Below are 54365 nucleotides of genomic sequence, written 5' to 3'. Positions count from 1 at the left end.
GCCGCCTCGGTGGTCGGCGAGGGTTACCGGGGCGCGAAGGAGCTGGCGTCCTACCGGCAGCGGCTGCGGGCGTCGTGGACGCGGGTGCGGGTGCTGGACTCGGAGATGTCGCTGCACGGGTCCGTCACGCCGAAGCTCGGCTCGCCGGTGGGCGTGCGGGCGCGGATCGAGCTGGCCGGGCTGGAGCCGTCCGAGGTGGACGTGCAGGTCGCGCTCGGCCGGGTCGGCGACTCGGACGAGCTGTACGACGTGGTCACGCACAGCATGCGGTACGCGGGCAACGGGAACTACGAGATCGAGGTGCCGTTGCCGCACGCGGGCGCCGTCGGCTACACGGTGCGCGTGCTGCCCCGGCACGACCTGCTCGCGTCACCCGCTGAACTCGGCCGGGTCGTGCTGGCCGGCTGAATCGCCCGATCAGATGACCGCCGGGGTGACCGGCGGTCATCTTCGGTCGTGTTCCTTTGGACACTTCCGGACCGCTTTTCTCGGTCGGGCGAATTCTGTCTTCTCGCGGGTAGGCGTGGGTATTCACGCTCGGGAACATTCGTGCGCGCGAGAGAGAGTGTGCCGGTGAGGAAATTCGCGACAACCGCCTCGTTGCTCGCCGTGCTGTTCGCCTTGGCGGTCGTGCCGGCCGCGACGGCGGAACGGGAAGCGGCCGAACCTCCTGCCGCGTGTGCCGGATTGGTCGAGCAGTTGGCGCAGACGCTGAAGAAGGTGATCGAGCCGCTGACCACGACGCCGCCCGTCCCGGGTAACGCCGCCGCGCCGCTCGGTGACGTGCTCGGCCTGCTGGCCGCGTTGCAAGGCGCGAAGTGCCTGCCCCTGCCGCCGGTGAGCGCACCGGTCGAGCAGGAGTTCCAGGGGCCGAAGCTGTGCCTGTCCAACACCATGGCCGCGTTCGCCGGGGTGTACAGCGTGTTGATCAAGGTTGTGCCCGGCGCCGTGCCGCCGGAACCGACGAAAGTGGTCGCCGAAGTGTCGACGCTGCTGAAGACCCTGAACGACATGGTGAAGAACTGCGGTCTGCCCGCGCCGCCCGGCGGTTTGCCGACCATGCCGAAGCCGCCTGCGTAGCCGAGTGTGGTGCGTCCGTCTTTTGGGCGTCGCTTCCGTCGTGGTGAAATCCGCTGGGTCGCTCAGGCAATGTTGAGGCGGGCAGTGGTTTCCGCGACGCGGGGCATCCAGCCGGCCAATTCCTGGGCCTCGACCAACGTCGCACGGGCCGCGGCGTTGTCCCCGGCCGCCATCTGGGCGCGGGCGATCGTGGCCAACGCGTCCGCGCGCGCCAAGCCGCTCTCGCTGGTCTTCTTGGCCTGGTTGGCGAGGACGAGTGCGGCGGCGTGGTCGTTCTCCAGCAGTGCGAGCTGCGCCAACGTGCCGGTGCAGCGGTAGCGCGGGTAGCCGCACTGCATCGCGCCGTCCGCGGCCCGTTTCGCCGCCGGCAGGCCGATGTCGGCGGGCAGTTGGCCGCCCTCGATCGCGATCGCGGTGGAACTGGCCATCTCCGCCAGCACGAACGCCATGTCGCGCGGGCCGAGGTCGGTGCGCCCGACCAGGCTGCTGACCATGTGCAGGGCCTCGCCGTACTTGGTGCGCAACGTCAGCACGGCGATCCGTGCGCCGATCGCGACCAGCAGCGTCGGGTGGCGTTCGACCAGCTCGTCCGCGATCGCCTCGGCCCGGTCGAGATCCCCGACCTCCAGCGCGTCGGACACCTTGTTGACCAGCGGCGTCGCCTCGAACTCGGCCGCCGTCCGGGCCGACACGCGGGGCAGCGCGAACACGAACCAGCCGGGCGAGGTGGTGCCCGCGCCGCGTCGCGGCCACAGGCCGTTGACCAGCACCGCCGTGCCCGCGATCGCGAACCCGCGCAGGAACGGCTGGTCCCCGTCCGCCCAGACCAGCGCACCCAGCCAGACTGCGCCCACCGCCGCCGTGGACAGCACCACCGACGTGAGCCCGGTCAGCCACAGCCGACGGCGAACCGGCGCTTTGATCGACGTCAGACCCACCGAGACGAGCAACGGGATGGTCCGCCACACCACCCGCAGGTGCGGCCGGTTCCACGTGCGCACCTCACCGCCGATGCCGATCACCACCAACGGCACCCGCACCCGGAACAACACCGCCCCCAGGAGCAACCCGACTTGCAGCAGCGCGAGAACCACCCACGTGCCGCACACGGCCCCACCGAACGACGCCACGCCAGGCCGCCAGACCACCAGAACGACCAGGACCAACCCGGTCAGCACTTTCCACACGACCCTGAAGACGCTATCCACCCACCCCCGGTTCCCACCCCACCAACCTGAGCGTTCAACTCACCCGTTCTGAACGTTGGACACGCCCGTTCTGAACGTTGGACACGCGCGTGTCCAACGTTGGGAATGCGCGTGTCCAACGTTCAGGACAGGTGAGTTGAACGTTCGGGACGTGGGGTTGGTTAGGTGATGGGGTGGGTGGGGCCGGGGCGGGTGGGGAGGCCGGTGGCGGCGTAGGCGCGGAAGCCGCCGATCAGGTCGGTGGCTTTGGGTAGGCCTACGCGTTGGAGGTCGCGGGCGGCGAGGCTGGAGGCGTAGCCCTCGTTGCACAGGACGACGACGGTGGTGTCGGCGGTGAAGCCGGGGATGCGGTGTTCGCCGTTGGGATCCAGGCGCCACTCCAGGACGATCCGCTCCACGGGGATCGAGCCGGGGATCTCGCCTTCGGCGGCACGGTTGTGGGCCGGGCGGATGTCCACGACCAGCACGTCGGACAGGCCGGCCAGGTCGTGCGGCTCCACGCGGTTCAGGGTGAGGCGTGCTTCGTCCAGCAACTGCTCGGCACTCATGGACCCTCCTGGTCGGCCATAACGCGCAGCTCCGCCAACGGCAGCCGCCGGGCGGGCAGCGGTGGGATCTCCTGCGGGATGTCCGCCAGGCTCGGGTACTCGCGCGTCGGCACCAACGGCGGCGAGTAGGCGTGCACGCTCGCCGCACCTACGGTGCCCCGGTTGAGCACTTGGTGCGCACGACCCGCGCCGAAACCCAGAGCGCTGCCGACGGGCCGCCGCGCGCTGCGGATCGGGCCGCCGGGGTAGCGGTAGTCCTCGGACAGCTCACCGGTCAGCACGGTGAACGAGCCCGCCGCGCCGCCGTGGTCGTGCGGCTCGGTGCCCTGCCCCGGCAGCCAGCTCAGCAGCCACAGCTCGACGCCCTCGGTCAGGCCGAGTCGCGTCCACCAGCGCCGGTCCGGGTCGTATTCGAGGACGTCCAGCAACGGGGTGGTCAGTTCGGAGGCGACGGTGGAGGTCAACTCGCGCAGTTCGCGCGGCGTCCACAGGTCGCGTTCGGGGTGGATGAGGTCGCGCAGGAACCGCACGTCCAGTTTCGAGTGCAGGTCGGTGCGCGCGATGGTCGCGGTCACGGTGGTCGCTCCTGATGGCTACGGGATCGGGCGGGGTAGCGATCAAGACGCGACGCGGCGTCGGTCGAACGAAGTGTGGTCTACCGGCCGCGTCGCGTCCGGCTACACCCGCACGACGCCACCAGCAGGAGGTCGATCGTGCGGTCACGCCAGGTCAGCAACGGACGGGCCACGCCGGGATCGTGTCACGAATCCGCGACCCGCGCAGGGCTGCTCTCACCAGCCAGGATTGCCTCGGTGGCCGATGTTCCCGCGCGGCGGCGAAAGGGATGTCCGCGGTGACGAAGGGATCAGTTCGGCACTCGTAGTAGCAGCAGGGAGCGGGCGGACAGCACGACGGTGGTGCCGGCGGCCAGCGACTCCGTCAGCCAGGGCGAGCCGTCCGCGGTGGTGGAGTCGATCGTCGGCTCGTACCGGCCGCCGTACTCCGGCCCCGGCAGGGTGACCTCGATCGGTTCCGCCCCCGCGTGCAGGAGCAGCAGCCAGGAGTCGTCGGACACCAGCTCGCCGTCCCGCGAACGGGACAGGCTGTTCGACCCGTCGATCCACATGCCGAGGAACCGGCGTCCCTCGTCGAACCAGTCGGTCTCGGCCATCTCCTCGCCGTCCGGCCGGAACCACACCAGGTCGGGCGCCCCGGACGACGTGGTGCGGCCGTCGAAGAACTGCGGCTGCCGCAACGCCGGCGACGCGGCACGCAGGGTGATCACCCGACGGGCGAACGCCAGCATCGCGTCGCCCTCGTCGGTGAGCTTCCAGTCCACCCACGACGTCTCGTCGTCCAGGCAGTACGCGTTGTTGTTGCCGCCCTGGGTGCGCCACTGCTCGTCACCCGCGGTCAGCATCGGGGTGCCGGTGGACAGCATCAGCGTGGCGAACAGGTTCCGCGCCTGCCGGGCACGCAGCTCCAGCACCAACGCGTCGTCGGTCTCGCCTTCCACGCCGCAGTTCCACGACCGGTTGTCGTTGGTGCCGTCGCGGTTGTCCTCGCCGTTGGCCTCGTTGTGCTTGTCGTTGTACGACACCAGGTCGCGCAGCGTGAACCCGTCGTGCGCGGTGATGAAGTTGATCGACTGCCACGGCCGGCGCAGGTCGTCGGAGTACAGGTCGGACGACCCGGACAGCCGGTACGCCAGGTCTCGCACGCCGGTCATGCCGCGCCAGAAGTCACGCACCGTGTCGCGGTACCGGCCGTTCCACTCCGCCCACTGCACGCCGAAGTCGCCCACCCGGTAGCCGTCGCCGGTCGCGTCCCACGGTTCCGCGATCAGCTTGCACCGCGACAGCACCGGGTCGGCGGTGATCGCGGTCAGCATCGCCGACGCCCGGTCGAAGCGGCCGCCGCCGGGCCGGCCCAGCGTCGAGGCCAGGTCGAACCGGAACCCGTCCACGCCCATCTCGGTCGCCCAGTACCGCAGCGAGTCCGTCACCAGCCGCACGAACTGCGGCGAACCGGCCTCCGTCGTGTTGCCGCAGCCGGTGATGTCGAGCGTGCCGCCGCCCTCGATGTGCAGGTAGTAGCCGGGCGCGTCGAACCCCCGGTAGCACAGCGTGGGACCCTCCGGCCCGCCCTCGCAGGTGTGGTTGAAGACCACGTCGATGATCACCTCGATGCCCACCGCGTGCATCGCGGACACCATCGTGCGGAACTCCTCCACCTCCCGGCCGGGCTCGCTGGCGTAACCGGGGTGCGGCGCGAAGTAGCTCAGCGGCGAGTAGCCCCAGTAGTTGTGCCTGCCGGCGTGGATCAACGACGGCTCGTCCTGGAACGCGTGCACCGGCAGCAGCTCCACCGACGTCACGCCCAGCCGCACCAGGTGCTCGACCACGGCCGGGTGCGCCAGCCCCAGGTACGTGCCGCGCTGGTGCTCGGGCACGGCCGGGTGCAGCCGGGTGAACCCGCGCACGTGCAGCTCGTAGACCACCGCCTCCTCGAACGGCACGTCGGGCTTCACGCCCGTGTCCGGCCCGCCCGGCGAGGTGACCACGGACAGCGGCACGCTGCCCAGCGAGTCGACCGCGGACGGGCCGCCGAGCATCGGGTCGCCCACGTAGCCCAGCGCCGCGTCGAGGTCGGTCAGCGAGCCCGTGATCCGCGTCGCATACGGGTCGACCAACAGCTTCGCCGGGTTGCACCGCAGGCCGCGCGCCGGGTCGTACGGGCCGTGCACCCGGTAGCCGTAGCGCTGGCCGGGCGTGACACCGGAGATCAGCCCGTGCCAGACGCCGAAGGTGCGTTCGGTCAGCTCCACCCGCTCTTCCGTGCCATCTTCGCTGATCAGGCACACTTCGACCGCGCTGGCGGGCGGTGCCGAGACCGCGAAGCGCACACCTCCGGCCTCGGGGTGGGCCCCCAGGGGGAACGGTCGGCCCGCGAGCAGGATCGAGTCGGCAGCCATACCCCTGGATCTTTCCAGGACGCACCGACAGTTTGGGTATGAAGTACGACGCGACCTCGCCGCCGGTGCGGAGCCGGGGAAATGAAACACTGCCGCGGGTTGGTGTCGATCGGGGCGAGGACAGCGTGGAAAACGAAGATCTGGTCATCCACATGCAGGGTGTTTCGGTTCGACGGGGCAAGACCACGCTGGTCGGGGACGTCGACTGGAGCGTGGAGCTCGACGAGCGCTGGGTGGTGCTCGGTCCCAACGGGGCGGGCAAGACCACGCTGCTCCGGCTGGCCGGCGCGGAGCTGCACCCGACCAAGGGCAAGGTGCACCTGCTCGGCGAGCGGATCGGCAAGACCGACATGGCCGAGCTGAAGACCCGCATCGGCCTGTCCTCGTCGGCGTTGAACGGGCGCGTCCCGGCCGACGAGAAGGTGGTCGACCTGGTGGTCAGCGCCGGGTACGCGGTGCTGGGCCGGTGGCGTGAGGAGTACGACAAGTTCGACACCGGCCGCGCCAAGGAGCTGCTGGCCTCGATGGGCATCGAGCACCTGTCCGACCGCACCTACGGGACGCTGTCCGAGGGCGAGCGCAAGCGCACGCTGATCGCCCGCGCGTTGATGACGGACCCCGAGATGCTGCTGCTCGACGAGCCCGCGGCGGGCCTGGACCTGGGTGGCCGCGAGGACCTGGTGGCGCGGCTCTCCGAGCTGGCGATGGACCCGGACGCGCCGGCGACGGTGCTGGTCACGCACCACGTGGAGGAGATCCCGCCGGGGTTCACGCACGTGCTGCTGCTGCGTGACGGCGGCATCGTGGCGCAGGGTCTGCTGGACGACGTGCTCACCGAGGAGAACCTGTCGAAGACGTTCGACCAGCCGCTGGAGCTCCAACGGTCGGGTGACCGGTACTTCGCCCGACGCAAGGCTACCCAGGAGTAACCTGCGAGGCGCACCGAGGTCGAGGAGGACGGCGTGGCTGAGTTCGTGAGGCTCGAAGTCGAGGACGGGATCGGCACCATCCGGCTGGACCGCCCGCCGATGAACGCGCTGAACCGGCAGCTCCAGGAGGAGATCCGGTCCGCCGCGCTGGAGGCGTCCGACCGGGCCGACGTGTGGTCGGTGATCGTGTACGGCGGGCCGAAGGTGTTCGCGGCGGGCGCGGACATCAAGGAGATGGCCGAGCTGTCGTACGCCGAGATGGCGGCCCGCGCGGGCGCGTTCACGTCGGCGTTGCGCGCGGTGGAGGAGATCCCCAAGCCGACCGTCGCGGCCGTCACCGGGTACGCGCTGGGCGGCGGCTTCGAGCTGGCGCTGTGCGCGGACCGGCGGATCGTGGGCGACAACGCCAAGGTCGGCCAGCCGGAGATCCTGCTCGGCGTCATCCCCGGCATGGGCGGCACGCAGCGCCTGCCGCGGTTGGTCGGCCCGAGCAAGGCCAAGGACCTGATCTACACCGGCCGGTTCGTGGGCGCCGAGGAGGCGTTGCGGATCGGCATGGTGGACGAGGTCGTCGCACCCGACGACGTGTACGAGGCGGCCAAGCGGTGGGCCGGCCAGTTCGTGAACGGCCCGGTGCGCGCGTACGCCGCCGCGAAGGCCGCGATCGACGGCGGGCTGGACACCGACTTGGGCAGCGGGTTGAAGCTGGAGAGCCAGCTGTTCGCGGCGATGTTCGCCACCGAGGACCAGAAGACCGGTATGGCCTCGTTCATCGAGAACGGGCCGGGAAAGGCGAAGTTCAGTGGCCGTTGATTCCGCCCATCCTGTAGATCCGCAGTCCGCCCGTCCGGCCGATCCCAAGCCTCACCCGCACGCCACCGCCGAGGAGGTGCAGGCGGCGTACTCCGACCCGAAACTCGCCAACGTGCTCTACCACGACTGGGAAGCGGGCACGTACGACGAGAAGTGGTCGATCTCGTACGACGAGCGCTGCATCACCTACGCCACGGACCGGTTCCGGGCGGTCGCGGGTGACGTCGGGCCGTACGAGCACGCGTTGGAGTTGGGCTGCGGCACCGGGTTCTTCCTGCTCAACCTGATGCAGGGCGGCGTGATCAAGCGCGGGTCGGTGACCGACCTGTCGCCGGGCATGGTCGAGGTGGCGTTGCGCAACGCCGAGCAGCTGGACCTGCCGGTCGACGGCCGGGTGGCCGACGCGGAGCGCATCCCGTACGACGACGACACGTTCGACCTGGTGGTCGGGCACGCGGTGCTGCACCACATCCCGGACATTCCCGCCGCGATGCGCGAGGTGCTGCGGGTGCTCAAGCCGGGCGGGAAGTTCGTGTTCGCCGGCGACCCGACGAACGTGGGCAACTTCTACGCGCGCAAGCTCGGCCAGCTGACGTGGTGGCTGACCACGAACGTCACCAAGCTCGCCCCGCTCAACGACTGGCGTCGGCCGCAGGAGGAGCTGGACTCCTCGTCGCGCGCGGCGGCGCTGGAAGCGGTGGTGGACCTGCACACGTTCGACCCGTCGGACCTGGAGCGGACGGCGCGTTCGGCCGGCGCGGTCGGCGTGCGGGCGGTGACGGAGGAGCTGTCGGCGGCGTTGTTCGGCTGGCCGGTGCGCACCTTCGAGGCCGCCGTGCCGCGCGAGAAGCTGGGCTTCGGCTGGGCGATGTTCGCCTACCGCACCTGGCAGCGGCTGTCCTGGGTGGACGAGAACGTGCTGACCAAGGTCCTGCCGCGCGAGGTGTTCTACAACGTCTCCGTGACGGGCCGCAAACCGGTCTAGTGGGCGGCGTCCAATGGGTTATGCGTTCAGCCTCGACGACGTGGCGTACCTGCGCTCTGACGCCGGGTCCGCCGCGTTGTCGACGCTGGCCGACCTGCCGCTGACGCCCGCGTCGAGGCTTGACGATGTCAGGCTTACCAAGCAAGTGTCACCGACGCACTTCGCGGCGGTGCTGGAGACGTTGTTGTTGCGGCGCAAGGCGGCTGCGAAAGTAAGATTTACGGACGGTCTCTTCACCTCCGACGCCTTGCAGCAGGCCACGCCGCACGCGGTGGCCGTGCACCGGGCCCGGCGGTTCAGCAGGCCGGCGCACGACGTGACGTGCTCGATCGGCGCGGACCTGGCCGCGTTGCCGGAGGGGTCGATCGGGTCGGACCTCGACCCGGTGCGGCTGGCCATGGCCCGGCACAACCTCGGTGACGCGGTGCCGCTGGTGCGGGCCGACGCGTTGCGGCCGGTGTCGCGCGGCACGGCGGTGATCGCGGACCCGGCGCGGCGGGACGCGACCGGGCGGCGGACGTGGCACCCGGCGGACTTCGCGCCGCCGTTGGACCTGCTCGCCGAGGCCTATGCCGATCGCGACCTGGCGGTGAAGTGCGCGCCCGGTGTGGACTTCGCGGTCGCGCCGTGGGCGGACGAGGTCGAGCTGGTGTCGTTGGACGGGCAGGTGCGCGAGGCGTGCCTGTGGACGCGCGGCCTGGCCACTCCCGGGGTGTCGCGGCGCGCGACCGTGCTGCGGTCCGACGGTCCGGAGTGGACGATCACCTCCGCCGAGCCGGACGACTGCCCGGTGCGCGAGCCGGGGGAGTGGCTGGTGGACCCGGACGGCGCGGTCGTGCGGGCCGGGCTGGTGCGGCACTACGCGGCCCGGCACGGGCTGGCGCAGCTGGACGAGCGGATCGCCTACCTGACCGGTCCGACGCCGCCGCCCGGCGTGCGGGCGTTCCGGGTGGTGGAGCACGGCCACTACAGCGAGAAGACGTTGCGGTCCGTGCTGCGGGCGCACGACATCGGTCGGCTGGAGATCCTGGTGCGCGGCCTGGACGTGGACCCGAACGCGCTGCGGCCCAGGCTGAAGCTGTCCGGGACGGGCGAGGCGACCGTGGCGCTGACCAGGATCGGCCGACGCCCGGTCTACCTCCTCGCCCACGCCGAACGCACCTGAGCGCGGATCACCGGCCCACGGGCAGGTGTCGGGCACGGCGTTGCACCAGCACCACGCTCACCACGATCGGCACGGTGAGCAGCACCGCGCCGAGCATCCCGACGCGCAGCCCGACCGTCTCGGCGACCAGGCCCATCAACGGCGGGTAGAGCACCGAACCGGAGACGCCCGCCGCCGACAGGGCGCCGCTCATCCGGTTCACCCGGTCCGGGAACAGGCCGCCGCCGAGCGCCATGATCATCGGGTAGACCGGGCCGTAGCAGACGCCGACCAGGCCGAACAGCACGATCCGCTCGACCTGCCCGGTCACGGCGAGCGCCGTCAGGAGCAACACGCCGGAGGCGATCACGCAGAGGTAGGTGAAGGTGTAGTAGCTCATCCGCTCGACGAACCAGTCCGCGCCGAGCCTGCCGATCGCCAACCCCGCCCAGAACACCGACAGCACGAGCGTCGCCTCGGCCACCGTGCCGGTGTCGAGCAGCCGCACCACCCAGTTCGACACCGAGAGTTCCGCCGCCACGTACAGGTTGATGCCGACGGCCAGACCCGCGAACGGGATCAGGCTGCCCGCGATGCGCAGCCCACGCGCGTCCCGGTGCGTGGAGGCCCCGCGGTCACCGCCCTTGCCCGAGGGCATCGACCCGGTGAGCATCACGGCGGCGACCGCCGCACCGGCCACCGCCGTGCCGATGAGGACCGGGCGCCAACCGACGTCCACGAGGGAGAGACCGCCCACGACGAGCGGGCCGACGAACGCGCCCAGTGCCAGGTACAGGTGCAGCCGGTTCATCGCCCGCCCGCGCTCGTCGCGGTGCAGGTCCAGGAAGAGGCCGTTGATACCGCCTTCCAGGATGCCGGTGGCCCAGTAGCTCGGCGCGGCGGCGACCACGAGCAGCGTCCAGTCCTGGCAGGCCACCATCAGCGCGAGGCTCACCGGGTAGGCGATCAGGGCGGAACCGAGCACGATCGGCCGGCCGAACCGGTCCACCAGGTAGCCGCTGGTGACCGCGCCGAGCGTGTAGAGGAGGGCTCCGACCAGCAGCAGGAGCCCGAAGTCCGCGTCGCCGCGCCCGAAATCGGTCAACAGCGACCGCACCAGCGAAGGCAGCAGGACCAGGTTCCAGCCCATCAGGAAGAAAACCGCGTACACCGCCACCTTGAGCCTGCTCCGGCGTGGCGTCGCGCTCTCCACCGTCGTGTCCTCCACCGACTCCCCCTTCATCCGTTCCCCCGAACCCGGCCGACCAGACCGGCCAGGTCCGCGTGCAAGGCCGCGTCCGCCGCCGCCGGCACGGAAGTGCTGGTGTGGTCGACCTCGCCACCCGTCAACGTGGTGGCCCGCCGCCGGCCTCACGGACGGCCAACGAGCCCGCCGCGTAGTCCCACGGCCCGCCGTCGATCTCCACGAAGGCCGACAGACCACCGGACGCCACCGACGCCAGGCCGCCCGCCACCAGCCGCCGCCCGTCCGACCACGCGCCGCCACCGCGTTCCGCGACGACCGTGGTGCCCGCGAGCGGGTCGTGGGACCCGCCGACGATCACCTCACCGAGCACCACGAGTGCCATCGTCACACCCCACGGGCGCATCCGCGCACGTAATTCCCGTGCCGTCCAGCGGGCCGCCGGCGAGACGCTGCCCTCCTGCAGGTCCAGCAGCCGGCCCCGCCTCGCGCAGCACCTCGTCGACGAACTCGGTCACCCCCATGTGCGGCTCTCGGCGGACCGGACCAGGTCGTCGCGGTCGCGGCGGTCGAAGAACTCCGCCAGGATCACGTTGTCCTCGTAGCCCAGTTCGTGCGCGGCGATCTCCGCCCTGGTGAACCACTTCAGCCGCTGCCCCTCGGTGAGCACCACCTGGTCGAGGTCCAGGTCCACCTCGGTCCAGAACGTGTGCTCGACGCCGTACGAGCGCTGCGCCGAGACCAGCGGGCGCACCGCCTCGGGGGCGAGCACCACGCCCATCTCCTCCTCGATCTCCCGCCTGATGCACTCGTGCGGTTGTTCGCCCGCTTCGAGGTAGCCGCCCGGCAGGCACCACGTGTTCGGGAACCTGATGGCGGGTTTGTCGTCCCGGAGGTACAGCAGCACCTGCTCCGCGGAGTTGACCATCACGATGTTCGTACCCTCGTCCATGCGTGTCCCCACTAGGCGGTTTCGGTGTAGGCGGGTGCGACCTTGCGCACCGCGCGGACGACGTCCGGTCGTGTTCGGGGCTCACAGCCGGTCGAGGATGAACTGCCGCAGCCCGTCCAGGTCGGTGTCCAGCGCGATGTCGAGCGTCTTGGGGTTGCTGACCTCCAGTCGTTGGTCGACCAGCAACGCGCCCCGGTTGGGGCCGTAGGAGCAGTCCACGTCCACCGGGAAGCCGGTGGCCCGCAGGATGCCGGGCCGGACCGCCTCGGCCACCGCGACCGCGTCGTGCATCGCCATGCCGTCCCACCCGAGGAACCGGCGGTAGGTGGCCAGGTAGTCGGGGGTGAGCCCGACCAGCGTGGCGTTGACCTCGGATTTGCCCGCCAGGGCCTGCAGCCACTCGGCGCTGACCGCACACCGGCGGGTCAGGTCCATCGTGACCAGGGTGGTCGGCACGTCCTCCTCGACCAGCACGCGCCGGGCGGCTTCCGGGTCGCTCCACAGGTTGAACTCGGCGGTGGCCGTGACGTTGCCGCCGTTCACACCGCCGCCCATGACCACGAGCCGACCGATCTTGGGCTTGAGGTAGGGGTGTGCGGCGAGCAGCAACGCGATGTTGGTGAGCGGGCCGATGGGGACGATGGTGACGGGCCGGTCGGCCTGTTCCAGGAGTTCCCGCATCAGGGTCACGGCGTCACGCAGATCCGGGCCGCGAGTCGCTTCGGGCAACGTGTGGGCGAAACCGGAGAGGCCGTCCGAGCCGTGCGCGCTCGACAGGTGCGGGTGGGGGTGGATCAACGGCCGGGACGCGCCAACGCCGACCGGCACGTCCTCGCGACCCAGCAGCGCCAGCAACCGCAGGGCGTTGCGCGTGGTGTCCTCCAGCGAGACGTTGCCGAAGACCGTGGTCACCCCGATCAACTCCACCTCGGGGCTGGCCACGGCGAGCGCAAGGGCGAAGGCGTCGTCCACGCCGGGGTCGGTGTCGATGATGAGAGGGGTCGTCACCTGCACCACTGTGACATGGCCGCCGTCTGCGGAGCAGCGGCCATGTCACAGTTAGAGTGCCCGCGTGACGAGCATGTGGGGTTCCCCGGTGTGGACCAGGTGGCGCAGGTCGCGTCGGGACCCGGCACAGGCGCGGTTTCTCACGGTGGCCTCGCTGCGCTGGGTGTTGCGGCACCGGGCGTACACGCCGTGGTACCTGGTGCGGTATTGGCGGTTGCTGCGGTTCCGGATGGCGAATCCGCACGTGGTGTTGCGCGGGATGGTGTTCCTGGGCAAGAACGTCGACCTGCACTGCCGTCCCGGCTACGGGCGGCTGGAGATCGGTCGGTGGGTGCACATCGGCGACGGCAACGCCATCCGCTGTCACGAGGGGTCGTTGCGGATCGGCGACAAGGCCGTGTTCGGCAAGGACAACACGGTGAACTGCTACCTGGACGTGGAGATCGGCGCGGCCACGCTGATCGCCGACTGGGTCTACATCTGCGATTTCGACCACGTGACGGCCGATATCACCCAGCCGATCAAGGACCAGGGCATCGTGAAGTCGCCGGTGCGCATCGGACCGGACTGCTGGCTGGGCACGAAGGTCACCGTCACCCGAGGCACGCGGATCGGGCGCGGGTGCGTGATCGGCGCGCACGCCGTGGTGCGGGGTGACGTGCCGGACTTCAAGATCGCCGTGGGCATCCCGGCACGGGTCGTCAAGGACCGCCGCGAGGACTACGAGGCGGACGCCGTGCGCCGTGCCGCCGTCGCCGACATGGCCCGCAAGGCACGGGAAGCCCTGGAGCGGTCGCAGAACGGCTCTTGAGCCCTCAGACGGGTTGCAGCTCCTCGCCCGCCTTCTTGTCGTACACCTCCTGCGCGGCACGGATGTCGTCGATGTGCGACTCGGCCCACGTCCGGATCGCGTCCATCAGACCGCCCACGTTGTCGCCCAACGGCGTGAGGCTGTACTCGACCCGTGGCGGGACGCTCGGGTAGACGGCGCGGTGCACGAGGCCCGCTCGTTCCAGGTCCCGCAGGGTCTGGGTGAGCATCTTCTGGGTGATGCCGTCGAGGCGGCGGCGGAGTTCGCCGAAGCGCAACGTGCCCGGCCGCAGCGCGCCCACGACCAGGCACACCCACTTGTTGGTGAGCAGGTCGAGAACCGCTCGTGACGCGCAGCCACGGAGGAAGGCGTCCGCGCCGCCGTGAGCGCGCAGGTCCGGAACGGTATACATAAGGTACCTAGATACCATCTAGGTGCCTTCTTCACAACAGGTACCACTCACCGTGATCCTTTGACCATGACGAACGAGATGCGAGCGGTGATGGTCGAAGCCTTCGGCGAGCCGGAGGTCATGCGGGTGGTGGACGTCGCGCGACCGGAGCCCGCGTCGGACGAGATCCTGGTCGAGGTGCGCGCCGCCGGCGTGAACCCGGCCGACTGGAAGGTCCGGCGGAACGGCTACTGGCTGACCGCGCCGTGGGTGCCGGGCTGGGACGTGTCCGGCGTGGTGGTGTCGGTGCCGGCCGGGGAGAACCGGTTCGCGGTCGGCGACGAGGTGTTCGGCATGCCCCACTTCCCGCGCCCGGCCGGCGCGTACGCCGAGTACGTGGCCGCGCCCGCCCGGCACTTCGCCCGCAAGCCGGCCACTGTCGATCACGTCCACGCGGCCGCCCTGCCGATGGCCGCGCTCACCGCGTGGCAGACCCTCACCGAGGCCGCCCACATCAAGCCGGGTGACCGCGTGCTCATCCACGCCGCCGCCGGTGGCGTCGGGCACCTCGCCGTGCAGATCGCGAAGACGCTCGGGGCGTGGGTGATCGGCACGGCGAGTGCGGGCAAGCACGACCTGTTGCGGGAGCTGGGCGCCGACGAGTTGGTGGACTACAGGACGGCCGACTTCGGTGACCTGAGGGAGGTCGACGTGGTGGTCGACCTGATCGGCGGTGACGACTACGAGAGCCGTTCGATGCGGGTCCTCAAGCCCGGTGGGCTGTACATCGGTATGACCAACCCCGGTGCGCTCCCCGACCTCCAGGCCGCTGCCGAGAAGCTGGGCGTCCGCGCCGCCACGGTGTTCGTCGCCCCGGACCACGCCGTTCTGGAGCGCGTGGCCGAGCTGGTGGAGCGCGGCGAGGTGAAGGTCCTCATCGCCGAGACGTTCCCGCTGGAGGACGTCGTCAAGGCGCACGAGCTGGGCGAGGCCAACCGCACCACCGGCAAGATCGTGCTCACCGTCTGAGGCCGCGGACCACCAGGTCCACGGTGGCGACGAGGAAGTCGTCGCTGACCGGCCGGTCGGTCACCAGCAGGTGGAAGTAGGGCGGCCCGAGCACCGCCTCGATCACGTGCTCCGGGTCGACTGGGTCGATCTCGCCGCGTTCGACGGCACGTCGGACCACTTCCGCGTCCACGGCCAGGCGTTCGGTCCAGCACATCCGGGTGATGGCGCCCACCGCCTCCTCGTGGGGGACAGCGCGACGGCCACTCGCACCATGGCCTGCACTTCCACCGTGGTCAGGTTGCGGATCGCGTCCCGGACCAAGGCCAGCAGGTCGCCACGCAGCTCCCCAGTGTCCGGGATGGGGACCTCGGTGGTCGCTCGGGTGCGGATGGCGTCGAGCAACAGGGCCTCCCGGGTACCCCACCGGCGGTAGAGGGTCGTGCCCGAACTGCCGTCGTAACCGGTGGGCCGACCGGCTCCACTTCTACCGCCTCAAGAGCTGATTCGACTACTGCGGCTTCCTCAGAGGAACACGTTGCCAGTAGGGATTTTGGGGCGGCCCAAGGGCTGGTGGTCGCGGATGGTGGCGGCTTCGTAGACGGCCGCGGTGTCGGTGGCGATCTTCGACCAGTCGAAGTCGGTTGCCAGGCGGGACTTCGCGGCACGGGCTCGGTGGACCGCCGAAGGGCGATCGTCCAAAACGGACCGGACGGCGGCCGCCAGGGCGTCCACATCGCCCGGCGTGAACGACAAGCCGGTCACGCCGTCCAGGACGACCTCGCCCAAGCCGCCTGCGGTGGACGCCACCAGAGGGGTGCCCGCAGCGGCGGCCTCCAGGGCCACGATGCCGAACGGTTCGTACTTGCTCGGCAGCACGACGGCGTCCGCCGCGGCCAGCGCGGCCGCGAGTGAACGATCGGACAGGTGGCCGACGAAGTCCACCGCCCGCCGCACTTTGTGCTTGCGCGCCTGATCCACCAGCCAATCCCGGTGGGTGCCGGTTCCGGCCACGACCAACCGGGTGCCCGGCCACGCGCGCCGGATTCGGGGCAGGGCGGCGATCAGGTCCTGCACGCCCTTCTCCCACTCCAACCGCCCGAAGAACAGCAGCAGCGGCGCACCGTCAGGGCTGTGCGCCGCACGGGCGTCGGCCACGTCGGACGAACGGACCCGCCACCGGCGTGGCTCGATGCCGTTGTGCAGCACCGTGACGGACGACGGCTCCACCTCGAACAGGTGCGCCACCTCGGTCCGCATCGCCGAAGAGCACGTGATCAGCGCGTCCGCCCGGTTCGCCAGCCACCACTCGACCGAGTGCACCTGCTGGTTCAACGTCTGCGACAGCCATCCGCTGTGCCTGCCCGCCTCGGTCGCGTGCACCGTCGCCACCAACGGCACACCGCACGCTTCGGCCAACGCGATCGCGGGATGCGTGACCAGCCAGTCGTGCGCGTGCACGACATCCGGCCGCCAGTCGCGCATCAACGCCAACCCAGCCCGCGTCATCGCATGGCCCATGGCCAACGTCCACGCCACCAAATCACGCTCGAACACCAGGTGCGCGGGGTCCTCGGCGACCCGGATCAGCCGCACCCCGTCGATGACGAGATCCGACGTCGGGTCCGTCACCGCGTCCGTGCCCGCCGGCTGACGGCACAGCACGACCACGTCGTGCCCCTGCGCGGCCAGGTGCCCGGCCAGCGCGTGCACGTGCCGACCCAACCCGCCCACGACGACCGGCGGGTACTCCCAGGACAACATCAGCACGCGCATGGGCCATCCTCGCATCTCCGCGCCCCGGCACCGGGAATGACCAAGGGGAACAGGGGACCGACCGGGGTGGCGGAGCCACTCGACCGGCGCGGCGGTTCCGAATTCGGCGGAAGCATCAACCGGCCAGCCCCCGCGCGTCGAGGTGGCCGAACGGTCCGTCGACCCGGCGCAGTTCGGCCGCCCGGTCACGCCCGCGTCCGTTGCGGCGCAGGGCGACGAGTTCGGCGAACCGGTCCGCGTGCACCTTGGCCCGGTAACGGGCGTAGTCGGCGGCCGAGTCCTTGGTGACCATGAACGCCCAGTCGCTGGACAACGCCAGCAGCGCCTCCCGCACGGCCTGGTCCGCGACCGGGTCGCGCACCACGCCGGACAGGTCCAGCGCCAGCAGGTCGCGCTGGACCTCGGCATTGCTGTGCACGATGTCGCTGACCTGCGGCCCGTTCCACACGTGCCAGCCCTTGCCCGCGCCCCACGACGACGGCGGCACCTCCACCGGCGCGCCCACGTGCCCGGCCTCGACCGCGCCGCGCAGCGTCGTCACCCGCACCCCGGCCGACGGCAGCAGCCGCAGCACCGCCTCCAGCCACGCCGGGCCCTCGTGCCACCAGTGCCCGTACAGCTCGGTGTCGTACGCGGCGACGACCAGCGACGGCCGGCCGTGCTGCTCCTTCAACGCCCGCAGCCGCCGCACCACCGTGTCCACGAAGTCCGCCGCGTGCCGTTGGACCGCCTCGGCGGCCAGGGAAGGCTCGTACGGCCGCTTGTCCGACGGCTCCACGTTCTTCCCGGTCACCCGGGACGGCTTGAGCCCGCTGGGGTGGTCGTAGGTGTGGAAGTCCCGGTACGCCGCGTCGCCGGGGTAGCCGACCTTGGGCGACCACACCCGGTACGACACCTCCAGGTCACGCCCGAAGCACAGCACGTCCGACGTGCCGACGGGCCGGCCGGCGGCCGTGTCGCCGTGCAGCGAGGGACCGTCCACCAGGAACCGCCGTACACCGGCCCGCGCGTAGTCGTGCTCCATGCCCGGCGCGTAGGCGCACTCCGGCGCCCAGATGCCGTCGGGCGCCGACCCGATCCGGAGCGCGGTGTCCGCCAACCCCGTGCGCAACGAGAACGCCCGCAGCCGGGGGTCGAGCAGCGGCTGGAACGGGTGCGCGGCCGGTCCGCCCAGCAGTTCGATCACCCGTGAGTCCACCAAGGACCGCAGCAACGGCGAGAAGCCGTGCCGCCACCGCGTCTCGAAGCGCTCCAACGCCCACGCCGACGCACGGTGCTCACGCGCGGCCAGGTCCGGCAGCCGGGACGACGCGCTGTGCGCGCGCAGCTGCCAGTTGCCCAGCCAGTCGTGCACGCCGCGCAGGCTGTACGGGTCGTCCAGCTGCGCGGCCAGGATCGGCGTCACGCCCAGCGTCAGCACGTCCTCGCGGCCCTCGGCGGCCAACCGCTCCAGCAGGTCGATCACCGGCAGGTACGAGTGCGCCCACGCCTGGTACAGCCACTCCTCGCCGACCGGCCAGGCGCCGTGGTGCGCCAGCCACGGCAGGTGGCTGTGCAGGACCAGGCAGAACGTCCCCTCGTCGGGTGTTGTCACTCGCGCACCGCCACGGCGACGAGGTCGAGGCTCGCGTCCAGGTCGTCGGTGGTGATCTCGAAGTCCGCACTGCGCACCGACGCCACCGCGCCGAGCAGGTCGTCGGGCCACTCACCGCCGTCCACCACCACGGCCACCTGTGCTTCGATGACCGACCCGCCGAACCGCTCGTCCAGCTTGCGCAACCCCGGACCGTGCCGCAGACCGGCCAGCAGTTCGACCCGCAGACCCGCGCCGACCAGCAGTTCGGCCAGCTCGGCGGGTGCCAGCTCACGGGTGTGGAACGGGTTGAGCGGGGTGTCGCGGCCGGGGGAGAAGGTGATCCGGTTCGGCGTGGTGATCAGCAGCCGCCCACCGGGCCGCAGCACCCGCGCGCACTCGGCCAGGAAGCCCTCCTGGTCCCACAGGTGCTCGATGACCTGGAGGTTCGCCACCACGTCCACGCTCGCGTCGCGCAACGGCAGCGAGGCCAGGTTGCCGCGCAGCACCGCCAGCTCCGGGTACGCCCGGCCGGCGTGCGCGGCGGTCAGCTCGTCGTAGTCCAGCGCGACGACCCGCGCGGCGTGCCCGGCGATCAGCGCGGCGCCGTAGCCCTCGCCGCAGCCGGCCTCCAGCACCACCGCGCCGACGCAGTGCCGGACGAGGTCCAGGTACGCCGCCTCGTGGCGCCTGAACCAGTAGTTCTCCTCGGCGATGCCGGGGACGGTGCGCTCACCGGTGAGGGGCAGCGGCTCGACGGTCACCCGACCAGCCTAGTTCCCCGTTACTCACGGGTAGCCATCGCCCGTCCGCTGCGGATTCACTGTTTCGTGTGAATGCATCAATACCCGATGGTCCGAGTTTATTGCCGGCTGCATTCTTCAAGGCTCGCGCTAACCGGAAAAATAACACTATCGGGTGACCTGCGCCAATCTTTCGTTGATCTTGCATGATGGTGTTCTCGCTGCAAGGTGAGCGTGTGGCGATCACGCGTGCGGGTGGTCATGAGTGGTCGAGTGGCGGTTGAGTGCCATACGCTCGGTACCCTCGGCCAATCTTCAAACGAGTGGGGCCGCCATGGGTGCGAAAGAGCCGGAGATTGTTCCGTTGCACGCGGGTTTCGATGTCGTCTACCGAGGTTTCCACCGCAAGCAGGTGATCGAGCACCTCGAGAACCTGGAAGAACAGCTCAAGTACACGACCGTCGACCGCGCCGAGGCGTTGGCCCAGGCGGCCGACCTCCGCAAGCTGCTGGAGATGACCAGGCGCGACCTCGATGAGGCCAGAGCCCGGATCGAGCGGATGGAGATGTCGCCCAGCACGACCTCCGGTGCCAGCGAGCGGCTGCACCGGATGTTGATGCTGGCCGAGGACGAGTCGAACGAACTGCGACTGCGCGCCGAGCGGGACGTCAAGGCGCTGCGCGAGCGCACCGAGGCGGAGTTGGCCGACCGTCGGCGGGAGGTCGAGGAGGAGCTGACCGCCAAACGCGCCAAGGCCGACGCGTACGCGCGCGAGCAGCGTGAGGCCGCCAACCGCCGGGCCGCCGAGCTGGACCAGCGCGAGGTGGACCTGGAACGCCGCCGGACCGAGGTCGAAGCGCACCTCAAGGCCCGCACCGAGCAGGTCGACGCCGAGTGCGCGGCCGCCCTCGCGCGGGCGCAGGAGGACGCGGACCGGCTGCTGCGTGAGACCGCCGAGGAGTGCAACCGGCTGGAGTCGGAGTCCGACGCCAAGCGCGCCAAGGCGCAGAACTTCTTCGAGCTGACCATGACCAGGCGGCACAACGAGGCCACGCAGCACTTCGCCGAGCAGGAGGAGCTGGCCAAGGCGCGGGCCTCGTTCCTGATCAAACTGGCCGCGCGTGAGGCGCAGCGGCGCATCGGCGAGATCCAGCAGCAGGCCGACGACCTGCGCGAACTGCGTCGGACGGTGGCCACTGAGCTCACCGCGGCACGGATCGCGCTGGAGGCGGCGGCGGACCGGGTGCCGAGCCTGATCCCGGAGCAGCCCAGCGCGGAGCAGACGGAGCAGACCAGTACCGACGACGAGAGGGTCGGTGCTTGATGGCGGTCCGGCCGGGACTGCCCGTCCTGCCGCTGGTGGTGGGGCTCGTGGTCGTGCCGGCCGCGATCACCGCGTCGGGCTTCGTGGTCTACGGCGACGAGATCGCGGGCGCGATGCCGTTCTCGTCCTCGGCCGCGCCTGCGCCGCCCAGCCCCGTGATCACGCGCCCGACGAAGCTGCCGGTGCGGCCGACGGTCAAACCGGTCGAGGCCACGCCGGCTCCGCCGGCACCGGAGTTGGTGCGGGAGTTCCTGATCGGGCGCGGCGTGTCGGCCGAGGCCATCAGCACCAGGGGCGTGGTCGACCCGGTCTGGGGCCCGCCGTCCGACGGCGGCCCGCAAGTCGACGTGCTCGTCGGGTAGGGGTGCGGTGATGTCTGGCGCGGTCGCGTTCGTGTTCGGGTTATGTGCTTTGTCGTTCGCCGCCGGCTGCGCGCTGACGGCCGTCATGCTCAGCCGCGAGCGGACACCGGAACCCGCGCCCGAGCCGGTGGTCGATGTGCGCCTGCCGACGCTCGACCTGGTGTGGCCGCCGGAGGACTACACGACCAAGCCGATCCACCGGAACCCGGTGATGGGCATCCCCGCCGCACTGCCCGCGCCCTCGCGGCCGGCGCTGGCCCTGGTACCGGACCCGGAGCCCGAGGTACCCGTGCGGCAGGACGAAGTGCGCCGGATGCACGTGGTGCGGGACACACCTGAACCCGAGCGTGCCCTGGCGGCGCTGCCGATCCAGCCCCAGGCCAAGCCCGACTCCCTGCCCAAGCCCACAGCCCTGCCCGAGCCTGCGACCGGAACCGCGCCTGTGGTCGGAACCGGACTGGCGGCCCTGCCCGAGTCTGCGGCCGGAGCCGAATTTCCGGCCTACGCCGAGCTTGCGGCTGGGGCCGAGGCGCCGGCACTCGTCACGGACCAGCCCGCGCCGGCCGTGCACCGGTCGGTGCACGTGCCGGACGCGGGCGAGTTCCGCAGGCGGTACCTGCGCACGTTCGAAGCAGCCCGCCGCAAGTCGTAGCTCTAGGAACCGTCGGCTCTGGGAACCGCTGCCCTAGCGCTTGCGGAACTTGCGCAGCAGCTGCTGTGCCTTCGCCTTGTTGCGCGGATCGCGCGCAGCGTGCTTGACCTGCTCGGTGACCCGGCGGCCCTGCGGACTGCGGGCGAACGCGGCGATCTTGCTGAACAGAGAAGCCATGTCCACCTCCTTCCCTGTCCGACCAACGCCCAAACCCCGCACGGAGTTCCTAGACGGGCGAAACGGTCACGCCGAGCGCGCCCGGGCCGACGTGCGCGCCGATCGCCGAACTGACCTGGGTGACCAGGAACCGCCGCACGTTGGGCAGCTTCGCGCGCAGCTGTTCGAGCACGTTCCCGGCGCGTTCGGCCGCGTCGAAGTGCTCGACCGCGATGTCCACCGCCTCCCGGCCCGCGCGCTTGACCGCGATGTCGATCAGCTTGCGCACCGCGCGTTCCGCGCCGAGCGCCTTGTCCAACGGCGTGATCCGCCCGTCGGTCACGGTCAGCAGCGGCTTCATCGACAGCGCCGAGCCGAGCATCGCGGCGGCCTTGCCGATCCGCCCGCCGCGCTGCAAGTACTCCAGCGTGTCCACGTAGATCAGCTCGGTGCTGTGCCGGATGATGTGCTGCGCGGCGGACAGCACGCGGTTCGCGTCACCGCCCGCCTGGGCCACGGTGGCGGCGGCCACCACCGCGTACCCGAGGCTCATGCCGCACGTCTGGGTGTCCACGACGTGCACCGGCACCTGCACCTGCGAGGCGGCCTGCCGGGCCGCCTCCACGGTCTGCGACAGACCGGTCGACACGTGCAGCGAGACGATCGCGTCCGCGCCGGAGGCCACCGCGTCGGCGTACGCCCAGAAGAACGCGCCGGCGTCCGGCGGCGAGGTGACGACGTCGACCCGTGCGCGCAGGGCGTCCACGAGCTTCGGCACGGGCACCCGGACCTCGTCGTCCACCCAGTCCCCGATGCGAACCTGGATCTGGGCCACCACCACGCCGAGCTTCTCGGTCAACTGCGGCGGCAGGGACGCGGTGGAGTCCGTGACAATCGCTACTCGCCGGGGCATGCGATCGAACTTAGCCCAATAGGGGGACCGTCTGTAACGCCCCGGTCACGGATGTCCGCCGTTTCCGGAATCGCCTTGACACCCCAGTGAGCATCATCACGCGCCCAGGGTGCTTGCTGTCGTTTGCACCCCTGCTACTGGCGGGTAACATTCGAGTGGCCGACACCACCATGCCAACGCGGCGATGACATGGCAGGGTCACGAACAATCTGGCGACCACAGGCAGTCACCGTCGCCGACCCCGTCGCCGCCCGTCCGCAGGAGGTCGAAGAGGACCTATGAACATTGTCGTCCTGGTCAAGCAGGTGCCCGACACCTGGTCCGAGCGCAAGCTCGCCGACGCCGACCACACCCTCGACCGCGAGTCCGCGGACGCTGTGCTCGACGAGATCAACGAGCGCGCCGTGGAAGAGGCGCTGCTGCTCCAGGAGGCGCACGGCGGCGAGGTGACCGTCGTCGCGATGGGTCCCGATCGCGCGACCGACGCGATCCGCAAGGCGCTCTCCATGGGTGCGAACAAGGCCGTCCACGTCTCCGACCCGGCGCTGCACGGTTCCGACGTGCTCACCACCGCCAAGGTGCTGGCCAAGGCCATCGGCACGGTCGAGGGCTTCGACCTGGTCATCGCGGGCAACGAGGCCACCGACGGCCGGGCGGGCGCTGTTCCGGCGATCCTGGCCGAGCTGCTGGGCCTGCCGCAGGTGACGCAGGTCCGCAAGGTGACCGTCGAGGGCTCCACCATCAAGGCCGAGCGGGAGACCGACGAGGGCGTCGCGCACCTCGAAGCGACCCTGCCCGCGGTGGTCAGCGTGACCGAGAAGATCAACGAGCCGCGGTACCCGTCGTTCAAGGGCATCATGGCGGCCAAGAAGAAGCCGGTCAGCACGCTCACCGTGGCCGACCTCGGGCTGGACGCGGGCGAGGTCGGTCTGACCGCCGCGTGGACGCAGGTGCTGGAGGCGGCCCCGAAGCCGCCGCGCAGCGCGGGCCAGCGTGTCGAGGACTCGGGTGACGGCGGTTCGAAGATCGCCGAGTACCTGGTCGGCCAGAAGCTCATTTGAAGGCGAGGAATCGAATGTCTGAGGTCCTGGTCCTCGTCGACCACGTCGACGGCGAGGTCAAGAAGGTCACCTACGAGCTTCTATCCGCCGCGCGCGGTCTCGGCGAGCCGGCCGCGGTGGTGGTCGGATCGCCCGGCACGGCGGGCAAGGTGAGGGAATCGCTGGGCCGCTACGGCGCGGTGAAGGTGTACGCGGTGGAGTCCGAGGACGCCGCCAACTACCTGGTCACGCCGAAGGTGGACGCGCTCGCCGCGGTCGCGGGCACCGCGTCGCCGGCCGCCGTGCTGGTGGCCGCGACGCTGGAGGGCAAGGAGGTCGCCGGTCGGCTGGCCGTGCGCCTCGGCTCCGGTCTGCTCTACGACGCCGTCGACCTCGACGGTGAGGGCGTCGCCACGCAGTCCATCTTCGGTGGCGCGTACGTGGTGAAGTCCAAGGTCACCAACGGTGTACCGGTCATCGCGATCCGCCCCGGCGGCGTGGAGGCCTCCGAGTCCCCGGCCGACGCGGTGGAGCAGGTCGTCGAACTGCCCGCCGCCAACCCGGCGCTGGTCACCAAGGTGACCGGACGTGAGCCGATCGTCGGCGGCGACCGCCCGGAGCTGACCGAGGCGTCGGTCGTCGTGTCCGGTGGTCGTGGCGTGGGCAGCGCGGAGAGCTTCGAGGTCGTCGAGAAGCTGGCCGACAGCCTCGGCGCGGCGGTGGGCGCGTCCCGTGCCGCGGTGGACTCCGGCTACTACCCGCACCAGTTCCAGGTCGGCCAGACCGGCAAGACGGTCTCGCCGCAGCTGTACATCGCGTTGGGCATCTCCGGCGCCATCCAGCACCGGGCGGGCATGCAGACGTCCAAGACCATCGTCGCGGTCAACAAGGACCCGGAGGCGCCGATCTTCGAGATCGCCGACTTCGGTGTGGTGGGCGACTTGTTCGCGGTCGCGCCGCAGTTGACCGAAGAGGTCGGCAAGCGCAAGGGCTGACCTGAGGGTTCGTCCGAAAGATGCTCATGAGGGCCGTTCCGCGGAGGCGGGGCGGCCCTCGTGGCGTTCGCGACCTCACCGGGGCTTAACCGACCTGCCACTGAGGCGTCATCGGAACAACCTGCTCCCGGTCGCCAACCGGTCGGTAGACCAGAGCCATGACGCAGCCGCAACTGCTGGCCAGCACCGGTGACGCCGCTTCCGACGCGCCGCGCTACTCCCTGTTGGTCGCGCGTGACAGCGACGAGGTCGTGGCCGCCCAGCGGCTGCGCTACCAGGTGTTCGCCTCCGAGATGGGCGCCGTGCTGCACACCTCCGTGCCGGAGCACGACGTCGACTACTTCGACCGGTTCTGCGACCACCTGGTGGTGCGGGACGACCGGACCGGCGACATCGTCGGCACCTACCGGATGCTGCCGCCGGAAGGGGCCGCCGACGCCGGGCGGCTGTACTCCGACGGCGAGTTCGACCTGTCCGCGCTGGACGCCCTGCGGCCCTCCCTGGTGGAGACCGGGCGGTCGTGCGTGCACCCGGACCACCGCAACGGCGCCGTGGTGTCGCTGGTGTGGGCCGGTATCGCCCGGTACATGCTGCTGTCCGGGCACTCGTGGCTGATCGGCTGCGCCTCCGTGCCGCTGCACGACGGCGGGTCGTTCGCGGCGGGCGTGTGGGACGCCGTGCGGACCAAGCACCACGCCCCCGACGAGTACCGGGTGACGCCGTTGACGCCGTGGGACGTGGCGTCGGTGCAGCGGCCGGAGAAGACCGTGCTGCCGCCGTTGCTGAAGGGCTACCTGCGGCTGGGCGCGTGGGTGTGCGGGCCGCCCGCGTTGGACGCCGACTTCGGCGTGGCCGACCTGCCGGTGCTGCTGGGCATGGACCGGGTGGACCAGCGGTACCTGAAGTTCTTCCTCGGGGAGACGGCATGAACGGCAAGCACGCGTGGATGCCCGTCTCGCCCTGCGGTGACGGGTGTGTCGACCACTCGACGGCCTCCGTCGGGCCGGTGCGGGCGGCGTGGCGACTGCTCGCGGCGGCGACGGTGATGTTGTCCGGGGCGCTCGTGGTCCTCGCCGTCTTCTGCGTTCGCGGACCGGCCCGCGCGGTGCTGCTCCGGCAGTGGTTCCGGGTTCTGCTGCGGGCGTTCGGCGTGCGGCTGCGGGTGATCGGGCCGGTGTTCCAGGACAACCCGGGTCGCGGTGTGCTGGTGGTGTCCAACCACGTGTCGTGGCTGGACGAACTCGCGATCGACGCGGTGCAGCCGATCCGGCTGGTGGCCAAGCGGGACATCCGGGACTGGCCGGTGCTCGGCCGGCTGATCACCGCCGCGCGCACGGTGTACCTGGACCGGGAGCGGCTGTCGCTGCTGCCGGCGACCGTGGCCGAGTTGGCCGTGGCGCTGCGGGACGGCGCGGCGGTCGGCATCCACGCCGAGGGGACGACGTGGTGCGGCGTGGCCTCCGGGCGTTACCGGCCCGCGCTGTTCCAGGCGGCGCTGGACGCCGGTGTGCCCGTGCGGCCCGTGGTGCTGCGGTACCTCCAGGACTCGACGCCGTCCACGCGGCCCGCGTTCATCGGGTCCGACACGCTGGTCGACTCGATGCGGCGGGTGCTGCGGGCGCGCGGGCTCGTGGTCGAGGTGCACGTGCTGGACGAGGTCGCGCCCGGCCGCGCGTCGAGCCGCCGGGAACTCGCGGCGCTCGTGCAGCAGGAGGCCGAGCGGGTCGCCGGAGGAGGGAGCACAGCCGGTGCGGTCGAGGTGCCCGCGCAGCGGGTGCACGCTGCCGGAACGGCCACTCGGGTGGCCTGAGCCGGACTGGGTCAAATGGCCTTGACCTACACCCCGGTCGAGGTTGAACCATTGATCCGTGACGACGACAACGGAGACGCCCGCCAAGACCGACCTGTGGACACCCGAGCGGCGGGGCCCGACGGTCGGGATCATCCTGCTCGTCACGTTGCTCGCGTTCGAGAACATGGGCGTCAGCACCGCGATGCCGCGCATGGTCGCCGACCTGGACGGCAACGAGCTGTACGCGTGGCCGTTCCTGGCGTTCCTCGCCGCCAGCGTGGTGGCCACCGTGCTGTCCGGCCGGCTGAGCGATCTGCGCGGACCCCGGCCGTCGCTGCTGATCGGGCCGGCGCTGTTCCTGATCGGCCTGATCGTCGCCGGATTCGCCCAGGACATGACCCAACTGCTCCTCGGCCGGGTGCTCCAGGGCATCGGCGGCGGGGCCCAGGTGGTCGCGCTCTACGTGCTGATCGGCCTGGTCTACGCCGAGCGGGACCGGCCGGCGGTGTTCGGGCTGCTGGCATCGGCGTGGGTGGTGCCGTCGCTGGTCGGGCCGGCGCTGGCCGGGTGGATGACCGAGGTGCTGACCTGGCGGTGGGTGTTCCTGGGCTTGGCGCCGTTCGTGCTGGTCGGCGTGCTGCTGCTGGTACCCGTGCTGCGGAACCTGCCACCGCACACGCCTGACCGGAACACCCGGCGCGGGCTGCCGTTGGCCGCGCTCGGCGCCGGGTTCGGTGTCGCGGCCCTGAGCTGGGCGGCCCAGCACCCGCGTGGCGTCAACCTTGCGATCGGCGTGGTCGGGTTGGTCGTGCTGGCTCCCGCGCTGCGGGTGCTGCTGCCCAAGGGCACGCTCACCGCGCGTCCCGGCCTGCCGATGACGATCCTGGCGCGGGCGCTGCTGGCCGGCTCGTTCTTCGCGGCCGAGGCGTTCATCCCGCTGACCTTGACCGCCGTGCACGGCTACTCGGCCATCGCCGCCGGCATCCCGCTCACGTTGAGCGCGCTGGGCTGGTCCGGCGCGGCCTGGTGGCAGTCGCGCAAGCCGGACATCCCGCGCGAGAAGTTGGTGCGGTGGGGGTTCGTGCTCAACGCCGTGGGTATTTCCGGAGTGACGCTCATCGCACCTTCGTGGGGCCCCGCGTGGGCCACACCGATCCTGTGGGCGATCGGTGGAGCCGGGATGGGGTTGGCCATGTCAAGTCTCAGCGTGCTCACCCTGGGCGCGTCGTCCGAGGTCGACCGGGGGTTCAACTCCTCGGCCCTGCAGATCAGCGACATGCTCGGCTCCGCGCTGCTGGTCGGGCTCGGCGGCGTGCTGATCACCGCCGTCGCCTCGGCCGCCGCGCCCACGGCCGCCGTGCTGCCGTTCGACCTGCTGATGGCGGGCGTCTCGGTGCTCGGTGCGGTGCTCGCGGGCCGCCTGCGCCGGGCTACCCTGGAAAACTGATGGCCTACTTCGACCACGCCGCCACGACCCCCATGCTCCCCGAGGCGATCGAGGCGATGACCCGGGCGTTGTCCACCACGGGCAACGCCTCGTCGTTGCACACCTCGGGGCGGCGGGCGCGGCGGGCGGTCGAGGAGGCCCGGGAGGACATCGCGGACGCCCTCGGCGCGCGGCCTTCCGAAGTGATCTTCACCAGCGGTGGCACGGAGAGCGACAACCTCGCGGTCAAGGGCGTCTACTGGTCGCGGCGCACGTCCCGGCGGCGTCGGGTGGTGGCGTCGTCCGTGGAGCACCACGCGGTGCTGGACGCCGTGCAGTGGCTGGTCGAGCACGAGGGCGCCGAAGTCACCTGGCTGGAGCCGGACGGGCTCGGCCGCATCCGGCCCGAAGTCCTGCGTGACGCGCTGGACGACGACGTGGCCCTGGTCACCGCGATGTGGGCGAACAACGAGGTCGGCACGGTCAACCCGGTGCGCGAGTTGGCGGCCTTGGCCGCGGAGCGGTCGGTGCCGTTCCACACCGACGCGGTGCAGGCCGTCGGCGCGGTGCCGGTCGACTTCACGGAGTCGGGCGTCTCGGCGTTGACGCTGAGCGGGCACAAGGTCGGCGGACCTTACGGTGTGGGCGTGCTGCTGCTCGGACGTGACGTGGCCACGACGCCGGTGCTGCACGGCGGCGGGCAGGAGCGGGACGTGCGGTCCGGCACGCTGGACGTGCCGTCGATCGTCAGCCTCGCCGCGGCGGTGCGGCACGCGGTGGAGCACCAGGCTTCGGCGGCGGCAACGCTTTCCGCGCTGCGCGACGAGTTGGTGTCGTCGGTGCGGCGGGTGGTACCGGACGTGGCCGTGAACGGCGACCCGGTGCACCGGCTGCCCGGCAACGCGCACCTGACGTTCCCCGGCTGCGAGGGCGACAGCCTGCTGATGTTGTTGGACGCCAAGGGCATCGAGTGCTCCACCGGCTCGGCGTGCACGGCGGGTGTGGCGCAGCCCAGCCACGTGATGCTGGCCATGGGCGTCGACCCGGTGCTGGCGCGCGGGTCGCTGCGGTTCTCGCTCGGCCACACGTCGACGTTGGCCGAGGTGCGCGAGTTGACCGAGGTGATCGGCCCGGTGGTCGAACGCGCCCGCACGGCCGGTATCGCGGGGCTGAAGCGGCTTTCCGTCGGCCGAGCCGACAATTCGACGACTGCCGGCCGAGCCGGTGATTCGAGCACTGCCGGCAGGGCCGGCAGTGCGGCGACCGCGGGCAGGGCCGGCGGTCAGGCGATAGCGGAGGTGTGACGGGCATGCGGGTGCTGGCGGCGATGAGCGGTGGAGTGGACTCCGCCGTGGCTGCGGCGCGAGCGGTGGCGGCGGGGCACGAGGTGACCGGCGTGCACCTGGCGTTGTCGGCCAAGCCCGGCACGTTGCGCACCGGCGCACGGGGCTGCTGCACGATCGAGGACGCCCGGGACGCGCGGCGCGCGGCGGACGTGCTCGGCATCCCGTTCTACGTGTGGGACTTCGCGGAGCGGTTCACCGAAGAGGTCGTGGACGAGTTCGTGGCCGAGTACGCGGCCGGTCGCACGCCCAACCCGTGCCTGCGCTGCAACGAGAAGATCAAGTTCGAGGCGTTGCTGGACAAGGCGATCGCGCTCGGCTTCGACGCGGTGTGCACCGGGCACTACGCCCGACTGGACACTGTGGACGGTGTGATCGAACTGCGCCGCTCGGCCGACGACGGCAAGGACCAGTCCTACGTGCTGGCCTCGCTGACCCGTGAGCAGTTGGCGCACGCCATGTTCCCGCTGGGCGACTCGACCAAGGCCGAAGTGCGGGTCGAGGCGGCCGAGCGCGGCTTGCAGGTGGCGGAGAAGCCGGACAGCCACGACATCTGCTTCATCCCCGACGGCGACACGCAGGGCTTCCTCACCCGCAAGCTCGGCGAGCAGCCCGGCGTCCTGGTGGACGACGCGACCGGCGCGGTGCTCGGGCGGCACCTGGGCGTGCACGAGTTCACCGTGGGCCAGCGCAAGGGCCTGGGCATCGACGCGCCCGCGCCGGACGGCCGGCCGCGGTACGTGCTGTCGCTGGAGCCGGTGAGCGGCACGGTGCGGGTCGGCGCGGCGGAGAAGCTGAAGGTCACCGAGATCGTCGCCCGGCGGCCGGTGACCAGGATCGGGTTCGACGGGCCGGTGGAGTGCGTGGCGCAGGTGCGCGCGCACGGCGGTCTCGCGCCCGCAGTGGCCGAACTCGTCGACGGTGAGCTACTGGTGCACCTGCGTGAGCCGTTGAGCGGTGTCGCACCTGGTCAGGCGGTCGCGGTGTACCGCGAGGACGCTTCGGCGGGCGATCTGGTGCTGGCCAGCGCCACGATCAGTTCCACCCGCTGACGTCCCGCGTCATCGTTTTGTCGGTGCGGCCTGACAGACTGCGCCTGTGCCGCATGACAACGCACGACGCCGGAGGTCACTGGTGGATGTAGGGACCCGGGTGAGGGTGGTCGCGAGCAAGCTGGACCACCCGTCCGCGCAACGTCTCGACGTGGAGCAGTTCGAACGGCTGCGGGCGGAGGTCCGCACGCTGCGCTGGGTGGTCCGGGAGCGCCTGCACCGGCCGGAGTGGGCCGACCTGATCGCCGAGGTGGAGGTCCTGGTCGAGCGGGTCGAGGGCCTGGACCCGGCACTCGCCCGGGAGATCGAGGTGCCGAGGCAGGCGCGCGGCGTGGACGTGGACGAGCGCGTGCCGGAGTGCCGCTGAACCAACACCGGTACTGACGCCCGTGCGCCGGATCCGAGGCCGGTGGCACAGGGCGCGCTCAGGTCAGCGCGTTGTAACCGGCTGCTGCGGCGATGAGGGCGCAGTAGCCGGCCGACGCGAGTGCGACGGCCCGGGTGCGCCGCCGCTCGCTCCACGTGGTGAAGCTCAACGCCCAGGCCAGGGCCGGCAGCAGCAGCACGCCGTGCATCGCCACGCCGTGCGCGAGCTTCCACGAGCCGCCGCGTTCGGCGATCATCAGGCCGCCGAACGCCATCGCCACGGCCAGCGTCGACGCGCCGACCCGCACCGCCAGCCACGTGCTCGGCGCGAGGTGCCGGGCCCGGAACGCGGCGACGGTCAGGGCGAGCACCGACACGATGATCGTCACGCCGCCCACCGTGAGACCGCGGGTGACCAGCTGGTCGAACGTCGTCGCCTCGTTGAAGTGCGACGGGACCCGCCGCCACACCTGGAGGCTGGTCAGCGTCACCTCCAGCACGGACGCGCCGGTGAACACCCACACCCACCCCGGGCGCAGCCGCAGCCGTGCGCCGACCCACGCGTAGGTGGCGAGCGTGAGGCCGAAGGACAGCCCGAACGTCACCGCCTTGCGCCACGACACCGGCCCCTCCCACGGCCCGCCGCCCACCGCGAACACCCCGAGGTGGAACAGGCCGGACAGGAACAGCAACGCGGCCACCCGGTAGGCGAAGCGAGTCGACGTCATGCCACCGAATGGTGGTCACCCGACCGCGTCACGTCGTCCGGCGCAGGGCGGCCTTGCGGCGTACGCCGTGGGACGTAAACCTCACGGGGTCCAGTCGGTGTTCGCGCCGCACAGCACGACGCACGCCAGCTCGCCCGGCACCTGCCCGGCCAGCCACGCGGCGAACGGCACGGCCGCCGCCGGCTCCACGGCCAGCCGGAACTCCTCCCACAGCCGGTCGCGGGCGGCCAGGATCTCGCGGTCCGGCACCAGCACCGACGTCACCGGGTGCGAGCGCAGGATCTCGAACGGGACGTCACCCACCCGTGTGGCGCCCAACGCGGACGCGGCGACCGAGCGCACCTCCGAGTCGACCGGCTCGCCCGCTTCGAGAGCCTGGTGCAGGCAGCAGCACCGCTCGGGCTCCACCGCGACCGTCGGCAGGCCCGACGCCAGTGCCGTGCCGGCCGCCAACCCACCGCCGCCCACGGCCACCGCGATCACGTCCACGTCCGGCGCGTCGGCGACGACCTCGGCCGCGACCGTGCCCTGACCGGCGACGACGATCAGGTCGTTGTACGCCTCGACGTAGAACCCGGGCGTCTCGCGGGCCGCCAGCACCGCCTCCGCGTACGTGTCGCCGTGCCGGATCAGCTTCGCGCCCGACGCCTCGATCCGCCGCACCTTGCCCTCCGGCGCGCTGACCGGCACGAACACGGTGGCGTGCAGCCCGAGCAGTTGCGCGGCCTTCGCCACGCCCAGACCGTGGTTGCCGCCGGACGCCGTGACCACACGATCCGGTGAACCCGCGGCGAGCAGGGTGTTCAGCGCACCGCGCAGCTTGAACGAGCCGGTGAGCTGGAGGTGTTCGAGCTTGAGCACGATCGGCCTGCCGTCGACCTCCGTGCGCCACAGCGGGGTGCGGCGGGCGTGCGGGCGGATGCGGTCAGCGGCGGCGGCGACGTCCGGGGTCATCCCACCAGCATGCACTCATCCGGCGAACCACCTGTACACCCACATGACGAGCGTCACCGCGCCCACCACGAAGCACAGCAGCACGATCACCAGGCCGAGTAAAACCAGCACGTTCGTGCCCCACGACGAGTCACGGTCGTCGGCCACCGCCAGCTCCGCCCGCAGCTGTTCGCCGACCGCGCTCTGCAACGCCACCAGCCGCTCCCGCGCGGTCCGGGTGACCGCGCCGGACTCGCCGTTCACCCAGTTCATCGCCTCCAACCGGGCCAGCGGCGTGCGGTAGGCGCGTTCGAACGCCGCCACCTCCGCCTCGTCGCGCACCTCCAGCAGGTAGCTCCACCGGCCGGCCTGCGCCGCGTCCCCGAGCACCCGGTACACCGCCGCGAGCCGGTCGCGTAGATCCAGCCGGTCGGGATAGCTGGTGACCAGCCCGACCAGCCGCTGCCGCGCCCGTAGAACACTGGCGAGATCGCCGCGTTCGAGCTCTTCGGCGGCCTTCTGGAGCGTCCGCTCGACCGGCATGAGCAACATGGTCCCAGCCCGCGCAACCCTACGATCTTCCGGTGATCGCAGTATCGGTGGTGACCTTCGGACTGGCCTGGTGGCTCGGTCTCTACCTGCTCGTGCGCGACCCCCGCAAACACCTGCTCCAGCGAGCCTCGATCGGGTTGCTCGCCTACGCTCTGGTGATCATCCTCCCGGTGCCGCCGATGGCGATGGCGGTGCCCGCGGTGGCGTGGACCGGGGTAATCGTGTGCTGGCTGCCGGTGCGGTATGACCGTTGGTGGCGGTACAGCGCGCTGCCGTTGTTGGTGGCGGCCTACTTTGCGCCCGTGGTGGTGCTGATCCCGTTGGCCGCGGCGCTGGTGCTGTGCCTGCGCGCACGGCGTGCGCTGTTGGGTGCGGCGACGATCCTGTTCGGGTTGAGCTGTGCGGTCCTGCTGCTGGACGTGCTGCCGCCGGTGCTCGTGCTCGCTTCGGCGGGGTTCGACCTGCTGGTGTTCGGCGTGATCGTGGCGGTGGCGGACGCGTTCGACGAGGGTGAGGCGATCCGGGCGGACATGGTGCGCTCGCTGCTCACGTCGGCCGGGTTGGCGGGGGTGTTCGGCGGGCAGGTGGCGTTGTTCCTGGACGACCGGCTGGTGCCGCTGCTGTACGGCTCGGTCGCCGCCGCGATCGCGGTGCAGGTGTTGGCCAACCCGCTGGCGCTGCTGGTGGACAAGGTGGCCGTGCCCGAGGTGGCCGCGTCCCGGGCCGAGCTGCGTGACGCCGCCGACGCGCTGCCCCGCCGTGCGCCGCTGGACCGGGCCGAATTCGACCGGGCCGAATTCGTGAAGCTGACCAGGCGGGCGCTGAGCAATTACGGTGACCTCGGCAAACTGGTCGCCAGCCCGTTGACCGAATTGCCGGTGATCGACGCCCGGCTCGCCGCCCGCGGCGCGTCCGACCAACCGTTGGAACGCGCGGCCGAGTTGAAGTCGTTGTTGTTGGAGAGCATCTGCCGGTTGAAACCCCGTGACGGGGAATTCGGCACCAGCGACGAATGGCGGCACTACAACGCGCTGTACTTCTACTACGTGGTCGGCATCCGCCCGTACAGCAGGCGGACCAAGCGCGAGGACCTCGATCCGGAGGGGCGTCGGGCGCTGGCGTGGTTCGTCAACCAGGTGCCGGAGCGGACGCTGCACAACTGGCAGAACGCGGGGGCGAAGCTGGTGGCCGAGGACTTGTCCGCGCAGGTCGAGGCGGAGTGATTGGCAGCCGTTGGCAGTGTTTGACGTACCGCCGGCAGTGGATCGGACCCTAGCTTTCGAGCCATGACGACAACTCAGGTTCGCAACGACGGTCTGCTCCGGTTCGCCCTCAAGCTCGACGGTGTCGCCTCGGGCGGGCTGGGCCTGGTGGCCTTGCTGTTCAACGACCTCCCGACGGGATTGCCCAGCGGTCTGGTGATCGGGCTCAGCGTTTTTCTCCTCGTCTACGGCGTGGGTGTTTTCCTGCTGGGTATGCGTCCCATTCGGCCACTGGTCGCCGTAGTGGTGATCGGCAATTCGGTGTGGGTGCTGGACAGTTTCCTCACCGCGTTCGCCGGGTGGTTCCCGGTGACCGGGCTGGGTGTTTTCCTGATCCTCGCCCAGGCGGTCGCGGTGATGGGGTTCATCACCCTTCAGGTGCTGGGTCTGCGCCGTTCGGCCTGAGGGTCCGGCTCCGGCCGCGGAACTCGGCCACCACCTGGTCGCCCCGGCGCACGGTGATGTCGTAGATCCCGCTCCGCCCGAACCTGGCCCGCTCCACCGCTTCGGCCACCAACTCGTCGCCCTCGTGCACGGGAGCGATGAAATCGATCTCCGCCTGCGCCGCCACGGTCACCGAGCCGTGGCGGTTGCACGCGCAGGCGAAGGCGGTGTCGGCGAGCAGGAACACGTACCCGCCGTGCCCGATGCCGTGTCCGTTGACCATGGTCCGGGTGACGGTCATGGCGAGCCGGGCGGTGCCCTCGCCGAGTTCGAGCGCCCGGATGCCGAGCGCGGCCGACGCGGCGTCGTTGGCCAGCATGTCCGCGGGTCCGTTCATCCCTGAACTTTAAGGTTCGCGGGTGCCGGACCGAGCGCGGGAAGGCAGCGGGGGCGGTGCTCGATGCGGGCACCGCCCCCGCTGCTTGCAGGGTTGTCCGGCGAAGCTGGTGGGAGTGGTGTGGGAGCGCGGGGCGCGTCGCGCCCCCCACACCACGTTCTCGGCGGTGCCCGGCAACTGTGAGCACCTGCAAGGTGACCGTAAGTGGACTGGACCACGATCGTCAATGGGTCTAGACCTTTTCGGCCCCGAACGGCCCAACCGCCCGAGTGGGAGACTGTCCGGGTGGATGCCCTCCCTTGGTCCGCCGGCGCCGCAACCGGCATCGGCTCGCTACCCGGAACCGACCCGCTGGAGGCCGCCAGGATCGTTCTCGGCGAACTCCCAGACCTCCCTCACCTGCCCGAACTCCCCGCGCGGGGCGTCGGCGCGGACATGATCGGCCGCACCGCCGCGCTCCTGGTCGACCTGCCGGTCGAGGTGGTCCCGTCCGGTTACCGGACCGCCGCGCACCCCGGCCGGGACCACCGGCGCGCGGTGGACCTGCTGCGCCGCGACCTGGACGCGTTCGAGGAGGCCGCCGAGCCCGCGCCGCCGTCGGTGGTCAAAGTGCAGGTCGCCGGACCGTGGACGCTCACCGCGAGCATCGAGCTGATGCGCGGCCACCGCGTGCTGACCGACAAGGGCGCGCTGCGCGAGTTCACCGCATCCCTCAGCGAAGGCCTCAACCGGCACGTCGCCGAGGTCGCCAAGCGCACCGGCGCGAAGGTCGTCGTGCAGCTGGACGAACCGGCGCTGCCCGCCGTGCTCAAGGGCCTGCTGCCGACGCCGTCCAAGCTCGGCACGGTCGCCGCCGTCCCGGGGCCGGACGCGCGCGCCGTGCTCCAGACCGTGATCGACGCCGTGGACGCGGACGTGATCGTGCACTGCTGCGCGCCGAAGCCGCCGATCACGCTGATCCGTCAGGCGGGCGCACGGGCGGTTTCGTTCGACGTCACGGTCCTGGACGAGACGATGTGGGACGAGATCGGCGAGGCGTGGGAGGAGAAGACCCAGCTGTTCCTCGGTCTCACGCCGAGCACCGACCCTTCGGGCCCGGGCAAGCTCAAGTCACTCGCGCAACCGGCGTTGGACCTGGTGGACCGGCTGGGCTTCCCGCGGACCATCCTCGCCACGCACGCGGTGCCGACGCCGACGTGCGGCATGGCCGGCGCGAGTGAGAAGTGGGTGCGGCGGGCGCTGGCGTTGACCCGGGACGTCGGCAAGGCGTTCGTGGAACCGCCCGAGGGCTGGTGACCCCGCGAGGCCGGCGGCTAGTCTTCCCGACTAATTAGGGAAGTCTCTTTACTAAGGCCACCGACCGTGCGGCGACGGTGTACGACACGCCGGTGTTCGTCGGTGAGGGCGGTGACGAGCTGGCCGAGCCTTTGCGGCCCTTGGACGTCACGGTGGACGTCGAGGGCGGGTGGTTCGACGCGGGCGACTTCGTGAAGTTCACCCACGCGTCGGCGTACTCGACGGCGTCGCTGTTGTTCGCCCAACGGGACCGCTCGACGTCCGCTCTGGAGGCGGAGTCGCGGTTCGGCCTGAGGTGGCTGGACAAGATCTGGGGCCGCCGACCGGAAGGTGCTCTACGCGCAGGTCGGCATCGGCACGGGTAGCTCGGAGCACGGGTTCCTCGGCGACCACGACGTGTGGCGGCTGCCGGAGGACGACGTGTCCTACGTTCAGAACACCCGAGTTCAACGCTCAGAACACGTGAGGCCGACGTCGCACCGGCCCGCCTGTGTTCTGAGCGTTGAACTCGGGGTACCGGAACGTTGGACACGCGCGTTCTGAGTGTTGGACACGCGTGTTCTGGACGTTGGACACGCGGGGTCTGGAGGTTCGACTCTCGGGCAGGGCTCGGTCAGAGGCGGTCGAAGGGGGCGGCGTAGCGGAATGGGCCGGTGAGGGCCGGGGTGTAGGCGGTCAGGGTGCGGACCTGGAAGTAAGGGGCCCAGTCTGCGACGGGCGGCGTGATGCCGTACTCGGAGGCCAGGCGGAAGCCGAAACGGGAGTAGTAGGCCGGGTCGCCCAGCAGGACCACCAACGGCTCGCCCAACGCGTCCGCCGCACCCAGCACGGTGTGCATCAACGCCTTGCCGACGCCCGTGCGCTGCTTGGCCGGCAGCACGCTCAACGGCCCCAGACCCAGCGCCGGCGCACCGTCCACGGTCCCGCGCGTGCACACCACGTGCCCCACGACCTCGCCGTCCACCTCGGCCACCAGCGACAGCGCCGGAATCCACCCGGCATCCGCACGCAGCTCACCCACCAGCCACGCCTCACCGCCGGGCCGCGCCGCGAACGCGGCCTCGGTCACCTTGTGAATGGCCTCGACGTCGGCCGGGGTCTCGCGTCGGATAAGCACAAAAGAACACCCTACGACTTCACCAGGTGCACCCCCAAAGGCATTTCCGCCTCACGCAGGAACCCCAGCAAAATGTTCCGGAACGCCCGCCCGGCCGACGTCGGCGCGACATCCGTGCGGTGCGCCAGAGCGACCGTCCGAGACGTGCTCGGAGCCAACGGCGTGCCGTGCAACGACCGCGTCGCCAACACCGTGCTCGGCACGATCGCCACCCCCAACCCGACCTCCACGAACCGCAGCACGGCGTCCATCTCGCCGCCCTCCACCGCGAACCGCGGCTCGAACCCGGCCTGCCGACAAGCCGCCAGCGTGGTCTCCCGCAGGTCGTACCCCGGCCGGAACATCACCAGCGGCTGGTCGCGCAGGTCGGTCAGCCGCATCCGGGACACACCCAACGGCGTGGCCGACGCCACCAGCAGCTCCTCCCGCAGCACCGGCACCACGGTCAACGCCCGCTCCGCGTCCGCCGGTGACACGATCACCAGCGCCAGGTCCAGCTGACCGGCCTCCAATGCCTGCACCAGGTCACGCGACCCGCCCTCGGTCACCGACACCTGGATGCCGGGATAAGCGTCGTGGTACCGCTTGATCACGTCCGCGAACAGGCTGCCGCACAGGCTCGGCGTCGCACCCACCCGCACCCGCCCGCGCCGCAGCCCCACCAGCTCGGCCACCTCCAGCCGTGCGGTGTCCACATCGGACAGAATCCGACCGGCCACCGGCAACAGCGCCTCACCCGCCGGCGTCAACGTGACGTTCCCGCGCGCCCGGCTGAACAGCTCCGCGCCCAGCTCCTTCTCCAACGCGTGGATCTGCTTGGACAGTGAGGGCTGCGCCACACGCACCTCCGCGGCGGCGCGCGTGAAATGCCGCGTCCGGGCCACTGCCAGGAAGTACACCAGCTGCTGGAGCGTCATAGTCCGAGGCTATCGTCCAGCAGCTCACGATGTATTGGACGACTCGTCACGCCCGTTCCTAGCGTCAGCGACGTGGACACGATCGGGCTCTACCACACCACCATCGGCAAGAAGGCCGTCATGGCGGTCACCGGTGTCGCGCTGCTGCTGTACGTCGTCGCGCACATGGCCGGCAACCTGACGATCTTCTCCGGCGCGGACGCGATCAACGACTACGGCCGGTGGCTGCGCGAGATCGGCGCGGTCTGGCCGACCAGGGTCGTGCTGCTCGTGTGCATCGCGCTGCACTTCGTCGCCGCCTACCAACTCACAGCGCGCGCCAGAAAGGCCAAAGGCCGGTACGAGCACCGCCGACGCGTCCAGGGCAGCTACGCGGCCCGCACGATGCGCTGGGGCGGCGTGATCCTCGCCCTGTTCGTGGTCTACCACCTGCTCGACCTCACCGTCGGGTGGCTCAACCCCAACGGCGTGCCCGGTGACATCCACGCGAACGTGGTCGCGGACTTCCAGCACTGGTACGTGGTGCTGGCGTACACGGTCGCCGTGCTCGCCCTGGGCTTCCACATCCGCCACGGCGTGTGGAGCGCCACCCAGACCCTGGGCGTCACCACCTCGCGCGTGATCGGCCTCGGCGTGGCCGTGGTGGTCTGCGCCGGGTTCCTCTCCGTTCCCTTCGCCGTCTTCACCGGATTGGTGAGCTGACATGTACCTAGAGGGTTCCCCGATCGCCGACCAACGCGCTCCGGTCGGCCCGATCGAATCCCGTTGGGACCGCCGCCGCTTCTCCGCCCGGCTGGTCAACCCGGCGAACCGGCGCAACCGCAGCGTCATCGTGGTCGGCACCGGGCTCGCGGGCGGCGCGGCGGCGGCGACGTTGGCCGAACTCGGCTACCAGGTCAAGTCGTTCTGCTACCAGGACAGCCCGCGCCGCGCGCACAGCATCGCCGCGCAGGGCGGTATCAACGCGGCCAAGAACTACCGCAACGACGGCGACAGCGTGCACCGGCTGTTCTACGACACCGTCAAAGGCGGCGACTTCCGCTCACGGGAGTCGAACGTGCACCGGTTGGCGCAGATCAGCGTCGAGATCATCGACCAGTGCGTGGCGCAGGGCGTGCCGTTCGCCCGCGAGTACGGCGGCCTGCTGGACACCAGGTCCTTCGGCGGCGCGCAGGTTTCCCGCACGTTCTACGCCCGGGGCCAGACCGGACAGCAACTCCTCCTGGGTGCCTACCAGGCGTTGGAACGCCAGATCTCCGCCGGACGGGTCGAGATGCACCCGCGCACGGAGATGCTGGACCTGATCGTCGTGGACGACCGGGCTCGCGGGATCGTCGTGCGCGATCTCGTCAGCGGCGAGGTGTCCACGCACTTCGCGGACGCCGTCGTGCTCGCGACCGGCGGCTACGGCAACGTGTTCCACCTGTCCACCAACGCGAAGGGCTGCAACACCACCGCGATCTGGCGGGCGCACCGGCGCGGCGCGCTGTTCGCCAACCCGTGCTTCACCCAGATCCACCCGACGTGCATCCCGATCAGCGGCGACCACCAGTCGAAGCTGACCCTGATGAGCGAGTCGCTGCGCAACGACGGACGCGTGTGGGTGCCGTCCAACCCGCTCGACACCCGTGCGCCGAACGACATCCCGGAGGCCGAGCGGGACTACTTCCTGGAGCGGATGTACCCGAGTTTCGGCAACCTCGTGCCGCGCGACATCGCTTCGCGCGCGGCGAAGAACATCTCCGACGAGAAGCGCGGCGTGTACCTCGATTTCGCTGACGCCATCGAGCGCCTCGGCGCGCTCGCCGTCGAACAGCGCTACGGGAACCTGTTCGAGATGTACCAGCGCATCACGGGGGACGACCCCTACAAGACGCCGATGCGCATCTACCCGGCCGTGCACTACACGATGGGCGGGTTGTGGGTCGATTACGACCTGCGGTCCACGATCCCCGGCCTGTTCGTGATCGGTGAGGCGAACTTCTCCGACCACGGCGCGAACCGGCTGGGTGCGTCCGCGCTGATGCAGGGCTTGGCGGACGGCTACTTCGTGCTGCCCGGCGTGATCGGCGACTACCTGGCCGACGCGCCGTTCGAGGCCGTTGACGACAGTCACCCGGCCGTGGCCGACACGGCGTCCGAGGTGCGCGGTCGGGTGAAGACGTTGCTGGCCGTGAACGGTGACCGCACGGTCGAGTCGTTCCACCGCGAGTTGGGCCGGCTGATGTGGGACGAGTGCGGCATGGAGCGCAACGAGGCCGGGCTGCGCAAGGCGTTGGAGCGCATCCCGGAGCTGCGCGACGAGTTCTGGCAGCGGGTGAAGGTGCCGGGGACCGGCGAGCAGCTCAACCAGGAGCTGGAGAAGGCCGGACGGGTGGCCGACTTCTTCGAACTGGCGGAACTGATGTGCGTGGACGCCCTGCACCGCGCCGAATCGTGCGGTGGCCACTTCCGGTCGGAGAGCCAAACCCCGGACGGCGAGGCGTTGCGCGACGACGCGAACTACTCGTACGTCGCCGCGTGGGAGTACACGGGCGTCGGCCAGCCGCCCGTGCTGCACAAGGAAGAGCTGGTTTTCGAGCACGTCACGCCGAGCACGCGGAGTTATTCATGAAGCTGACCCTGCGGATCTGGCGGCAGAGCAGTGCCACCGGGCGGCTGGTGGACTACGTGCTGGACGACCTGTCGCCGGACATGTCGTTCCTGGAAGCGCTGGACGTGCTCAACGAGCGGCTGATCACGTCCGGGCAGGAGCCGGTGGCGTTCGACCACGACTGCCGCGAGGGCATCTGCGGCATGTGCGGCTTGATGATCAACGGGATGGCGCACGGGCCGGAGAAGGCGACCACGGCGTGCCAGCTGCACCTGCGGCACTTCCGGGACGGGGACGTGGTGACCGTGGAGCCGTGGCGAGCGGAGCCGTTCCCGGTGGTGCGGGACCTGGTGGTGGACCGGTCGGCGTTCGACCGGATCGTGGCGGCGGGCGGGTACATCAGCGTGCCCGCCGGGTCCGCGCCGGACGCGCACGCGACGCCGGTACCCAAACCGGACGCGGATACGGCGTTCGAGGCGGCGGCGTGCATCGGGTGCGGCGCGTGCGTGGCGGCGTGCCCCAACGGGTCCGGCATGTTGTTCACCGCCGCGAAGGCCACGCACCTGGGCGTGCTGCCGCAGGGGCAGCCGGAGCGGTACTCGCGGGCGCGGGACATGGTGGCCGAGCACGACGCGTTGGGCTTCGGTGGCTGCACGAACACCGGCGAGTGCACGCCCGCGTGCCCCAAGGGCATCCCGCTGACCACGATCGCCCGTTTGAACGCCGACCTGCTGCGCGCTCACACCACCCGCAGCGACAGGTAGCCCGTCCCGCACACCAAGAGCGTGGAGAGCAGTCCGAGGAGGAGTGCTCTGGGGCTGGTTCGCAGGAGGCTCTTGGGGCGGACCGACGTGCCGAGGCCGAACAGCGCGGCGGCCAGCACGATCGTGGTCAACGTCTTGGCGTGGTCCAGGACGACAATCGGCACGAGCGGGCTGACCAGCATCAACGCCAGGAAACCGAGCAGGAAACCGGGCACCAGCGGGGTGGCGCGCCCGCGTGCGCCGACACCGGCCACGATCGGTGCGAGGAGCGCCACCCGACCGAGCTTCACCGCCATGGCCGTCGCCACGCTCGAAGTCGGCGCGGCGGCGGCCACCTGCGCGACCTCGTGCACGCTCAGCCCGATCCACTGCGGTGAGGCGTTCAGCAGCGGCAGCACGATCATGGCCACGGCGCCGTAGAGCGTGACCAGGGCGATGCTCGTGGCCACGTGCTCGTCCTCGCGGTCCACCCTGCCCTCGACGGCACGGAAGGTGGCCGTGGACGCGTGCGCGCCCGCCTTGGAACTGGGCTCGACCACGGCGGTGCGCGGCGCGGTGGTCGCCGGGGTGGCGCCGGCCGTGCTGAGCGTGCTCGCGGTGGCCACCGATCTGGCCGAGGGGCGGCTGATCGAGGTGCAGGTGGAGCTGGACCTGCGGAGGGTGCTGCGGGCCGTGTGGCCGGGCGGGCGGAGGTTGGTCGGACCTGCCGCAGAACTCCTCGCGGTGGCCGGCAGGCGTAGTTCAATGGGGGCATGAGCTGGTTCCGCCGACGCACCGAGCCCGAGCCCGTGCCCGTCCACCTGCCCAACCCGGACGAGGCCGCGGTCGCGTTCTGGCAGGAGTGGTTCGAGCTGCTGCCGACCGTGAGCGCGGCCCTGGGCGACGGCGAACCGCACCGGGTGGAGGGCGAGATCGGGGCGCTGGTCGCCGACATCCACCCGGACCTGGAGTTCTCCCTGGAACGCGGGCACCGGGCGATCTACGCACTGGTGATCACCAGCCAGGAGGACCCCAAGCTGCGGCCCTACACCGACGCGTGGATCAACGCCGCGCCGCCCGAGGACATGATCTGGGAGTACCACGACTCGGTGCCGCCGGTACCGGACCCCACCCAGGTCACCATCAACCTCGGCCCGCGCCGCATCCGGCTGGCCGACGTGCGGGTGGTGGCGCAGGTGTCCGACGGCCTGGTCGACGTCGCGGTCTACCACCCCGAGTTCGCGAACCTGGACGACGCGGCCAGGCAGACCATGACGTTCCTGCCGTTGGACGTCACGTTGGGTGAGCGGTTGGCGGGCGAACGGCTGGGCCGGGTGGAAACCGCGTCGGCCGAGCCGGAGGGCACGATCGGCCTGCTGGAGTTCCGCGACCTGGTCCGGGCGATGGTCGGGGAGCAGTCCTGAAATTGTCGGACCCCCTGGCTAGGCTCATGCCGTGACCAGCAGCGACTCGTTGAACCCGACCCAGGCCCCCGCCGAGGGCGTCGAGGACGTGCCCGCCGACGTGCGGGCGGAGCACGCCGCGTTGGCCGAGGTGGTGCGCGGGCACCAGTTCCGCTACTACGTCCTCGACTCGCCGACGGTCAGTGACGGTGAGTTCGACGCGTTGCTCCGGGAGTTGGAGGCGCTGGAGGCGGCGCACCCCGGGCTGGCCACACCCGACTCGCCCACCCAACTCGTCGGCGGCACGTTCTCGACCGAGTTCAGGGCGGTCGACCACCTGGAGCGGATGCTCAGCCTCGACAACGTGTTCTCCGCCGACGAGTTGCAGGGCTGGTTCGACCGGGTGCGCAAGGAGGTCGGCTCCGAGGTCCACTTCCTGTGCGAGCTGAAGATCGACGGGCTGGCGATCAACCTGCTCTACGAGCACGGGCGGCTGGTGCGGGCGCTGACCCGAGGTGACGGGCGGACCGGCGAGGACGTGACGCTGAACGTCCGCACGCTGGAGAACGTGCCGGAGACGTTGACCGGCACCGACGCCTACCCGGTGCCCGCGCTGGTCGAGGTGCGCGGTGAGGTGTTCTTCGCCGTGGAGGACTTCCTGGAACTCAACGCGCGCCTGGTGGAGGCCGGCAAGCCGCCGTTCGCGAACCCGCGCAACACCGCCGCCGGGTCGTTGCGGCAGAAAGACCCGAAGGTGACCGCGTCCCGCCGGCTGCGGATGATCTGCCACGGGCTGGGCAAGCGCGAGGGATTCGAGCTGACCAGGCAGTCCGAGGCGTACGAGGCGCTGCGGGCGTGGGGGCTGCCGGTGTCCTCGCACACGCTCGTGCTGAGCACGTTCGAGGAGGTCAAGGAGCACGTCGAGCACTGGGGCGCGCACCGGCACGACGCCGTGCACGAGATCGACGGCATCGTGATCAAGGTGGACGAGGTGTCGCTGCAACGGCGTCTCGGCAGCACGTCCCGCGCGCCCCGGTGGGCGATCGCGTTCAAGTACCCGCCGGAGGAGGCGACGACGACCCTGCTGGACATCAAGGTCCAGGTCGGCCGCACCGGCCGGGTGACGCCGTACGCGGTGATGGAGCCGGTGAAGGTGGCCGGTTCCACGGTGGCGCGCGCGACCCTGCACAACGCCAGCGAGGTCAAGCGCAAGGGCGTGCTGATCGGCGACCGCATCGTCATCCGCAAAGCGGGCGACGTGATCCCCGAGGTGCTGGGTCCCGTCATCGACGCCCGCCCGGCCGATGCCTACGAGTTCGAGATGCCCCTGGCCTGCCCCGAGTGCGGCCACGCGTTGCGCCCGATGAAGGAGGGCGACGTCGACATCCGTTGCCCCAACGCGGCGGGCTGCCCGGGTCAGCTGCGCGAACGCCTGGCCTACCTGGCGGGCCGTTCGGCGCTGGACATCGAGGTGCTGGGCTTCGAGGCGGCGACGGCCCTGGTCGATTCCCCGGTGTACGGCGACGAGGGCGACCTGTTCGACCTCGATGCGGACAAACTGTCCCAGATCGACCTCTTCCGCACCAAGGACGGCGAGCTCACCGCGAACGCCGTGAAGCTGCTGGACAACCTGGAAACGGCCAAACACCGTCCACTGTGGAGAGTCCTGGTAGCCCTCTCCATCCGCCACGTAGGCCCCACCGCGGCCCGCGCACTGGCTCAGCAGTTCGGCTCCCTCGACCACATCATGTCGGCCACCGAGGAGGAACTGGCGGCCGCGGAAGGCGTCGGCCCCACCATCGCGACAGCTGTCCGCGAATGGGTCGAAACCCCATGGCGCCAAACGATCGTAACCAAATGGCAAGCCGCAGGCGTCCGCACAGCGGAGGAACGCGACACCTCGATCCCCCGCAACCTGGAGGGCCTGTCGATCGTGGTGACAGGTTCACTGGAGACGCTCTCCCGCGACGAGGCGAAGGAAGCGATCCTGTCCCGCGGCGGCAAAGCGGCCGGCTCGGTATCCAAGAAGACCGCGTTCGTAGTGGTGGGCGAGTCACCGGGCTCCAAGGCGGACAAGGCGCTACAGCTCAAGGTCCCAGTCCTGGACGAAGCAGGCTTCCGCACCCTGCTGACAGAAGGCCCCGAAGCCGCCACCAAGGTAGCCACAATCGCCGAAGACCCAGCCCCCGAAGCCGCAACACCAGACCCGGAATCCGCGACATCCGAGACCTGATCCCCACCTCCCATCCAGCCCCTGACCTGCGCTTTCCCCCACGAAGGCGGTACACGATCGAGTGATCATGCCCCGAGGACCTACAAAAAACACCGTTACCGACAACCTGAAACGTCGGTTGAAACAAAGAGGCCCGCACCAACCACCCGCCCACTCCGACCGCCTCTCCCGCCCCACCCCCTGCCAGACCCGACTACCCCGCCACGACCCACCCAGGCCGGACCGATCCGATCCGATCCGACCGCCACGACCGGCCCGGACAACGCTCCCAATAGCGTGCCTCCCAAGTGGTGTCGAACGTGTGGTCCAGGAACCGGGCGGCGAACGGGCCGGGCACGCGGATCCAGCGCTCGGGCCGCCCCGCGCCATCCGCCCTGCGCCACCCCGCCTCGCCCGCCGCCCTGCGCCACCCGCCCGCCGCGTCCTGCGCCACCCGCCCGCCGCGCCGCGTCCTGCGCCACCTCGCCGCGTCGCATGGCACCCCGTCCCGTCGCGTCGTGTCCTGCGCCGTCCCGCCGCGTCGCGCCCCCTCCCGCGCCGTGCCGTCCCGTCGCGTCGCGTCGCACCTGACCTCGCCAAGCCGTTCGACCCGCCGACCCGCCGACCCGCCGCTGTACCGGCCGGTACAGCGTTACGTCGGTCGGTAGACCGATACGTGGCTTGGGCTGCTGCCGGTGAACGGGCGGCGGTCCCAGGACTCGTAACGCTCGGCTAGTCGCAGTCCGGCTCGCTCCGCCATCAGGTCCAGCTCGCTGGGGAAGGTGTAGCGCTGGGCGTGTGGCTTCAGGCGGATGCCGTCTGCGGTGAAGATGACTTTCTGGCTGACGAAACGCTGTGCCGCCAGGTCGACGTCGTACACCTCGATTGCCGCTGATTCCGCGTCCGCCCACAGGGCCTGGACCCGTTTGCCGTTCGGGAAGCGGGACGGGTCGGGGACGTAGGTTTCGATCACGAAAGCGCCGTCCGGCTCCAGGACCTGTGCCACGTTCGTGAAGCAGTCGGCCTGCCGCCGCACGTCCACCAGGTTGAAGATCGTGTTGAACACCAGGTACACCAACGTGAAGCGGCCGGACGCGGGGACGTCGGCCATGTCGCCGATCGTCACCGGCACGTCCGCGCCGCCCGGTTTGGCCGCGAGTTTGGCCGCCATCAACTCCGATCCCTCGACCCCCTCCACGGGCACGCCGCGTGCGGCCAACGGCAGTCCCACGCGGCCGGTGCCGATGGCTAGTTCCAAGGTCCTTCCGCCGCCGGCTACCGACGCCAGGAAGTCGACTGCGGGGGTCGGGTCCAGCTCGGTTCCGGTGTCGTAGTCCTCTGCCCACACACGGCCGAAGAAGGCTGGGTCGCCGATTACGTCGTAGCTGGACGAAGATGAAGATGAAGATGAAGAGGGACTGGGCAACACTGCCTCCGTTGTCAGTCGGTCCGCCGCGTCACGCGCAGCAGGTATTCCTTGCGGTTGAGCGGGTTCTGGTCGGTCCGCTCACGAACGGGCGCCGAACCCTCAGGCGCCGAACCCCGTACCGGGGCGTAGTGCGAAAAAGACGTCTCCAACACACCCTCACCACGGGTCAGCGCGGGCAGCTTCCGCTGGAACTCGTGCACGAACGCGGCCGGGATGTCGCCCTCCACCACCGTCGTCCGCCCGCGCGCCACGGTGCTCAACAGCACCGCCCGCACCCGGGCCATCGCCGGCGTCAGCACACCGAGCACATCACTCGGCACCTCCAACCAGAACCGGTGCACGGGCGACAGCACCTCGGTCCCGGCCGAACGCAAAGCAGCAAGCAGCACCAACGGCGTCAGCAACCGGAAGTCACCCGCCGTGCTGGACATGCTCTTGTCGAACGTCCCGTGCGCGTGCGACTGCCGAGCCCAATACCCCGCGTGCGTCATCGTCACCGCGCAATCACTGACCTGCCACCCGCACAACCCCTGCCCCAACGTCTCCCGCACGGTCTCCTCGACCGCCGTGAAGAACGCCGACGGCATCGACCCCAACTCGACGCCCAGCCGGAACGTCACCCCGTCGCCCGGCTCCACCCGCAACCCCACCGTGGCGAGGAACGGGTTGTCGCCCTGCTTGATGAACTCCACCGCCGACCCGACCCCGACAGGCCGCTCCAGGCAGATGGTGGTCGTCTCGCGGAATTCCACCTCAAGCCCGTACTCGGCGGCCAACGTCGCCTGCACGACCTCCTTCTGCACCTCCCCGTACAGCGACACCCACGTCTCCACGCCGTCGTGCCGCAGGTTGATCAACGGGTCCTGCTCGGCCAGCTGCGTCAACGCCGCGTGCAACGCCCCACGATCGGAAGAACGCGACGGCACGACGACCGTCTCCAACGTCGGCGGCGCGAACCGGTGCTCGCGGGAGGAAGGCGGAACGCCGATCGCGTCACCGATCCGGACGTCCTCCAGCCCCCACAGCTTCGCCACCTGACCCGCGCGAACAGCGCCACAGCGCACCGCGGCCCCCTGGGCGAACACGCTGATCGCGGTGACCTTCTCCTCGTCACGAACCTGAACCCGGTCACGCACCCGCACCGTCCCGGAGAACATCCGCACGAACGCGATCCGCTCACCGGCCGGCCCGCGCTCCACCTTGAACACCGACCCGGACACGGGCCCGTCGGCATCACCGGACGACGCGGGCAGGAACGCCGCCACACCCGCCACCAACTCCGGCACGCCCGCGCCCGTGATGGCCGAACCGAAGTACACCGGGTGCACCGCGCACCGCCGCGTCTGCGCCGCCACCACCGGACCGGGATACGGCAACGCCCGACCCTCGACGTAAGCGGCCAACACCGCGTCGTCGTGCTCGGCCAACACCTCGACCGTGCCGTCCCCGAAGCCCGGCACGACGGAAGCCGCACGGGTTCCGGCGTCACACACCCGGCCCATCGCGACCACGGAAGGAGTCAGGAAAGCGGCGATATCGCGCAGCACGGACGAAGGCCGCGCCCCGCCCCGGTCGATCTTGTTCACGAAGACCAGCGTCGGGATGCGCAACCGCCGCAACGCCCGCATCAGCACGCGGGTCTGCGCCTGCACGCCCTCGACGGCCGACACCACCAGCACCGCGCCGTCGAGCACGCTGAGGACCCGTTCCACCTCGGCGATGAAGTCCGGGTGGCCGGGTGTGTCGATCAGGTTGACGGAAGTGCCGCCCACGTCGAACGACACCACCGCGGCCTTGATGGTGATGCCGCGCTGTCGTTCCAGGGCCAGCGAGTCGGTCTGGGTGCTGCCGTCGTCGACGCTGCCGACCTCGTCGATGACACCGGCGGCGTGGAGCAGCCGCTCGGTCAGGCTCGTCTTACCGGCGTCGACGTGCGCCAGGATTCCCAGGTTCAGTGTGCGTACCAAGCGTCATGTCCTCTTCGAGACAGGCGATTACGACCTTCTGGAAGGACATGACAGCTCGCACGGGCTTTCTCCTCGCTCGACCGGTGGGACGCCAAGCACCAAAGCAGCCGGCAGGGAGGCCCGGCAACCGATTAACGCGGCCTAACGCGGGGACGTCACGTTCGGGAAGCGCGCCACCCACCGCTTCTGCCAGGGCGTTTCCACCGCGTGCCGGTTGTAGTGGGCCCGCGTCCACGCCACCGCTTCACCCGAAGGAACGCCCGCCAGCACGGCGAGGCACGCGATCACCGTCCCGGTCCGCCCGACACCGCCGCCGCACGCCACCTCGACCCGTTCACCGGCCACGGCCCGCGCGTGCAGGTCCAGGATCAGCGTCACGGCCCGCTCCGGGGACTTGGGCAGCCGGAAGTCGGGCCACTCGACCCACTCGTGCGGCCACGGCAGGCCGTCCACGCGTGCCAGCACCGCCCGCCGCATCCGCGGCGAACCCAGGTAGAGCCCGTAGTCAGGGGTCCCGTCGGGAGTCGGTTTGCGCAGGCCCCGACCGCGCACGAGAGCACCGTCGGGCAGTTCGATCGCACCGGGAAGGCTCATGCCGACATCATCGCGCCCCGCAGTCTTGCGGGCGGAAAGGGTTCACCGAAGGAGAATCCGGCCCGCAACGGCCCCAAACCTTGATCGAACCCTTCCGGCGCAGTTGTCTTCGACGACAATCGGGGAGGTTCAGCGAGGGTGGAGGGGGACCAGATGGCCGACATCGTGGTGAGGCCCGCTAGGGAAGACGAGTGGCCGGCGGCGGGGGCGATCACCGTGGCCGCTTACCAGGCCGACCGCCACATAGACAGCCACACCGGCGGGTACGCGGACACGCTCGCCGATGCACGCACCCGCGCCAACCAGGCGGAGCTGCTGGTGGCGGTGGACGTGGAGAACACCGTGCTGGGCACCGTCACGGTGGTCCGGCCGGGCACCCCGTACGCGGAGGTCAGCCGGGACGGCGAGGTCGAGTTCCGGATGCTCGCGGTGAGCCCGTCCGCCCGCGGCCGCGGTGTCGGCGAGGCGTTGGTGCGTGCGGCGATCGTGCGGGCGCGGGAACTCGGTGCACGTCGGCTGGTGATGAGCAGTTCCGAGCACATGACCACGGCGCACCGGCTCTACCGGCGGCTGGGTTTCCGCCGGCTGCCCGAACGCGACTGGCACCCGGTGCCGGGCGCGGACGTGACCGCGCTCGGGTTCAGCCTCGAACTCGCATGATCTCGTCGCGCAGCGACCGGTCCCGCGACGCCCGGTCGTAGAGCAGCTCCACCAGCGTCGCGTGGTCCAGTTCGGCGAGCCGGACGCGCAGCTCCTCGTCCTCCGCGTCCGGCGGCGGCACGGTGAGGCCGCGCTCCAGCAGCACCAGGCCGACCGCGACGCAGTGCTTGCAGAAGAAACCCTGCGACCCGTACGGGCACGAGCAGTCGCCCGCCAGGTGGGTGTCCTCCCACTCCAACGTCACCCGGTACTCGGCCGCGCCGGTCACGACGGCCTCCACGTGCCGGGAGCGCACGGTCAGCTCGACCACGGCGTCCCGGTAGGTCAGCCCGCGCCAGTACGACTTGGCGCCCGCGTGGTGGCGCAGCAGGGCTGAGGTCAGCGTCGGCATGGCGGTATCCAACACCTTGTGGTTCGGTGGGTTTCGTGCTCCAGGCTTGTCTGAACGGTGCCCGCGAGCCGGGCAGTCACCCTAGTGTGCCGATCACCCCGCAGCAGCTGGCGGCTGCCGCCGCGGAGTGCGCCGAGCTGGGCGTCACGTCGTTCCACCTGCACCCGCGTGACGTGGTGGGCCTGGAGGTGCTGGCCGGTCCGGAGGTCGCCACCGCGGTCGCCGTGGTGCGGGCCGCTTTGCCGCACGTGGAGATCGGCGTTACGACGGCCGCGTGGATCGTGCCGGACCCGGTCCGGCGGGCCGAACTGGTGCGCGGGTGGGCGGGCCTGGCCGCCGGACGTCCAGACTTCGCCTCGGTCAACGTGCACGAGGACGGTTGGCTCGACACCGCCGCCGCGTTGCGCGACGCGGGCATCGGCATCGAGCTGGGCGTGTTCCACGGGCAGGCGGCGCGGACCCTGTTGGACGCCGGTGTGCCGGAGGGCACGATCCGGGTGCTGGCCGAGGTGCGGCCGGGGGAGACGACGGGCCACGCCGAACGGCTGCTCGACCTGCTCGCGCCGCTCGGCGTCCCGATCCTGCTGCACGGTGAGGATGACAGCGCGTGGCCGATCCTCGACTACGCGTTGTCACACGGGCTCGACACCCGCATCGGCCTGGAGGACACGCTCACCGCCCGTGACGGCACGCGTGCTCTCGACAACGCGCAGCTCGTGAAGCTGGCCGGCTGAAGAAAAGCGCTGGTAGCGCGGGTGTCGGCGTGGTTTCGTTGACCGCATGGTGTCCACTGACCGGCTGCTGGCCTTCGCGGCCATGTCGTTCCTGCTGATCGTGATCCCCGGGCCGAGCGTGCTGTTCGTGGTGGGGCGGGCGTTGGCGCAGGGCAAGCGGGCCGCGCTGATCACGGTGCTGGGTAACACGCTCGGGGCCTACGCGGCCGTCGTGGCTGTCGCGGTCGGCGTGGGGGCGATCGTGGAGCGTTCGGCGATCGTGTTCACGACCCTGAAACTCGTCGGCGCCGCGTACCTGGTGTACCTCGGGGTGAAGGCGGTGCGGCAGCGCGGGGCGTTGCACGCCTCGTTCAACGGCGGCGGTCCGGCGCACGGCGGCCTGCGCACGTTGTGGGAGGGCTTCGCCGTCGGCGTGGCCAACCCCAAGACCATTGTCTTCTTCGCCGCCGTGCTGCCCCAGTTCGTGGACCGGGCCCAGGGCCACGTGGTGGCTCAGATGCTGCTGCTGGGTCTCATCTTCAACATCATCGCCTTGGCCTCCGACAGCGTGTGGGGCCTGGTCGCCGCCACCGCGCGTGACTGGTTCGCCCGCTCCCCGCGCCGCCTGGCCCTGGTCGGTGGCTTCGGCGGCCTGACCATGATCGGCCTCGGCGTGACCATCGCCACCACCGGCCGCAAGGACTAACCGCAGGTCACCCGGCGTGTCCAACGTTCCGGTCGCGCGTGTCCAACGTTCAGAACACCCGAGTTGAACGCTCAGAACAGGGGCTGACGACCTGAGCGTTCAACTCGGGGTACCGGAACGTTGGACACGCGCGTTCTGGAGGTTGGACACGCGCGTTCTGGAGGTTGGACACGCGCGTTCTGGAGGTTGGACACGCGCGTTCTGGAGGTTGGACACGCGCGTTCTGGAGGTTGGACACGCGGGGGTGCGGGTTAGTCGGGGAGGACTACGGAGACGATGCCGGCCAGGTGGGCCAGGCGGGCTACCTCGGCGGCGCGGAACATGGGGCCGCCTGGGCGGCCGACCAGGAGGACGCGGTCGGGTTTGCCGAGGGGGGTGGCGGCCAGTTCGGTGCCCAGTTCCTGCCACGTTGCGGGGACCCACTCGTCCTCGCCGTCCAGGACGGTCGCCCGTGCCAGGGGCATCCACGGGGGTGTTTCGAGTTTTGTCTCGGGTGCGGCGGACGACGAGGTGAGGCGGTGCACGGTGTTGCCGTCCCAGGACACCACCACCGCCCAGCCGGCCCGGATGATCTTCGGCACGCCCTCGGTGAACACCGCCAGACCGTGCTTGGGCTCCTCGGCGACCTCTTCCACCAGCTCCAGCTCACGGTGGGTGTCCAGCACACCCGCGTACGGCCGGACCGCGTCCACCTCGACGCCGTCGATGGACTCCGCGGCGGTGATCAGCACGTCGGGCAGCCGCCCGGAGGGCAGTTCGACCACCAGGTCGTCGATGGCGACGCCCCCACCGCGCTCCACCACGTCCACGCTCAGTATGTCGGCCCCGATGGCGCCGAGAGCGGATGCGACGGCGCCCAGTGTGCCGGGACGGTCCGGGAGTTGGACCCGGATCAGGAAGGACACTGTGCACGCCTCCAAGGCTGTGGGTGGAACATCGGGTCGAACTCGCCGGTCGGTGATTCTCGCAGACGCAGCTTCGCTTTCCGACCCACCAGGCGCGTTGCACACCGGTAAAATCGCGCACCCACGCGCGCGAGCGCGGGCAACCCGGTCGAGGGCCAGCCTGACCAGCCAATAGACTCGGCAGGTCCAAAATACGAAAATCCGACCCACGGGGGTTGACGAGGTGCCCAGCATCTCCCGCGACGAGGTCGCGCATCTGGCCCGCCTGGCGAGGCTCGCCGTCACCGACGACGAGCTGGACCTGTTCGCCGGCCAGTTGGACGTGATCCTGCAGTCGGTGGCCACGGTGGGCGATATCGCCACCGCGGACATCCCGCCCACTTCGCACGCCGTTCCGCTGACCAACGTGTTCCGCGAGGACGTGGTGCGTCCCAGCCTCGGTCAGCAGCAGGCGCTCGCGGGCGCCCCCGCCGCCGAGGACGGCCGCTTCCGCGTGCCCCGCATCCTGGGAGAGGAAGCATGAGCGATCTCATCCGCAGCACGGCCGCCGAACTGGCCGCCAGGATCGCGAGCCGCGAGGTGTCCGCGGTCGAGGTCACGCAGGCCCACCTCGACCGGATCGGCGAGGTCGACGGCGCGGTCAACGCGTTCCTGCACGTCGACACCGAGGGCGCCCTCAAGGCGGCCCGCGAGGTGGACGACGACATCGCCGCCGGCGCCCACGTCGGTCCGCTGGCCGGCGTGCCGATCGCGCTCAAGGACGTGCTCACCACCGAGGGCGTGCCGACCACGGTCGGCTCGAAGATCCTCGAAGGCTGGGTGCCGCCCTACGACGCCACGGTCACCCGCAGGCTCAAGGAAGCCGGCGTGGTGATCCTCGGCAAGACCAACATGGACGAGTTCGCGATGGGCTCCTCCACCGAGAACTCCGCCTACGGCCCGACCCGCAACCCGTGGGACCTGGACCGCATCCCCGGCGGCTCGGGCGGTGGCTCGGCGGCGGCGCTGGCCGCGTTCGAGGCGCCGCTGTCGATCGGCACGGACACCGGCGGCTCGATCCGCCAGCCCGGCGCGGTCACCGGCACGGTCGGCGTGAAGCCCACCTACGGCGGTGTCTCCCGGTACGGGCTGGTGGCGTTCTCGTCGTCGCTGGACCAGGCCGGGCCGTGCGCCCGGACCGTGCTGGACGCGGCCCTGCTGCACGAGGTCATCGCCGGGTACGACCCGATGGACTCCACTTCGATCAACGCGCCCGTCCCGCCCGTGGTGGCGGCGGCCCGCGAGGGCGCGAACGGCGACCTGTCCGGCGTGCGCGTCGGCGTGGTGACGCAGTTCAGCGGCGAGGGCTACCAGCCGGGCGTGCTGCGCAGCTTCGAGGCGGCCGTGGCGCAGCTCAAGCAGTTGGGCGCGGAGATCGTCGAGGTCTCGTGCCCGAGCTTCGACTACGCGCTGCCCGCGTACTACCTGATCGCGCCCAGTGAGGCCTCGTCCAACCTGGCCCGCTTCGACGCGATGCGCTACGGCATCCGGGTCGGCGACGACAGCACCCGCAGCGCCGAGGAGGTCATGTCGCTGACCCGTGAGGCCGGCTTCGGCCCCGAGGTGAAGCGGCGCATCATGATCGGCACGTACGCGCTGTCGTCGGGCTACTACGACGCGTACTACGGCTCGGCGCAGAAGGTGCGCACGCTGATCAGCCGCGACTTCGAGGCCGCGTTTGCGACCGTGGACGTGCTGGTCTCGCCGACCACGCCGACCACCGCGTTCCGGATCGGCGAGCGCACCGGTGACCCGTTGGCCATGTACAAGGCCGACCTGTGCACGATCCCGGCGAACCTGGCCGGCAACGCCGCCATGAGCCTCCCGAGCGGATTGTCCGATGAGGACGGTCTGCC

Annotated in this window: 62 protein-coding genes (2 of these 62 running past the window's edge); 35 read left to right on the top strand and 27 right to left on the bottom strand. The window is 70.7% G+C overall.

Annotated elements, in window-relative coordinates; translation table 11 throughout:
* Both glgP and ALI22I_RS33110 read left to right on the top strand, forming a co-directional pair.
* Positions 1-408, top strand: the end of a protein-coding gene (glgP, locus tag ALI22I_RS33115) for an alpha-glucan family phosphorylase (protein ID WP_077009506.1). Its footprint begins 2163 nt before the window's first position; the window shows 408 of its 2571 coding nt (coding positions 2164-2571); its start codon lies off the left edge, out of view; its stop codon occupies positions 406-408.
* A gap of 165 nt (positions 409-573) precedes the next feature.
* On the top strand, positions 574-1080 hold the full coding sequence (locus tag ALI22I_RS33110; protein ID WP_143532564.1) for a hypothetical protein: 507 nt from the start codon (positions 574-576) through the stop codon (positions 1078-1080).
* A 62-nt stretch (positions 1081-1142) separates the two neighbouring features.
* On the opposite strand, the gene ALI22I_RS33105 is transcribed toward ALI22I_RS33110, so the two are convergent.
* The 4 genes from ALI22I_RS33105 to glgX all read right to left on the bottom strand — a co-directional run bounded on the left by ALI22I_RS33105 (position 1143) and on the right by glgX (position 5810).
* On the bottom strand, positions 1143-2267 hold the full coding sequence (locus ALI22I_RS33105) for a hypothetical protein (protein ID WP_077009504.1): 1125 nt from the start codon (positions 2265-2267) through the stop codon (positions 1143-1145).
* A 182-nt stretch (positions 2268-2449) separates the two neighbouring features.
* A complete protein-coding gene (locus ALI22I_RS33100) occupies positions 2450-2836 on the bottom strand; it encodes a rhodanese-like domain-containing protein (protein ID WP_077009503.1) in 387 nt (128 codons plus the stop codon).
* Entirely contained in the window at positions 2833-3411 is a 579-nt protein-coding gene (locus ALI22I_RS33095; protein ID WP_077009502.1) for a cysteine dioxygenase, read from the bottom strand. The genes ALI22I_RS33100 and ALI22I_RS33095 overlap by 4 nt, the downstream gene beginning before the upstream one ends.
* Before the next feature lie 290 nt (positions 3412-3701).
* Complete coding sequence (gene glgX / locus ALI22I_RS33090) at positions 3702-5810, bottom strand: glycogen debranching protein GlgX (RefSeq protein WP_077009501.1); 2109 nt, start codon at positions 5808-5810, stop codon at positions 3702-3704.
* Positions 5811-5962: 152 nt separating this feature from the next.
* Here glgX and ALI22I_RS33085 point away from each other — a divergent pair, with 152 nt between their 5' ends.
* From ALI22I_RS33085 to ALI22I_RS33070, 4 genes are read left to right on the top strand one after another with little or no spacing between them, the layout of a single operon-like run.
* Complete coding sequence (locus tag ALI22I_RS33085; protein ID WP_238598745.1) at positions 5963-6739, top strand: ABC transporter ATP-binding protein; 777 nt, start codon at positions 5963-5965, stop codon at positions 6737-6739.
* 33 nt (positions 6740-6772) lie between these two features.
* Complete coding sequence (locus ALI22I_RS33080; protein WP_077009500.1) at positions 6773-7552, top strand: enoyl-CoA hydratase/isomerase family protein; 780 nt, start codon at positions 6773-6775, stop codon at positions 7550-7552.
* Complete coding sequence (locus ALI22I_RS33075) at positions 7542-8537, top strand: class I SAM-dependent methyltransferase (protein ID WP_077009499.1); 996 nt, start codon at positions 7542-7544, stop codon at positions 8535-8537. The genes ALI22I_RS33080 and ALI22I_RS33075 overlap by 11 nt, the downstream gene beginning before the upstream one ends.
* 13 nt (positions 8538-8550) lie before the next feature.
* Positions 8551-9702 (top strand): THUMP-like domain-containing protein, encoded by a 1152-nt coding sequence (locus ALI22I_RS33070; protein ID WP_077009498.1) that lies wholly within the window; start codon positions 8551-8553, stop codon positions 9700-9702.
* 7 nt (positions 9703-9709) lie between these two features.
* Here the strand turns inward: ALI22I_RS33070 and ALI22I_RS33065 are convergent, their stop codons facing one another.
* The 4 genes from ALI22I_RS33065 to ALI22I_RS33050 all read right to left on the bottom strand — a co-directional run bounded on the left by ALI22I_RS33065 (position 9710) and on the right by ALI22I_RS33050 (position 12845).
* Positions 9710-10924 carry an MFS transporter gene (locus ALI22I_RS33065; protein ID WP_077009497.1) on the bottom strand — a complete coding sequence of 405 codons (1215 nt, stop codon included), beginning with the start codon at positions 10922-10924 and terminating at the stop codon, positions 9710-9712.
* Between the two features lie 103 nt (positions 10925-11027).
* Complete coding sequence (locus ALI22I_RS33060) at positions 11028-11270, bottom strand: inositol monophosphatase family protein (RefSeq protein ID WP_202971129.1); 243 nt, start codon at positions 11268-11270, stop codon at positions 11028-11030.
* A gap of 129 nt (positions 11271-11399) precedes the next feature.
* Positions 11400-11837 carry an NUDIX domain-containing protein gene (locus ALI22I_RS33055; protein WP_077009495.1) on the bottom strand — a complete coding sequence of 146 codons (438 nt, stop codon included), beginning with the start codon at positions 11835-11837 and terminating at the stop codon, positions 11400-11402.
* 81 nt (positions 11838-11918) lie between these two features.
* Complete coding sequence (locus tag ALI22I_RS33050) at positions 11919-12845, bottom strand: nucleoside hydrolase (protein ID WP_077010100.1); 927 nt, start codon at positions 12843-12845, stop codon at positions 11919-11921.
* 64 nt (positions 12846-12909) lie between these two features.
* Here ALI22I_RS33050 and ALI22I_RS33045 point away from each other — a divergent pair, with 64 nt between their 5' ends.
* Positions 12910-13656, top strand: a complete 747-nt coding sequence (locus ALI22I_RS33045) for an acyltransferase (protein ID WP_077009494.1) — start codon at positions 12910-12912, stop codon at positions 13654-13656.
* Positions 13657-13660: 4 nt separating this feature from the next.
* Here the strand turns inward: ALI22I_RS33045 and ALI22I_RS33040 are convergent, their stop codons facing one another.
* The gene (locus tag ALI22I_RS33040) at positions 13661-14068 is read right to left on the bottom strand and encodes a winged helix-turn-helix transcriptional regulator (protein WP_077009493.1); all 408 of its coding nucleotides are present in this window, start codon (positions 14066-14068) and stop codon (positions 13661-13663) included.
* A 66-nt stretch (positions 14069-14134) separates the two neighbouring features.
* Between ALI22I_RS33040 and ALI22I_RS33035 the strand changes: the two genes are divergently transcribed.
* The gene (locus ALI22I_RS33035) at positions 14135-15076 is read left to right on the top strand and encodes an NADP-dependent oxidoreductase (RefSeq protein WP_083752206.1); all 942 of its coding nucleotides are present in this window, start codon (positions 14135-14137) and stop codon (positions 15074-15076) included.
* Here the strand turns inward: ALI22I_RS33035 and ALI22I_RS54855 are convergent.
* The 4 genes from ALI22I_RS54855 to ALI22I_RS33015 all read right to left on the bottom strand — a co-directional run bounded on the left by ALI22I_RS54855 (position 15066) and on the right by ALI22I_RS33015 (position 19168).
* Positions 15066-15482, bottom strand: coding sequence for a TetR-like C-terminal domain-containing protein (locus ALI22I_RS54855; protein ID WP_274523023.1), 417 nt, complete (start codon positions 15480-15482; stop codon positions 15066-15068). The genes ALI22I_RS33035 and ALI22I_RS54855 overlap by 11 nt on opposite strands.
* Before the next feature lie 98 nt (positions 15483-15580).
* Entirely contained in the window at positions 15581-16831 is a 1251-nt protein-coding gene (locus tag ALI22I_RS33025) for a glycosyltransferase family 4 protein (RefSeq protein ID WP_077009490.1), read from the bottom strand.
* Positions 16832-16946: 115 nt separating this feature from the next.
* Positions 16947-18425 carry a 1,4-alpha-glucan branching protein domain-containing protein gene (locus ALI22I_RS33020; protein WP_077009489.1) on the bottom strand — a complete coding sequence of 493 codons (1479 nt, stop codon included), beginning with the start codon at positions 18423-18425 and terminating at the stop codon, positions 16947-16949.
* On the bottom strand, positions 18422-19168 hold the full coding sequence (locus ALI22I_RS33015) for a class I SAM-dependent methyltransferase (protein ID WP_077009488.1): 747 nt from the start codon (positions 19166-19168) through the stop codon (positions 18422-18424). The genes ALI22I_RS33020 and ALI22I_RS33015 overlap by 4 nt, the downstream gene beginning before the upstream one ends.
* A gap of 313 nt (positions 19169-19481) precedes the next feature.
* On the opposite strand from ALI22I_RS33015, the gene ALI22I_RS33010 reads away from it, so the two are divergent.
* The 3 genes from ALI22I_RS33010 to ALI22I_RS33000 are packed head-to-tail and all read left to right on the top strand — an operon-like array spanning position 19482 to position 21485.
* On the top strand, positions 19482-20471 hold the full coding sequence (locus tag ALI22I_RS33010) for a hypothetical protein (RefSeq protein ID WP_077009487.1): 990 nt from the start codon (positions 19482-19484) through the stop codon (positions 20469-20471).
* Positions 20471-20833, top strand: a complete 363-nt coding sequence (locus tag ALI22I_RS33005) for a hypothetical protein (protein WP_077009486.1) — start codon at positions 20471-20473, stop codon at positions 20831-20833. Before ALI22I_RS33010 ends, ALI22I_RS33005 begins: the two co-directional genes overlap by 1 nt.
* A 10-nt stretch (positions 20834-20843) precedes the next feature.
* On the top strand, positions 20844-21485 hold the full coding sequence (locus ALI22I_RS33000; protein WP_143532563.1) for a hypothetical protein: 642 nt from the start codon (positions 20844-20846) through the stop codon (positions 21483-21485).
* Between the two features lie 33 nt (positions 21486-21518).
* On the opposite strand, the gene ALI22I_RS51415 is transcribed toward ALI22I_RS33000, so the two are convergent.
* The gene (locus tag ALI22I_RS51415; protein ID WP_179118444.1) at positions 21519-21662 is read right to left on the bottom strand and encodes a hypothetical protein; all 144 of its coding nucleotides are present in this window, start codon (positions 21660-21662) and stop codon (positions 21519-21521) included.
* A gap of 49 nt (positions 21663-21711) precedes the next feature.
* Positions 21712-22554, bottom strand: coding sequence for a DegV family protein (locus tag ALI22I_RS32995; protein ID WP_077009484.1), 843 nt, complete (start codon positions 22552-22554; stop codon positions 21712-21714).
* A gap of 278 nt (positions 22555-22832) precedes the next feature.
* Here ALI22I_RS32995 and ALI22I_RS32990 point away from each other — a divergent pair, with 278 nt between their 5' ends.
* The 8 genes from ALI22I_RS32990 (at position 22833) to ALI22I_RS32955 (ending at position 30569) form a co-directional block, all read left to right on the top strand.
* On the top strand, positions 22833-23615 hold the full coding sequence (locus ALI22I_RS32990; RefSeq protein WP_077009483.1) for an electron transfer flavoprotein subunit beta/FixA family protein: 783 nt from the start codon (positions 22833-22835) through the stop codon (positions 23613-23615).
* Between the two features lie 14 nt (positions 23616-23629).
* Complete coding sequence (locus tag ALI22I_RS32985; RefSeq protein WP_077009482.1) at positions 23630-24589, top strand: electron transfer flavoprotein subunit alpha/FixB family protein; 960 nt, start codon at positions 23630-23632, stop codon at positions 24587-24589.
* A gap of 158 nt (positions 24590-24747) precedes the next feature.
* Positions 24748-25518 carry a GNAT family N-acetyltransferase gene (locus ALI22I_RS32980; RefSeq protein ID WP_077009481.1) on the top strand — a complete coding sequence of 257 codons (771 nt, stop codon included), beginning with the start codon at positions 24748-24750 and terminating at the stop codon, positions 25516-25518.
* The gene (locus ALI22I_RS32975; RefSeq protein WP_077009480.1) at positions 25515-26399 is read left to right on the top strand and encodes a lysophospholipid acyltransferase family protein; all 885 of its coding nucleotides are present in this window, start codon (positions 25515-25517) and stop codon (positions 26397-26399) included. Before ALI22I_RS32980 ends, ALI22I_RS32975 begins: the two co-directional genes overlap by 4 nt.
* Before the next feature lie 58 nt (positions 26400-26457).
* Positions 26458-27828, top strand: a complete 1371-nt coding sequence (locus ALI22I_RS32970; protein WP_077009479.1) for an MFS transporter — start codon at positions 26458-26460, stop codon at positions 27826-27828.
* The gene (locus tag ALI22I_RS32965; protein ID WP_083752205.1) at positions 27828-29111 is read left to right on the top strand and encodes a cysteine desulfurase family protein; all 1284 of its coding nucleotides are present in this window, start codon (positions 27828-27830) and stop codon (positions 29109-29111) included. Before ALI22I_RS32970 ends, ALI22I_RS32965 begins: the two co-directional genes overlap by 1 nt.
* A gap of 5 nt (positions 29112-29116) precedes the next feature.
* Positions 29117-30202 carry a tRNA 2-thiouridine(34) synthase MnmA gene (gene mnmA, locus ALI22I_RS32960; protein WP_077009478.1) on the top strand — a complete coding sequence of 362 codons (1086 nt, stop codon included), beginning with the start codon at positions 29117-29119 and terminating at the stop codon, positions 30200-30202.
* Between the two features lie 100 nt (positions 30203-30302).
* Positions 30303-30569 (top strand): hypothetical protein, encoded by a 267-nt coding sequence (locus ALI22I_RS32955; RefSeq protein WP_143532562.1) that lies wholly within the window; start codon positions 30303-30305, stop codon positions 30567-30569.
* Positions 30570-30627: 58 nt separating this feature from the next.
* On the opposite strand, the gene ALI22I_RS32950 is transcribed toward ALI22I_RS32955, so the two are convergent.
* The 3 genes from ALI22I_RS32950 to ALI22I_RS32940 all read right to left on the bottom strand — a co-directional run bounded on the left by ALI22I_RS32950 (position 30628) and on the right by ALI22I_RS32940 (position 32772).
* Positions 30628-31296 carry a hypothetical protein gene (locus ALI22I_RS32950; protein WP_077009476.1) on the bottom strand — a complete coding sequence of 223 codons (669 nt, stop codon included), beginning with the start codon at positions 31294-31296 and terminating at the stop codon, positions 30628-30630.
* 81 nt (positions 31297-31377) lie between these two features.
* A complete protein-coding gene (locus tag ALI22I_RS32945; protein ID WP_077009475.1) occupies positions 31378-32250 on the bottom strand; it encodes a serine/threonine dehydratase in 873 nt (290 codons plus the stop codon).
* 15 nt (positions 32251-32265) lie between these two features.
* Positions 32266-32772 carry a DUF6584 family protein gene (locus tag ALI22I_RS32940; protein ID WP_077010099.1) on the bottom strand — a complete coding sequence of 169 codons (507 nt, stop codon included), beginning with the start codon at positions 32770-32772 and terminating at the stop codon, positions 32266-32268.
* A 41-nt stretch (positions 32773-32813) separates the two neighbouring features.
* On the opposite strand from ALI22I_RS32940, the gene ALI22I_RS32935 reads away from it, so the two are divergent.
* Together ALI22I_RS32935 and ALI22I_RS32930 are read left to right on the top strand one after the other, a co-directional pair.
* Positions 32814-34004, top strand: coding sequence for a hypothetical protein (locus ALI22I_RS32935; RefSeq protein WP_077009474.1), 1191 nt, complete (start codon positions 32814-32816; stop codon positions 34002-34004).
* Positions 34005-34067: 63 nt separating this feature from the next.
* Positions 34068-34448 carry a hypothetical protein gene (locus ALI22I_RS32930; protein ID WP_077009473.1) on the top strand — a complete coding sequence of 127 codons (381 nt, stop codon included), beginning with the start codon at positions 34068-34070 and terminating at the stop codon, positions 34446-34448.
* Here ALI22I_RS32930 and paaI read toward each other — a convergent pair.
* On the bottom strand, positions 34411-34824 hold the full coding sequence (gene paaI, locus ALI22I_RS32925; RefSeq protein WP_077009472.1) for a hydroxyphenylacetyl-CoA thioesterase PaaI: 414 nt from the start codon (positions 34822-34824) through the stop codon (positions 34411-34413). The genes ALI22I_RS32930 and paaI overlap by 38 nt on opposite strands.
* Before the next feature lie 285 nt (positions 34825-35109).
* Between paaI and ALI22I_RS32920 the strand changes: the two genes are divergently transcribed.
* Positions 35110-36120 (top strand): methionine synthase, encoded by a 1011-nt coding sequence (locus ALI22I_RS32920; protein WP_077009471.1) that lies wholly within the window; start codon positions 35110-35112, stop codon positions 36118-36120.
* A 77-nt stretch (positions 36121-36197) separates the two neighbouring features.
* A complete protein-coding gene (locus ALI22I_RS32915) occupies positions 36198-36485 on the top strand; it encodes a glycoside hydrolase family 9 protein (RefSeq protein ID WP_077009470.1) in 288 nt (95 codons plus the stop codon).
* A gap of 248 nt (positions 36486-36733) precedes the next feature.
* On the opposite strand, the gene ALI22I_RS32910 is transcribed toward ALI22I_RS32915, so the two are convergent.
* Positions 36734-37237 (bottom strand): GNAT family N-acetyltransferase, encoded by a 504-nt coding sequence (locus tag ALI22I_RS32910; RefSeq protein ID WP_077009469.1) that lies wholly within the window; start codon positions 37235-37237, stop codon positions 36734-36736.
* An 11-nt stretch (positions 37238-37248) separates the two neighbouring features.
* A complete protein-coding gene (locus tag ALI22I_RS32905) occupies positions 37249-38154 on the bottom strand; it encodes a LysR family transcriptional regulator (RefSeq protein WP_077009468.1) in 906 nt (301 codons plus the stop codon).
* A gap of 72 nt (positions 38155-38226) precedes the next feature.
* Between ALI22I_RS32905 and ALI22I_RS32900 the strand changes: the two genes are divergently transcribed.
* Genes ALI22I_RS32900 through ALI22I_RS32890 form a run of 3 tightly spaced genes read left to right on the top strand, consistent with a single transcriptional unit; the run spans position 38227 to position 41511 of the window.
* Positions 38227-38856 carry a succinate dehydrogenase cytochrome b subunit gene (locus ALI22I_RS32900; protein ID WP_274523022.1) on the top strand — a complete coding sequence of 210 codons (630 nt, stop codon included), beginning with the start codon at positions 38227-38229 and terminating at the stop codon, positions 38854-38856.
* Between the two features lies 1 nt (position 38857).
* Positions 38858-40768 (top strand): fumarate reductase/succinate dehydrogenase flavoprotein subunit, encoded by a 1911-nt coding sequence (locus ALI22I_RS32895; RefSeq protein ID WP_077009467.1) that lies wholly within the window; start codon positions 38858-38860, stop codon positions 40766-40768.
* Positions 40765-41511 (top strand): succinate dehydrogenase/fumarate reductase iron-sulfur subunit, encoded by a 747-nt coding sequence (locus tag ALI22I_RS32890; protein ID WP_077009466.1) that lies wholly within the window; start codon positions 40765-40767, stop codon positions 41509-41511. The genes ALI22I_RS32895 and ALI22I_RS32890 overlap by 4 nt, the downstream gene beginning before the upstream one ends.
* Here ALI22I_RS32890 and ALI22I_RS32885 read toward each other — a convergent pair.
* Positions 41487-41981, bottom strand: a complete 495-nt coding sequence (locus ALI22I_RS32885; protein WP_238598709.1) for a putative sulfate exporter family transporter — start codon at positions 41979-41981, stop codon at positions 41487-41489. The two genes, ALI22I_RS32890 and ALI22I_RS32885, sit on opposite strands and share 25 nt — an antisense overlap.
* A 22-nt stretch (positions 41982-42003) precedes the next feature.
* Here ALI22I_RS32885 and ALI22I_RS49825 point away from each other — a divergent pair, with 22 nt between their 5' ends.
* The 4 genes from ALI22I_RS49825 to ALI22I_RS49820 all read left to right on the top strand — a co-directional run bounded on the left by ALI22I_RS49825 (position 42004) and on the right by ALI22I_RS49820 (position 45773).
* The gene (locus ALI22I_RS49825) at positions 42004-42267 is read left to right on the top strand and encodes a LysR substrate-binding domain-containing protein (RefSeq protein WP_238598708.1); all 264 of its coding nucleotides are present in this window, start codon (positions 42004-42006) and stop codon (positions 42265-42267) included.
* Entirely contained in the window at positions 42264-42914 is a 651-nt protein-coding gene (locus ALI22I_RS32875) for a hypothetical protein (RefSeq protein WP_077009464.1), read from the top strand. Before ALI22I_RS49825 ends, ALI22I_RS32875 begins: the two co-directional genes overlap by 4 nt.
* A gap of 31 nt (positions 42915-42945) precedes the next feature.
* The gene (gene ligA / locus ALI22I_RS32870) at positions 42946-45126 is read left to right on the top strand and encodes an NAD-dependent DNA ligase LigA (protein ID WP_077009463.1); all 2181 of its coding nucleotides are present in this window, start codon (positions 42946-42948) and stop codon (positions 45124-45126) included.
* 299 nt (positions 45127-45425) lie between these two features.
* Positions 45426-45773, top strand: a complete 348-nt coding sequence (locus tag ALI22I_RS49820) for a hypothetical protein (RefSeq protein WP_143532559.1) — start codon at positions 45426-45428, stop codon at positions 45771-45773.
* Here the strand turns inward: ALI22I_RS49820 and ALI22I_RS32860 are convergent.
* The 3 genes from ALI22I_RS32860 to ALI22I_RS32850 all read right to left on the bottom strand — a co-directional run bounded on the left by ALI22I_RS32860 (position 45758) and on the right by ALI22I_RS32850 (position 49095).
* A complete protein-coding gene (locus ALI22I_RS32860) occupies positions 45758-46453 on the bottom strand; it encodes a class I SAM-dependent DNA methyltransferase (protein ID WP_238598707.1) in 696 nt (231 codons plus the stop codon). The genes ALI22I_RS49820 and ALI22I_RS32860 overlap by 16 nt on opposite strands.
* A gap of 92 nt (positions 46454-46545) precedes the next feature.
* Complete coding sequence (locus ALI22I_RS32855; RefSeq protein WP_143532558.1) at positions 46546-48501, bottom strand: elongation factor G; 1956 nt, start codon at positions 48499-48501, stop codon at positions 46546-46548.
* Positions 48502-48642: 141 nt separating this feature from the next.
* On the bottom strand, positions 48643-49095 hold the full coding sequence (locus ALI22I_RS32850; RefSeq protein ID WP_077009461.1) for a protein-tyrosine phosphatase family protein: 453 nt from the start codon (positions 49093-49095) through the stop codon (positions 48643-48645).
* A gap of 153 nt (positions 49096-49248) precedes the next feature.
* On the opposite strand from ALI22I_RS32850, the gene ALI22I_RS32845 reads away from it, so the two are divergent.
* Positions 49249-49755 (top strand): GNAT family N-acetyltransferase, encoded by a 507-nt coding sequence (locus ALI22I_RS32845; RefSeq protein WP_077010095.1) that lies wholly within the window; start codon positions 49249-49251, stop codon positions 49753-49755.
* Here the strand turns inward: ALI22I_RS32845 and ALI22I_RS32840 are convergent.
* Positions 49736-50146, bottom strand: a complete 411-nt coding sequence (locus ALI22I_RS32840) for an SWIM zinc finger family protein (protein ID WP_077009460.1) — start codon at positions 50144-50146, stop codon at positions 49736-49738. The two genes, ALI22I_RS32845 and ALI22I_RS32840, sit on opposite strands and share 20 nt — an antisense overlap.
* A 26-nt stretch (positions 50147-50172) precedes the next feature.
* Here ALI22I_RS32840 and ALI22I_RS32835 point away from each other — a divergent pair, with 26 nt between their 5' ends.
* Entirely contained in the window at positions 50173-50880 is a 708-nt protein-coding gene (locus ALI22I_RS32835) for a 3-keto-5-aminohexanoate cleavage protein (protein WP_338013524.1), read from the top strand.
* Positions 50881-50926: 46 nt separating this feature from the next.
* Complete coding sequence (locus tag ALI22I_RS32830) at positions 50927-51565, top strand: LysE family translocator (protein WP_077009459.1); 639 nt, start codon at positions 50927-50929, stop codon at positions 51563-51565.
* A gap of 251 nt (positions 51566-51816) precedes the next feature.
* Here ALI22I_RS32830 and ALI22I_RS32825 read toward each other — a convergent pair whose 3' ends face one another.
* Positions 51817-52470 (bottom strand): amino acid-binding protein, encoded by a 654-nt coding sequence (locus ALI22I_RS32825; protein ID WP_077009458.1) that lies wholly within the window; start codon positions 52468-52470, stop codon positions 51817-51819.
* Positions 52471-52693: 223 nt separating this feature from the next.
* On the opposite strand from ALI22I_RS32825, the gene gatC reads away from it, so the two are divergent.
* Together gatC and gatA are read left to right on the top strand one after the other, a co-directional pair.
* The gene (gatC, locus tag ALI22I_RS32820; RefSeq protein WP_015104569.1) at positions 52694-52993 is read left to right on the top strand and encodes an Asp-tRNA(Asn)/Glu-tRNA(Gln) amidotransferase subunit GatC; all 300 of its coding nucleotides are present in this window, start codon (positions 52694-52696) and stop codon (positions 52991-52993) included.
* A protein-coding gene (gatA, locus tag ALI22I_RS32815; RefSeq protein ID WP_077009457.1) for an Asp-tRNA(Asn)/Glu-tRNA(Gln) amidotransferase subunit GatA crosses the window boundary here: on the top strand, positions 52990-54365 show its 5' portion. 142 nt of this gene lie beyond the right edge of the window; the window shows 1376 of its 1518 coding nt (coding positions 1-1376); the start codon lies at positions 52990-52992; its stop codon lies beyond the right edge, outside the window. The genes gatC and gatA overlap by 4 nt, the downstream gene beginning before the upstream one ends.

Source organism: Saccharothrix sp. ALI-22-I, from assembly GCF_001984175.1.
Taxonomy (GTDB): Bacteria; Actinomycetota; Actinomycetes; order Mycobacteriales; family Pseudonocardiaceae; genus Actinosynnema.
This window is presented reverse-complemented; position numbering and strand designations above follow the sequence as displayed.

Excerpts from the sequence above, each read along its gene's own strand:
- ALI22I_RS33060 (WP_202971129.1), bottom strand. The coding sequence starts at position 11,270 with ATGGCACTCGTGGTGCTCGGTGAGGTGATCGTCGGCGGGTCCCACGAC.
- ALI22I_RS32990 (WP_077009483.1), top strand. The coding sequence starts at position 22,833 with ATGAACATTGTCGTCCTGGTCAAGCAGGTGCCCGACACCTGGTCCGAG.
- ALI22I_RS33055 (WP_077009495.1), bottom strand. The coding sequence starts at position 11,837 with ATGGACGAGGGTACGAACATCGTGATGGTCAACTCCGCGGAGCAGGTG.
- ALI22I_RS32875 (WP_077009464.1), top strand. The coding sequence starts at position 42,264 with ATGAGCTGGTTCCGCCGACGCACCGAGCCCGAGCCCGTGCCCGTCCAC.
- ALI22I_RS32980 (WP_077009481.1), top strand. The coding sequence starts at position 24,748 with ATGACGCAGCCGCAACTGCTGGCCAGCACCGGTGACGCCGCTTCCGAC.
- ALI22I_RS32985 (WP_077009482.1), top strand. The coding sequence starts at position 23,630 with ATGTCTGAGGTCCTGGTCCTCGTCGACCACGTCGACGGCGAGGTCAAG.
- ALI22I_RS33010 (WP_077009487.1), top strand. The coding sequence starts at position 19,482 with ATGGGTGCGAAAGAGCCGGAGATTGTTCCGTTGCACGCGGGTTTCGAT.
- ALI22I_RS33070 (WP_077009498.1), top strand. The coding sequence starts at position 8,551 with ATGGGTTATGCGTTCAGCCTCGACGACGTGGCGTACCTGCGCTCTGAC.
- ALI22I_RS33035 (WP_083752206.1), top strand. The coding sequence starts at position 14,135 with ATGACGAACGAGATGCGAGCGGTGATGGTCGAAGCCTTCGGCGAGCCG.
- mnmA (WP_077009478.1), top strand. The coding sequence starts at position 29,117 with ATGCGGGTGCTGGCGGCGATGAGCGGTGGAGTGGACTCCGCCGTGGCT.
- ALI22I_RS33000 (WP_143532563.1), top strand. The coding sequence starts at position 20,844 with ATGTCTGGCGCGGTCGCGTTCGTGTTCGGGTTATGTGCTTTGTCGTTC.
- ALI22I_RS32845 (WP_077010095.1), top strand. The coding sequence starts at position 49,249 with ATGGCCGACATCGTGGTGAGGCCCGCTAGGGAAGACGAGTGGCCGGCG.
- ALI22I_RS33005 (WP_077009486.1), top strand. The coding sequence starts at position 20,471 with ATGGCGGTCCGGCCGGGACTGCCCGTCCTGCCGCTGGTGGTGGGGCTC.
- paaI (WP_077009472.1), bottom strand. The coding sequence starts at position 34,824 with ATGAACGGACCCGCGGACATGCTGGCCAACGACGCCGCGTCGGCCGCG.
- ALI22I_RS32940 (WP_077010099.1), bottom strand. The coding sequence starts at position 32,772 with ATGCCGGTCGAGCGGACGCTCCAGAAGGCCGCCGAAGAGCTCGAACGC.
- ALI22I_RS33065 (WP_077009497.1), bottom strand. The coding sequence starts at position 10,924 with ATGAAGGGGGAGTCGGTGGAGGACACGACGGTGGAGAGCGCGACGCCA.
- glgX (WP_077009501.1), bottom strand. The coding sequence starts at position 5,810 with ATGGCTGCCGACTCGATCCTGCTCGCGGGCCGACCGTTCCCCCTGGGG.
- ALI22I_RS32850 (WP_077009461.1), bottom strand. The coding sequence starts at position 49,095 with ATGAGCCTTCCCGGTGCGATCGAACTGCCCGACGGTGCTCTCGTGCGC.
- ALI22I_RS51415 (WP_179118444.1), bottom strand. The coding sequence starts at position 21,662 with ATGGCTTCTCTGTTCAGCAAGATCGCCGCGTTCGCCCGCAGTCCGCAG.
- ALI22I_RS32995 (WP_077009484.1), bottom strand. The coding sequence starts at position 22,554 with ATGCCCCGGCGAGTAGCGATTGTCACGGACTCCACCGCGTCCCTGCCG.
- ALI22I_RS32890 (WP_077009466.1), top strand. The coding sequence starts at position 40,765 with ATGAAGCTGACCCTGCGGATCTGGCGGCAGAGCAGTGCCACCGGGCGG.
- ALI22I_RS32840 (WP_077009460.1), bottom strand. The coding sequence starts at position 50,146 with ATGCCGACGCTGACCTCAGCCCTGCTGCGCCACCACGCGGGCGCCAAG.
- ALI22I_RS32930 (WP_077009473.1), top strand. The coding sequence starts at position 34,068 with ATGACGACAACTCAGGTTCGCAACGACGGTCTGCTCCGGTTCGCCCTC.
- ALI22I_RS32965 (WP_083752205.1), top strand. The coding sequence starts at position 27,828 with ATGGCCTACTTCGACCACGCCGCCACGACCCCCATGCTCCCCGAGGCG.
- ALI22I_RS32905 (WP_077009468.1), bottom strand. The coding sequence starts at position 38,154 with ATGACGCTCCAGCAGCTGGTGTACTTCCTGGCAGTGGCCCGGACGCGG.
- ALI22I_RS33040 (WP_077009493.1), bottom strand. The coding sequence starts at position 14,068 with ATGTATACCGTTCCGGACCTGCGCGCTCACGGCGGCGCGGACGCCTTC.
- ALI22I_RS33100 (WP_077009503.1), bottom strand. The coding sequence starts at position 2,836 with ATGAGTGCCGAGCAGTTGCTGGACGAAGCACGCCTCACCCTGAACCGC.
- ALI22I_RS32830 (WP_077009459.1), top strand. The coding sequence starts at position 50,927 with ATGGTGTCCACTGACCGGCTGCTGGCCTTCGCGGCCATGTCGTTCCTG.
- ALI22I_RS32945 (WP_077009475.1), bottom strand. The coding sequence starts at position 32,250 with ATGACCCCGGACGTCGCCGCCGCCGCTGACCGCATCCGCCCGCACGCC.
- ALI22I_RS32950 (WP_077009476.1), bottom strand. The coding sequence starts at position 31,296 with ATGACGTCGACTCGCTTCGCCTACCGGGTGGCCGCGTTGCTGTTCCTG.
- ALI22I_RS33085 (WP_238598745.1), top strand. The coding sequence starts at position 5,963 with ATGCAGGGTGTTTCGGTTCGACGGGGCAAGACCACGCTGGTCGGGGAC.
- ALI22I_RS32975 (WP_077009480.1), top strand. The coding sequence starts at position 25,515 with ATGAACGGCAAGCACGCGTGGATGCCCGTCTCGCCCTGCGGTGACGGG.
- ALI22I_RS32895 (WP_077009467.1), top strand. The coding sequence starts at position 38,858 with ATGTACCTAGAGGGTTCCCCGATCGCCGACCAACGCGCTCCGGTCGGC.
- ALI22I_RS33025 (WP_077009490.1), bottom strand. The coding sequence starts at position 16,831 with ATGCGCGTGCTGATGTTGTCCTGGGAGTACCCGCCGGTCGTCGTGGGC.